Source organism: Actinoplanes sp. NPDC049668 (genome assembly GCF_044465445.1).
GTDB lineage: Bacteria > Actinomycetota > Actinomycetes > Mycobacteriales > Micromonosporaceae > Actinoplanes.
In genome coordinates, this window is sequence record NZ_JBITLR010000003.1 from 112,161 (window position 1) to 168,475 (window position 56,315).

General features: G+C 69.1%; 57 protein-coding genes and 1 pseudogene (1 of these 58 only partly in view). 40 read left to right on the top strand and 18 right to left on the bottom strand.

Going from position 1 to position 56,315, the window contains the following annotated elements; translation table 11 throughout:
- Positions 1-553: 553 nt before the first annotated feature.
- The 5 genes from ACIBSW_RS13100 to ACIBSW_RS13120 all read left to right on the top strand — a co-directional run bounded on the left by ACIBSW_RS13100 (position 554) and on the right by ACIBSW_RS13120 (position 3,141).
- Positions 554-874 carry a hypothetical protein gene (locus tag ACIBSW_RS13100; RefSeq protein WP_354722530.1) on the top strand — a complete coding sequence of 107 codons (321 nt, stop codon included), beginning with the start codon at positions 554-556 and terminating at the stop codon, positions 872-874.
- A 160-nt stretch (positions 875-1,034) separates the two neighbouring features.
- The gene (locus ACIBSW_RS13105; protein WP_354722531.1) at positions 1,035-2,252 is read left to right on the top strand and encodes an AAA family ATPase; all 1,218 of its coding nucleotides are present in this window, start codon (positions 1,035-1,037) and stop codon (positions 2,250-2,252) included.
- Between the two features lie 116 nt (positions 2,253-2,368).
- Positions 2,369-2,596, top strand: a complete 228-nt coding sequence (locus ACIBSW_RS13110; RefSeq protein ID WP_354722532.1) for a hypothetical protein — start codon at positions 2,369-2,371, stop codon at positions 2,594-2,596.
- A gap of 4 nt (positions 2,597-2,600) precedes the next feature.
- On the top strand, positions 2,601-2,777 hold the full coding sequence (locus ACIBSW_RS13115; protein WP_354722533.1) for a hypothetical protein: 177 nt from the start codon (positions 2,601-2,603) through the stop codon (positions 2,775-2,777).
- A gap of 100 nt (positions 2,778-2,877) precedes the next feature.
- The gene (locus ACIBSW_RS13120) at positions 2,878-3,141 is read left to right on the top strand and encodes an HNH endonuclease signature motif containing protein (protein WP_354722534.1); all 264 of its coding nucleotides are present in this window, start codon (positions 2,878-2,880) and stop codon (positions 3,139-3,141) included.
- 55 nt (positions 3,142-3,196) lie between these two features.
- On the opposite strand, the gene ACIBSW_RS13125 is transcribed toward ACIBSW_RS13120, so the two are convergent.
- Together ACIBSW_RS13125 and ACIBSW_RS13130 are read right to left on the bottom strand one after the other, a co-directional pair.
- Entirely contained in the window at positions 3,197-4,705 is a 1,509-nt protein-coding gene (locus tag ACIBSW_RS13125; RefSeq protein ID WP_354722535.1) for a terminase, read from the bottom strand.
- Entirely contained in the window at positions 4,611-4,898 is a 288-nt protein-coding gene (locus ACIBSW_RS13130; protein ID WP_354722536.1) for a hypothetical protein, read from the bottom strand. Before ACIBSW_RS13130 ends, ACIBSW_RS13125 begins: the two co-directional genes overlap by 95 nt.
- 39 nt (positions 4,899-4,937) lie before the next feature.
- Between ACIBSW_RS13130 and ACIBSW_RS13135 the strand changes: the two genes are divergently transcribed.
- From ACIBSW_RS13135 to ACIBSW_RS13205, 15 genes are all read left to right on the top strand, one after another.
- Complete coding sequence (locus ACIBSW_RS13135; RefSeq protein ID WP_354722537.1) at positions 4,938-6,191, top strand: phage portal protein; 1,254 nt, start codon at positions 4,938-4,940, stop codon at positions 6,189-6,191.
- Positions 6,172-6,834, top strand: coding sequence for a head maturation protease, ClpP-related (locus tag ACIBSW_RS13140; RefSeq protein WP_354722538.1), 663 nt, complete (start codon positions 6,172-6,174; stop codon positions 6,832-6,834). The genes ACIBSW_RS13135 and ACIBSW_RS13140 overlap by 20 nt, the downstream gene beginning before the upstream one ends.
- Entirely contained in the window at positions 6,834-8,024 is a 1,191-nt protein-coding gene (locus ACIBSW_RS13145; RefSeq protein ID WP_354722539.1) for a phage major capsid protein, read from the top strand. Before ACIBSW_RS13140 ends, ACIBSW_RS13145 begins: the two co-directional genes overlap by 1 nt.
- 2 nt (positions 8,025-8,026) lie before the next feature.
- Positions 8,027-8,434 carry a hypothetical protein gene (locus tag ACIBSW_RS13150; RefSeq protein WP_354722540.1) on the top strand — a complete coding sequence of 136 codons (408 nt, stop codon included), beginning with the start codon at positions 8,027-8,029 and terminating at the stop codon, positions 8,432-8,434.
- A gap of 13 nt (positions 8,435-8,447) precedes the next feature.
- Positions 8,448-9,020: a hypothetical protein gene (locus ACIBSW_RS13155; RefSeq protein WP_354722541.1), complete on the top strand. Its 573-nt coding sequence runs from the start codon at positions 8,448-8,450 to the stop codon at positions 9,018-9,020.
- Positions 9,017-9,430: a hypothetical protein gene (locus ACIBSW_RS13160; protein ID WP_354722542.1), complete on the top strand. Its 414-nt coding sequence runs from the start codon at positions 9,017-9,019 to the stop codon at positions 9,428-9,430. The genes ACIBSW_RS13155 and ACIBSW_RS13160 overlap by 4 nt, the downstream gene beginning before the upstream one ends.
- On the top strand, positions 9,430-9,939 hold the full coding sequence (locus ACIBSW_RS13165) for a hypothetical protein (protein WP_354722543.1): 510 nt from the start codon (positions 9,430-9,432) through the stop codon (positions 9,937-9,939). Before ACIBSW_RS13160 ends, ACIBSW_RS13165 begins: the two co-directional genes overlap by 1 nt.
- Before the next feature lie 10 nt (positions 9,940-9,949).
- Positions 9,950-10,354, top strand: a complete 405-nt coding sequence (locus ACIBSW_RS13170) for a hypothetical protein (protein WP_354722544.1) — start codon at positions 9,950-9,952, stop codon at positions 10,352-10,354.
- 10 nt (positions 10,355-10,364) lie between these two features.
- Positions 10,365-10,700, top strand: a complete 336-nt coding sequence (locus ACIBSW_RS13175; protein ID WP_354722545.1) for a hypothetical protein — start codon at positions 10,365-10,367, stop codon at positions 10,698-10,700.
- Between the two features lie 167 nt (positions 10,701-10,867).
- Positions 10,868-11,281, top strand: coding sequence for an HK97 gp10 family phage protein (locus ACIBSW_RS13180; RefSeq protein WP_354722546.1), 414 nt, complete (start codon positions 10,868-10,870; stop codon positions 11,279-11,281).
- Entirely contained in the window at positions 11,281-12,576 is a 1,296-nt protein-coding gene (locus tag ACIBSW_RS13185) for a hypothetical protein (RefSeq protein ID WP_354722547.1), read from the top strand. The genes ACIBSW_RS13180 and ACIBSW_RS13185 overlap by 1 nt, the downstream gene beginning before the upstream one ends.
- Before the next feature lie 2 nt (positions 12,577-12,578).
- On the top strand, positions 12,579-14,702 hold the full coding sequence (locus ACIBSW_RS13190; RefSeq protein ID WP_354722548.1) for a hypothetical protein: 2,124 nt from the start codon (positions 12,579-12,581) through the stop codon (positions 14,700-14,702).
- A gap of 1 nt (position 14,703) precedes the next feature.
- Positions 14,704-15,189 (top strand): hypothetical protein, encoded by a 486-nt coding sequence (locus ACIBSW_RS13195; protein WP_354722549.1) that lies wholly within the window; start codon positions 14,704-14,706, stop codon positions 15,187-15,189.
- Between the two features lie 8 nt (positions 15,190-15,197).
- Positions 15,198-15,527, top strand: a complete 330-nt coding sequence (locus tag ACIBSW_RS13200; protein ID WP_354722550.1) for a hypothetical protein — start codon at positions 15,198-15,200, stop codon at positions 15,525-15,527.
- Positions 15,527-16,225, top strand: coding sequence for a hypothetical protein (locus ACIBSW_RS13205; protein ID WP_354722551.1), 699 nt, complete (start codon positions 15,527-15,529; stop codon positions 16,223-16,225). The genes ACIBSW_RS13200 and ACIBSW_RS13205 overlap by 1 nt, the downstream gene beginning before the upstream one ends.
- Here ACIBSW_RS13205 and ACIBSW_RS13210 read toward each other — a convergent pair whose 3' ends face one another.
- Positions 16,226-16,444: a hypothetical protein gene (locus ACIBSW_RS13210; RefSeq protein WP_354722552.1), complete on the bottom strand. Its 219-nt coding sequence runs from the start codon at positions 16,442-16,444 to the stop codon at positions 16,226-16,228.
- A gap of 161 nt (positions 16,445-16,605) precedes the next feature.
- Here ACIBSW_RS13210 and ACIBSW_RS13215 point away from each other — a divergent pair, with 161 nt between their 5' ends.
- Positions 16,606-16,809 (top strand): DNA-binding protein, encoded by a 204-nt coding sequence (locus ACIBSW_RS13215; RefSeq protein WP_354722553.1) that lies wholly within the window; start codon positions 16,606-16,608, stop codon positions 16,807-16,809.
- A 62-nt stretch (positions 16,810-16,871) separates the two neighbouring features.
- Here the strand turns inward: ACIBSW_RS13215 and ACIBSW_RS13220 are convergent, their stop codons facing one another.
- The 3 genes and pseudogenes from ACIBSW_RS13220 to ACIBSW_RS13230 form a co-directional block, all read right to left on the bottom strand.
- The gene (locus tag ACIBSW_RS13220) at positions 16,872-17,417 is read right to left on the bottom strand and encodes a DUF6907 domain-containing protein (RefSeq protein WP_354722554.1); all 546 of its coding nucleotides are present in this window, start codon (positions 17,415-17,417) and stop codon (positions 16,872-16,874) included.
- A 270-nt stretch (positions 17,418-17,687) separates the two neighbouring features.
- Positions 17,688-17,936, bottom strand: a pseudogene (locus ACIBSW_RS13225) (tyrosine-type recombinase/integrase); the annotation flags it as partial.
- Between the two features lie 37 nt (positions 17,937-17,973).
- Entirely contained in the window at positions 17,974-19,485 is a 1,512-nt protein-coding gene (locus ACIBSW_RS13230; protein ID WP_354722555.1) for a PIN-like domain-containing protein, read from the bottom strand.
- A gap of 820 nt (positions 19,486-20,305) precedes the next feature.
- On the opposite strand from ACIBSW_RS13230, the gene ACIBSW_RS13235 reads away from it, so the two are divergent.
- Entirely contained in the window at positions 20,306-20,812 is a 507-nt protein-coding gene (locus tag ACIBSW_RS13235; protein ID WP_354722556.1) for a hypothetical protein, read from the top strand.
- 76 nt (positions 20,813-20,888) lie between these two features.
- Positions 20,889-21,404 carry a hypothetical protein gene (locus ACIBSW_RS13240; RefSeq protein WP_354722557.1) on the top strand — a complete coding sequence of 172 codons (516 nt, stop codon included), beginning with the start codon at positions 20,889-20,891 and terminating at the stop codon, positions 21,402-21,404.
- A gap of 201 nt (positions 21,405-21,605) precedes the next feature.
- On the opposite strand, the gene ACIBSW_RS13245 is transcribed toward ACIBSW_RS13240, so the two are convergent.
- The 6 genes from ACIBSW_RS13245 to ACIBSW_RS13270 form a co-directional block, all read right to left on the bottom strand.
- Positions 21,606-22,949 carry a hypothetical protein gene (locus tag ACIBSW_RS13245; RefSeq protein WP_354722558.1) on the bottom strand — a complete coding sequence of 448 codons (1,344 nt, stop codon included), beginning with the start codon at positions 22,947-22,949 and terminating at the stop codon, positions 21,606-21,608.
- Positions 22,950-23,118: 169 nt separating this feature from the next.
- Positions 23,119-23,388 (bottom strand): hypothetical protein, encoded by a 270-nt coding sequence (locus ACIBSW_RS13250; RefSeq protein WP_354722559.1) that lies wholly within the window; start codon positions 23,386-23,388, stop codon positions 23,119-23,121.
- A gap of 103 nt (positions 23,389-23,491) precedes the next feature.
- Positions 23,492-23,977, bottom strand: a complete 486-nt coding sequence (locus tag ACIBSW_RS13255) for a peptidoglycan-binding protein (protein ID WP_354722560.1) — start codon at positions 23,975-23,977, stop codon at positions 23,492-23,494.
- Between the two features lie 266 nt (positions 23,978-24,243).
- Entirely contained in the window at positions 24,244-26,151 is a 1,908-nt protein-coding gene (locus ACIBSW_RS13260) for a glycosyltransferase family 2 protein (protein ID WP_354722561.1), read from the bottom strand.
- Between the two features lie 155 nt (positions 26,152-26,306).
- Positions 26,307-26,756 (bottom strand): SitI3 family protein, encoded by a 450-nt coding sequence (locus ACIBSW_RS13265; RefSeq protein WP_354722562.1) that lies wholly within the window; start codon positions 26,754-26,756, stop codon positions 26,307-26,309.
- A 40-nt stretch (positions 26,757-26,796) separates the two neighbouring features.
- Entirely contained in the window at positions 26,797-27,333 is a 537-nt protein-coding gene (locus tag ACIBSW_RS13270; protein WP_354722563.1) for a hypothetical protein, read from the bottom strand.
- 169 nt (positions 27,334-27,502) lie between these two features.
- Between ACIBSW_RS13270 and ACIBSW_RS13275 the strand changes: the two genes are divergently transcribed.
- The 3 genes from ACIBSW_RS13275 to ACIBSW_RS13285 all read left to right on the top strand — a co-directional run bounded on the left by ACIBSW_RS13275 (position 27,503) and on the right by ACIBSW_RS13285 (position 30,859).
- Positions 27,503-27,850 carry a molybdopterin oxidoreductase gene (locus tag ACIBSW_RS13275; RefSeq protein ID WP_354722564.1) on the top strand — a complete coding sequence of 116 codons (348 nt, stop codon included), beginning with the start codon at positions 27,503-27,505 and terminating at the stop codon, positions 27,848-27,850.
- Position 27,851: 1 nt separating this feature from the next.
- A complete protein-coding gene (nirB, locus tag ACIBSW_RS13280; protein ID WP_354722565.1) occupies positions 27,852-30,335 on the top strand; it encodes a nitrite reductase large subunit NirB in 2,484 nt (827 codons plus the stop codon).
- A 77-nt stretch (positions 30,336-30,412) separates the two neighbouring features.
- Positions 30,413-30,859, top strand: coding sequence for an HIT family protein (locus ACIBSW_RS13285; RefSeq protein WP_354722566.1), 447 nt, complete (start codon positions 30,413-30,415; stop codon positions 30,857-30,859).
- Here ACIBSW_RS13285 and ACIBSW_RS13290 read toward each other — a convergent pair.
- Positions 30,850-31,278, bottom strand: a complete 429-nt coding sequence (locus ACIBSW_RS13290; RefSeq protein ID WP_354722567.1) for a hypothetical protein — start codon at positions 31,276-31,278, stop codon at positions 30,850-30,852. The two genes, ACIBSW_RS13285 and ACIBSW_RS13290, sit on opposite strands and share 10 nt — an antisense overlap.
- 643 nt (positions 31,279-31,921) lie before the next feature.
- On the opposite strand from ACIBSW_RS13290, the gene ACIBSW_RS13295 reads away from it, so the two are divergent.
- The 11 genes from ACIBSW_RS13295 to ACIBSW_RS13345 all read left to right on the top strand — a co-directional run bounded on the left by ACIBSW_RS13295 (position 31,922) and on the right by ACIBSW_RS13345 (position 46,747).
- Positions 31,922-32,767, top strand: coding sequence for an alpha/beta hydrolase (locus tag ACIBSW_RS13295; protein ID WP_354722568.1), 846 nt, complete (start codon positions 31,922-31,924; stop codon positions 32,765-32,767).
- A 130-nt stretch (positions 32,768-32,897) separates the two neighbouring features.
- Entirely contained in the window at positions 32,898-33,572 is a 675-nt protein-coding gene (locus ACIBSW_RS13300; protein ID WP_354722569.1) for a toll/interleukin-1 receptor domain-containing protein, read from the top strand.
- Positions 33,569-34,747: a hypothetical protein gene (locus ACIBSW_RS13305; RefSeq protein WP_354722570.1), complete on the top strand. Its 1,179-nt coding sequence runs from the start codon at positions 33,569-33,571 to the stop codon at positions 34,745-34,747. The genes ACIBSW_RS13300 and ACIBSW_RS13305 overlap by 4 nt, the downstream gene beginning before the upstream one ends.
- Positions 34,740-38,636, top strand: coding sequence for an FxSxx-COOH system tetratricopeptide repeat protein (gene fxsT, locus ACIBSW_RS13310; RefSeq protein WP_354722571.1), 3,897 nt, complete (start codon positions 34,740-34,742; stop codon positions 38,634-38,636). Before ACIBSW_RS13305 ends, fxsT (ACIBSW_RS13310) begins: the two co-directional genes overlap by 8 nt.
- Before the next feature lie 252 nt (positions 38,637-38,888).
- Positions 38,889-39,086: a hypothetical protein gene (locus ACIBSW_RS13315; protein ID WP_354722572.1), complete on the top strand. Its 198-nt coding sequence runs from the start codon at positions 38,889-38,891 to the stop codon at positions 39,084-39,086.
- A 9-nt stretch (positions 39,087-39,095) separates the two neighbouring features.
- Positions 39,096-40,340 carry an FxsB family cyclophane-forming radical SAM/SPASM peptide maturase gene (locus ACIBSW_RS13320; protein WP_354722573.1) on the top strand — a complete coding sequence of 415 codons (1,245 nt, stop codon included), beginning with the start codon at positions 39,096-39,098 and terminating at the stop codon, positions 40,338-40,340.
- Between the two features lie 13 nt (positions 40,341-40,353).
- The gene (locus ACIBSW_RS13325) at positions 40,354-41,592 is read left to right on the top strand and encodes an aKG-HExxH-type peptide beta-hydroxylase (RefSeq protein WP_354722574.1); all 1,239 of its coding nucleotides are present in this window, start codon (positions 40,354-40,356) and stop codon (positions 41,590-41,592) included.
- Positions 41,593-41,995: 403 nt separating this feature from the next.
- Complete coding sequence (locus tag ACIBSW_RS13330; RefSeq protein ID WP_404799323.1) at positions 41,996-42,202, top strand: hypothetical protein; 207 nt, start codon at positions 41,996-41,998, stop codon at positions 42,200-42,202.
- 545 nt (positions 42,203-42,747) lie between these two features.
- On the top strand, positions 42,748-43,698 hold the full coding sequence (locus tag ACIBSW_RS13335) for a hypothetical protein (RefSeq protein ID WP_354722576.1): 951 nt from the start codon (positions 42,748-42,750) through the stop codon (positions 43,696-43,698).
- A gap of 110 nt (positions 43,699-43,808) precedes the next feature.
- Complete coding sequence (fxsT, locus tag ACIBSW_RS13340; protein ID WP_354722577.1) at positions 43,809-46,367, top strand: FxSxx-COOH system tetratricopeptide repeat protein; 2,559 nt, start codon at positions 43,809-43,811, stop codon at positions 46,365-46,367.
- A 146-nt stretch (positions 46,368-46,513) separates the two neighbouring features.
- Positions 46,514-46,747, top strand: coding sequence for a TM2 domain-containing protein (locus tag ACIBSW_RS13345; protein ID WP_184996812.1), 234 nt, complete (start codon positions 46,514-46,516; stop codon positions 46,745-46,747).
- A 54-nt stretch (positions 46,748-46,801) separates the two neighbouring features.
- Here the strand turns inward: ACIBSW_RS13345 and ACIBSW_RS13350 are convergent, their stop codons facing one another.
- A complete protein-coding gene (locus ACIBSW_RS13350) occupies positions 46,802-47,686 on the bottom strand; it encodes a TIGR03086 family metal-binding protein (protein WP_354722578.1) in 885 nt (294 codons plus the stop codon).
- Entirely contained in the window at positions 47,683-48,042 is a 360-nt protein-coding gene (locus ACIBSW_RS13355; protein WP_354722579.1) for a cupin domain-containing protein, read from the bottom strand. The genes ACIBSW_RS13350 and ACIBSW_RS13355 overlap by 4 nt, the downstream gene beginning before the upstream one ends.
- 52 nt (positions 48,043-48,094) lie before the next feature.
- Between ACIBSW_RS13355 and ACIBSW_RS13360 the strand changes: the two genes are divergently transcribed.
- From ACIBSW_RS13360 to ACIBSW_RS13370, 3 genes are read left to right on the top strand one after another with little or no spacing between them, the layout of a single operon-like run.
- A complete protein-coding gene (locus ACIBSW_RS13360) occupies positions 48,095-51,202 on the top strand; it encodes an AAA family ATPase (RefSeq protein WP_354722580.1) in 3,108 nt (1,035 codons plus the stop codon).
- Between the two features lie 24 nt (positions 51,203-51,226).
- The gene (locus ACIBSW_RS13365; protein WP_354722581.1) at positions 51,227-51,796 is read left to right on the top strand and encodes a hypothetical protein; all 570 of its coding nucleotides are present in this window, start codon (positions 51,227-51,229) and stop codon (positions 51,794-51,796) included.
- A gap of 39 nt (positions 51,797-51,835) precedes the next feature.
- Complete coding sequence (locus tag ACIBSW_RS13370; RefSeq protein WP_354722582.1) at positions 51,836-53,155, top strand: SMI1/KNR4 family protein; 1,320 nt, start codon at positions 51,836-51,838, stop codon at positions 53,153-53,155.
- Positions 53,156-53,208: 53 nt separating this feature from the next.
- Here the strand turns inward: ACIBSW_RS13370 and ACIBSW_RS13375 are convergent, their stop codons facing one another.
- The 3 genes in view from ACIBSW_RS13375 to ACIBSW_RS13385 are tightly spaced (at most 26 nt apart) and all read right to left on the bottom strand, a layout consistent with a single transcriptional unit that may run on beyond the window.
- The gene (locus tag ACIBSW_RS13375) at positions 53,209-55,365 is read right to left on the bottom strand and encodes an MMPL family transporter (RefSeq protein ID WP_354722583.1); all 2,157 of its coding nucleotides are present in this window, start codon (positions 55,363-55,365) and stop codon (positions 53,209-53,211) included.
- A 26-nt stretch (positions 55,366-55,391) separates the two neighbouring features.
- Positions 55,392-56,216 carry an ABC transporter permease gene (locus tag ACIBSW_RS13380; protein ID WP_354722584.1) on the bottom strand — a complete coding sequence of 275 codons (825 nt, stop codon included), beginning with the start codon at positions 56,214-56,216 and terminating at the stop codon, positions 55,392-55,394.
- Positions 56,213-56,315, bottom strand: the final stretch of a protein-coding gene (locus tag ACIBSW_RS13385) for an ATP-binding cassette domain-containing protein (protein WP_354722585.1). 854 nt of this gene lie beyond the right edge of the window; 103 of the gene's 957 nt are visible here — the last part of the coding sequence; its start codon lies beyond the right edge, outside the window; its stop codon occupies positions 56,213-56,215. The genes ACIBSW_RS13380 and ACIBSW_RS13385 overlap by 4 nt, the downstream gene beginning before the upstream one ends.

The window sequence follows — 56,315 nt, forward strand, 5'->3', positions numbered from 1 at the left end:
GAAATATGCCATGAGACTGCACTGTCATGCGCTGAGCGAATATTCTAAGCGGAAGCCGTTATCGCGTATCGCTGTCAGTAACCGTGTTTCGATGTCAGTAACCGTGTTTCGATGTCAAGAATCGCTTGTCGTTGTCAAGGCAATTGGCAATGGCAGATTGACATGAATGTCGCATCGGGCGTACATGCCCGGACCTGGCACAACGTGCGAGATTGAAACGCCCGTTCGAATACCTAGTGTGCTGGCGCACAGCGCAGCGAGTAATAGTTCGAGACGCGATGTACAACGGTTAGGCGACGGCCCAAGAAAGCAGTAAGGTACAGCGCATCCGAGACAGACTTCGGATGCCCCGACGGTGATTGCTTTTGGGAAGTCACCACCGTCGGGGCCCTTACAGCGCAGGACCGTTAGCCAAGCGCAGGCGACAGAGGGTGTTGGTAGCACCGCCATGCCGCCAAGGCGCGACTCTACCTCCTTGAGTCCCTGTTCGCACGGGCGGGAGCGTAAGAGTTGCGTGCATCGTGCCTGGTCACGGCCCGGAAGGGCACCACACGTGACAACCGAACCCAGCGACGCCCAGGAGATGACAGCGCTCCGCCCTCCCGCGGAGCCGCGGCCGGATCGCTCCCTGATCGCATCGATCGCCGCCTCCGCCTCATGGGCGAGCACCCCTGACTTCGCCGCCCGCACCGCCCCCGCTCGCCAAGCATTCGCCGGCCGGTTCGAGAGGCAGATCCGCGAGGCGTTCCCGGACCTCGACGACGCCCAGGTCGCCATCCGCGCCGAGCACGCGAAGAAGGCGTACTACCTCCGGCTCGCTCTGAAGTCCGCACAGGTGCGCAGGGCCAAGGCCGCGCGCAAGAGCGGTGCCTGATGACGGGCCGGGATGGGGGTGTCCGGCCTGCTGCTAACAGGCCGGCCACCGAGCCCACCGTACGCCGCAGCGTGTGGCAGCCGGACTCGCGCAACGTCAAGGCGCTCGACCGGTACATCGAGCAGCTCTACGGGCGCGAGTGGGTTCGCCGGAGTCGCTCGTGAAGGTCTGGGAATGCCAGCACCACGCCATGCCGCGGACGGTGTTCGTCGGCTCGAAGTGCGAGACCTGCGACCGGAGCCAGTCCGAGGCGCAGGTCGACTACCTCGAGGCCGCGGACGACGCGAGCGTGCATCTCGACCAGGGCGCGCCCGACCGAACCAGGCGCTCCTCCGAGGAGTCCCGCCCGGCGCGCGTGGTGCTCACCAAGGCGTCGAGCATTGCCATGCGGGGCGTGAAGTGGCTGTACCGCGGCCGCATCCCGCACGGCATGGTCACGCTGCTTGCCGGCCGGGAGGGCATCGGCAAGAGCACCGTCTGGGCCGACCTCGCCGCACGGCTGACTCGGGGCGTGCTTCCGGGCCGATTCGAGGGCCGGCCGCAGAACGTCATCGTGTGCGCCACCGAGGACAGCTGGTCGCACACCATCGTGCCCCGGCTTCTCGCAGCCAGCGCTGACATGGACCTGGTGCTGCACATCGCCGTGCACGACGAGGACGGCAAGGAGCGCGGAATCGTTGCGCCGCAAGACATTCGGCGTATGCAGGAGGCGTTCCGGACGGTCCGCCCGGCCCTGCTGGTGATCGACCCGCTGATGGCCGTGATCGACGGGAAGATCGACACCCACAAGCAGGCCGAGGTCCAGCAGGCCCTGGAGCCGCTCGTGAAGCTGTGCGAGCGCATCGGCATGGCCGTGCTGGCGCTGATCCACGTGAACAAATCCGGCGGAACGGACCCGCTGAACAACATCATGGGCTCGAAGGCGTTCGCGACACTGCCACGCTCCGTCCTCTACTGCCTGGAGGAGGACGACGGGCAGTTCATGTTCTGCCACGTCAAATGCAACGTCGGCCCGAAGATGCCCTCCATCGGCTACCGGCTCACCTCGGTGCGCTTCGACCTTCCGCCCGAGGAGGTCGAAGCCGGCGATGAGCCCTACATCGAGACCGGGCGCATCGTCTGGGGCGACGAGGACACCCGAAGCGCGTCCGAGATGCTCGAAGCGAAGGCCAGCAACAGCAAGCTCGGCGGGCCAGCCCAGGCCGTCATCGCGCTGCTCGAAGCCGTCGGCGGAACCCTCAGCACGGCCGAGATCAACGCGAAGCTCACGCCGGCGCACACCGAGGCCGCCATCCGCAACGCCCTGAGCCGCCTGACGAACAGCAGCAAGATCGATTCACCGATGCGTGGCTACTACCAAGCCCTGAGTAGTCGCTGACCAATCTCTCGGTCTGGGGAGAGTGAGATCTGAGAAGAGTGAGAGAAGTGAGAGGAAAGCTCTCGCTCCTCTCGGATCTCTCACCTCTCACCAACGGGAGGAAGTGAGAGGAAGCCGTGAACGTCATCCCGCAGGGTCAGCCCATCAAGGTCCACGTCACCGAGCGCAGTAAGGACGGCAAGGTCCTCCATCGGGACATCGGCCGCATCGTCGCCTGGCGCATCGACACCGACGGCGAGCACCTGGAGCAGCTCACCCCGATCATCTGGACCAGCGGCTACACGCACGCCATCGCCTACGACGGCCTGTACACAGAGATCCGCTACATCGACGAGTGGGAGTAGGGGCATGCCCGAACCCATCGACTGGGAAGCGCGCCTCAGGGCGGCCGTGGAGGAGACGCTGCGCAAGCGGGCGCAACGCCGCGATGAGCGGGCCGAGTTCAAGCGGCGCAGGGACTACGGGCTTCAGCAGCGGCACGCAGCCAAGCTCGCACGCCAGCAGAACCGAGAGGACCAGCCATGAGCAAGCCATCCGACCGCATCGTCACCGCGTTCTGGATCGGCGCCGGCCTCTACGCCGCCGTCTTCATCATCGGGCTCATCGCGCTGGTGCTGGCACTGCGGTGAGCAAGGCCTGGGCAGGTGGGTCGGACACCCGCTGGAGGGCGTTCCGGCTCAAGATCCTGGAGCGGGACAGGTGGCAGTGCACCATCCAGGGCACGGGGTGCACAGGGCGGGCAGAGCACGTCGACCACATCCACCCACTGGGCCAGGGTGGGGACAAGTACGACCCTGCCAACTGCAGGGCAGCGTGCGCATGGTGCAACCTCAGCAGGCCCACACACATCGTCGAGCAGCCCGCACCACGTCCGGTGTCGAGCTGGTGAAAGTTCACGGAGGGTGGCCCGGCTGGCACCCGCTGACCTGTTTTTGTGTGTGCGGTCAGGTGGCCGGGCCGAGCCTGGGCAGCACCCGGGCGGCATGCACGGCGCCGGCCGCGGCGTAGGTGGCGTCGATCGGGGCCTGGCCGCGCCGGGCGAACCGCCACCCGTCGCCCTGCGGGAGCTGCTGCGTCTGCCGTACGTGCAGGTCGAGCAGTGGATCGAAGACGTGGCGCAGGTGCCCGGCCGCGGCCTGCTCTTCGAGGCCCATGCACGCCCGTACGACTTCCTCGGCGCGCACCTCCTCCAGCAGCACGTTGCCCAGCCGGCGCCCGGGCCACTGGTCAGCGACCGCGGCGGCCGGCCCGCCCGGCATCCACACCACCTTGCGCGGCTTGATCCTCGCGACGTGTCCGGGCAGGTCGCGGCGTAGCTGCTTGCGGCATTCGTAGCCCTGCCACGCGGCCACGATCTCGATGTGGGTGATCCCGTCCAGGGTGACCGCGGCGGCGAGCGTGGCGTGCGTCCTGTCGTCGCTGACGTCGAAGCAGAGCGCCACGGACCGGCGGTGGCCAGCCATGTCGACGGCCTGGGCCTGGGGGATGCCGCAGTCGTTCCAGTCCTCGAGGCGGATCGCGGCCTCGAGGAGGTCGACGCGCTGGCACAGGATCTCGATGCGGAACCGGGCCAGCGTCTCGCCGCCGGCGGCCATCGCCGCCCGGGCCTGGCCCAGGATCGCGTCGAGCTGGACCCGGTGCCCGAGCCCCGGGTTGGCCTGCGCGAGCGCCTCCACGGAGTCAGGAGGTGCCCCGGACGGCGCGCTCCACGAGGCGAGGAAGGTGCGCGGGTCGCCCTCTCCGGTCTGGATGAACGTCTCCGCGGCGTCGTGCTCCTCGTGCAGCACAACGGATTCCGCGTCGCCCTCGTTGCTGATGCACACCAGCAGGGCGTCGGCGACGGCGTTCATGGCCGGCACGATGGCATCCCACGTGTCGCGGTTGCGGTGCTCGCGCAGCTCGTCGAGCAGTGCCCGGGGCAGGGTGTCGCCGCGGCCGGCGCGGCGGGTCGGCGCGGCGAACCGGTAGTGGGCCCCGTGGGTGTTCCAGAAGTCCTCCTCGCCGATCTGCAGCGCGGTGTGCCGGGGCTCCAGGTTCTCGGCCAGTAGCGGCGTCCGCTCGGCCAGCTCGACGACCTTCTTCCACGACCGCTTCGCCGCGGCCCGGTCGGTGCTCGTGGCGACGATCTCCGGCACCCTCTCGATCCACATCCAGTAGAGGATCAGCAGGCGCGTGAACAGCGTCTTCCCGTTCTGCCGGGCCACCAGGATGATCGCCTTGCGGTACCGCGGGGAGCCGTCCGGGAACAGCTCGCCCAGGTGGATGGCGAGCCACCGCTGCCACGGGTCGAGCGGGAAGCCGATGGCGATGCAGAACGCGATGAAGACGTGGCCCCAGCTGGCGGCCGGGTCGCTCAGGTCACGGAGCGGCGGTGTCCACAGCCTGGGGACGACCGAGCCCAGCACGACGCTGGGCGAGCTGATCGAGCGGGTTGGCGCTGGGCTGCTGGCCATCGGACTTCACCGCCTTCCGTGCGCGCGGGGTGAGGCCGAGGGCTTCGAGCGTGGCGAGCAGGCCCGGGCCGAGCTTGGTCAGGTCGCCGCCGGCGTCGATGTCGCGGGCGTAGGTCAGCGCGAGCTCGGCCGCGGCGGCGTCGCGGTCCTCGGCGGGTTGCGCGGCGAGCGCCTGTTCGACCTGCGTCAACATGAGTCCTACGGTACGGGATAGTGAGGTAACCTCAGCATCGTGAAGTGGCCGTGGAGCAGACGCGCAGAGCCGCAGAACTCCACGTTGTCCATCGCCGACCCCGCGCTCGCCGCGTACTTCAACCCCGGCGGGTACGTCGACCTGGCCGGCGCCTCGGTCAACCAGCACACGATCCTGGGCCTGTCGGCCGTCTTCCGCGCCGTGTCGCTGATCTCCGGCACCCTGGCGTCGCTGCCGCTGCGCTCGTACCGCGAGGGCGCCGGCGGGATGCCCGAGCGGGTGGCGTCGATCTTCGACAACCCGGACGGCGACGAGGGCCAGACGCAGTTCGAATGGGAGGAAACTCTCTTCGCGCACCTGGTGATCCACGGGCGCGCCGGCGCCTTGAAGGTCCGCAACGAGGCCGGCAGCCTGGTCCGGCTTCCGCTGGTGCACCCGGTCAGCTTCGCCGTGGAGCAGCCGACGACCGACGAGTACGCCAACCCCGACCGGCTGCCCGTCGGCGGGAAGTGGTTCCGGGTGTCGCTCGACGACGGCACGCAGGTCAAGCTCGACGAACGCGACTTCTGGTACGTGCCCGCGCTGAGCCTGGACGGCATCCACGGGATGGGCCTGCTCCAGGCAGCCTGCATGTCGATGAGCACGTCGATCGCCGCCGACCGGGCAGCCGCGAAGGCGTTCTCCTCCGGCGCCCTGATCTCCGGCCTGGCGACCCCGGACGATGACGTCGACCTGGTCGACGACCTGCCGCAGATCCGCGCCGAGCTGAACCGGTCGGTGAACGGCTACGAGAACGCGGGCACCATCGCGATCGTCAACCGCCGGCTGAAGTTCCAGCCCTGGGTGATGACCGCCCAGCAGGCGCAGTTCCTGGAGTCGCGCGGCTTCCAGATCGAGGAGGTCGCCCGCTGGACGGGCGTGCCGCCCACGCTCTTGATGCAGCTGGACAAGCAGACCTCGTGGGGCACCGGCGTCGAGGAGCAGAACCGAGCCCTGGGCCGGACCGTGTTGGCGCCCTGGGCGAACCGGCTGGAGGGCCGCGGGTCGCGGCTGCTGGCCCGGCCTCGCTGGCTGGAGATGGACTTCGCCGGGCTGGAGCGCCCGTCGCCGGACAGGGAGATCGAGCTGCTGCTGGCGCAGACCGGCAAGCCGTTCCTGACCGTGAACGAGGCCCGCAAGATCCGCAACCTGCCCCCGGTCGAGGGCGGCGACGTGCTGGGCGCTCCCGCTCCCGCGCCGGCGCCCGACGAGGACCCGGCCGAGGAGGACGACGATGATCCCGCAGCCGAGTAACCTCGCCGCGCTCCGCGCCGCCTGGCGCGCCGCAGAGGGCGTCACCGCCGCGGCCGCCCCGTGCTTCCGGCTGGTCAACGCCGCGACGCCGAAGCTGTACGTGAGCGGCATGATCGGCGGATTTGACCTCGACGCGCAGGACTTCGTCCTGCAGGTCCACGCGCTCAACGCCAAGGCCATCGACCTGCACGTCAACTCGGCGGGCGGGTTCGTCTGGGACACCCTGTCGATGTACGAGGCCCTGAAGTCGCACCCGGCCACGGTGACCGCGCACGTCGACGGCCTGGCCGCGTCCGCCGCGAGCTTTCTGATCCAGGCGGCCGACCACCGGGTGATGGCGACCGGCTCCCGCGGCATGGTCCACGACGCCCAGCTGGTCGCGGTCGGCTCCCCGGCGGAGGTCCGGCAGATGGCCGACATCGGCGACGCCGTGAGCGACGACATCGCCTCGATCTACGCCGAGCGCGCCGGCGGCAAGCCGGCCGCCTGGCGCAAGGCCATGACCGCGACCACCTGGTACTCGGCGCAGCAGATGGTCGACGCCAACCTGGCCGATCGGGTGGCCACCAAGCAATCGGGACCGGACAACCGGTCCCGGCTCATCACGGCGCGAGTTCGCGCCCTGGCAACCCGGGAGGGTTGATGCGCACCATCGAGGAGATCACCGCCGCGATGACCGCGCTCGTCGACGGGGCCGCGGACCGCAGCCTCACCGACGACGAGGTCACCGCCTACGAGGGCATGGAGCAGGAGCTGAAGGGCGCCCAGCGCACCGAGCAGATCCGCGCCCGCAACGCCGCCTACAACGTCGTGCGGACCCCCGCGGGCGTGCCGTCGAGCGGCTCCCGCCCGGCGGACACCATCGACAAGGCGTTCGACAACTTCCTGCGCACCGGCCGCCCGAACGCCGACCTGAGCCAGCTGGCGCCGACGAACGCCCAGGGCGAGGGATCTGCGCCGGAGGGCGGCTACCTGGTGCCGGACTCGTTCCGGCAGAAGATCGTGGACCGAATGGTCGCCTTCGGCGGGATCGCCAACGAGGCGGAGACCATCACCACGAGCACCGGCGCGCCGCTGCCGTGGGTCACCGTCGACGACACCGCCAACAGCGGCGAGATCGTCAACGAGGGCGGCACGTTCTCCGGCGGCGCGGACCTGGTGTTCGGCACCGCGAGCCTGGGCGCCTACTCCTACATGTCCGGCGGTGCGTCCGCTACGCCGCTGCGGGTGTCGCTGGAGCTGCTCCAAGACGCCGCGTTCAACGTGCAGGGCCTCGTCTCGGACAAGCTCGGCGAGCGCATCGCCCGGATCCAGGCGGTGCACCTGGTCCGCGGGTCCGGCTCCGGTGAGCCGCAGGGCATCGTCGACGGCCTGACCCCGGTGCAGCCGGCCGCTAACACCGGCTGGACCTACGCCGACCTGATCACGTTCATCCACTCCGTCGACCCGGCGTACCGACCCGGCGCGAAGTGGGCGTTCAACGACCAGACCCTCGCCACGATCAAGAAGATGGTCGACTCCCACGGCGACCCGCTGTGGCGTCCGGGCGAAGCGACGATGGGCACCGGCACCGAGGGCGGCACGCTGCTCGGCTACCCGGTGCGGATCGACCAGGCGTTCGTCGACCTGGACGTCGACGACTCGACCGACCTGTGCGGCGTGTTCGGCAACCTGCGCGAGGGCTTCGTGATCCGCCGCGTCCGGGACGTGCAGATCATGGTGAACCCGTACGCCCGGCAGGCGTACCGCCAGGTCGAGTTCACCGCGTGGGCGCGGATGGACGCGGCCCAGCAGAACACGAACGCCTACAAGGCGCTGAGCGGAAAGAGCTGACCATGAGCACTGTGCGCTGGTCCCTGAACGATCAGGTCACCGTCGTCAACATCCTGCCCGCGTTCGACGAGGACGGCGGCACCAGCAAGGCCGCCACCGAGTTCGACGTGCGCACCTACCCACCGGGTAGCCGGTTCCTGCTGATCCTCGACGTCGAGGGCGCGGCCGGGAACACCGGCGGTACCTGGTCGGTGGGCGAGTCCGCCACCACCGGCGGCGGTGTCACCGCGGCCACCACCGACGGCTCTCTCGCGGCCACCGGCGCCAGCACGGCGAACGTGCAGCGGGTGGTGTCGCTCAAGCCGAACCCGGCCAAGCCGTTCGTCACCGTGCTGTTCACCGACGCCGACGCGTCCACCGACGCGTACCTGACCGCGAACCTGATCGTGGTTCCGCGGGCGCTGGTCTGAGGAGGAGACGGCCGTGGCCTGGAAGCCGGACTACATCACCGCGGAGGGTCTGCGCAGCTACCTGCGCATCGACGACTCCGCCGATGACGTGTTCCTGGCGCTCTGGGCCACGACCGTCTCCCGCAACGTCGACGACTTCTGCGGCCGCCAGTTCGGCAAGGTGCCGCTGGTCGAGGCTCGCGAGTACGCGACGGTCTACGACCGGCACCAGGGCTGCTGGGTCGCGGAGATCGACGACGTGCAGTCGGTCGCCTCGATGATCGTGCTCGACGAGAACGCGACCGAGCTGGACACCTACACCCTGGGCCCGGTCAACGCCCTGCAGAAGGGCAAGCCGTACGAGCGGATCCACCTGACCACGGGCGGCCCGGTGACGATCTCGGCGCTGTGGGGCTGGACGAACGTGCCCAGCGCGGTGCCGACCGGCGCCTACCTGCAGGCGGCCCGGCTCGCCGCCCGGCGCGACAGTCCGTTCGGGATCTCCGGCTCACCGTCGGAGCAGGGCGAGATCCGGCTGCTGGCCCAGCTGGACCCGGACTTCCGGACGTCGCTGAAGCCGCTGGTGCGGAACTGGTGGGCGGCATGAGGCTCGACAAGGTCATGGACGAGGTGGCCCAGGCGCTGGAGCAGATCACCGGCCTGCGCGTGTTCGCGTACCCGCCGGAGACGCTCGTGCCGCCGGCCGGCTACGTCTCCTACCCGCAGTCGGTCGACTTCGACGAGGCCTACCAGCGCGGCGAGGACCGGTTCACCGACCTCCCGATCGTGCTGCTCGCCTCCAAGGTGACCACCCGCGCAGCCCGCGACACGGTGACGCAGTGGGCGTCCGGCGACGGCCCGAAGTCCGTCAAGCGCGCCCTCGAGGCGTGGACGTGGACGACGTGCGACGACCTGACGGTCACCTCGTGCGAGTTCGACGTCGAGAAGGTCGGAGGGGTCTCCTACCTCGCCGCGATGTTCAAAGCCACCGTTGTAGGCCCTGGAGAAGAGGACTGATGGCTACCACCCTGAAGACGGTCGCGACGTTCGAGATCGCGACGACCTTCAAGAACCTGCTCGACCTCAGCACGCCGGTCGACGCGGCCACGCTGACGGCGAAGATCCAGCTGTCGAACGGGACCGGCGCGAACGCAGCCGACATCCTGTTCCACGACCAGCGGACTCTCGCGGCCAGCGCCACGGAGAACCTGGACCTGGCCGGCTCGCTCGCCGGGCCGTTCGGCGCGTCGATGGTCTTCGCCGAGGTCCGGGCCGTCATGGTCAAGGCCGCGGCGGCGAACACGAACAACGTCAACGTGATCCGGGAGGGCACCAACGGAGTGCCGCTGTTCCTCGCGCTCGGCGACGGCATTCCGGTGCCGCCCGGCGGCGTATTCGCCTGGGCCTGCGGTGCGGACGCCAAGGTCGCCGTCACGGCCAGCACGGGCGACCTGCTCACCTTCACGAACTCGTCCGGGTCGACCTCGGTCACCTACGACGTGTTCATCGTCGGCACCTCGGCCTGAGGAGGGCATCGTGGCGCGTAAGCACAGCAAGCACACCGTGATCATCATCGACGGCAACGACGTCTCGACGTTCTGCACGGACTCCAACTGCGAGCAGAGCAGCGGGACCGAGGACAACACGACGTACGGCAAGAACGCCGTGGTCAAGGACCCGACGCTGCTCGACGGGGCGTTCGGCTGCTCCGGCAAGTACGACGACTCCGCGTCCGGCCCCCGTGCCGTCCTGAAGCCGCTCGTGGGCACGAAGGTCACCGTCCAGTACCGGCCGGAGGGCACCGGCGCCGGGCTGCCGCAGGACGAGTTCGAGGTCGTCGTCACGAAGTACACCGAGACCGCGCCGGTGGCCGGCTACCGGACGTGGGCGCTGGAGACCGAGCCGTCGGACGAGTGGGACTCGACCGACCAGAGCGCCTGAGGAGGGCATCGTGACCGAGTACGCGAGCGCCGACGACCTGCTCGTCGGCGACCTGGGCGACGGCGAGGACCTGACCCTGCCGAGCGGCAAGACGGTCCGGCTCCGCGGCCTGTCCCGCCACGAGCTGATGTTCAACGGCAAGGGCACCGAGGACAACGCGCTGATCGAGCGCCGCAACGTCGTCTCCTGCCTGGTCGAGCCGAAGCTGACCCTGGCCCAGGTCGAGAAGTGGCAGCGCAGCTCCTCGGCCGGCGGCGACTTCCGGACGCTGTCCGAGAAGATCCGCGACCTGTCCGGCCTTGGTGAGGGCGCCGCCAAAAGCGATCCGGGAGCAGCTGGAGAGTGACGAGTCCGACCTCTGGTTCGAGTTCTTCCTGGCCCAGAAGCTGGGGATGACCGTCGCCCGGATGCGCCGGGAGATGACCTCGTTGGAGTTCGCGCACTGGGCCGTCTGGTACGGCATCAAGGCCCAGCGCAGGCAGATGGAGATCGAGCAGGCGAAGGGGTGACCGGGTGGAAGCGAAGATCGAGGTCGGCGGCCTGGCCCAGCTGTCCCGCGGCCTGCGCGCCGTCGACGCCGATGCCCCGAAGGAGCTGCGGCTCGCCCTGAACGCGGCGGCCCAGCTGCTCGTCGACCAGGCGAAGCCGGAGGTGCCGTCGGTGTCCGGCGCCGCCCGCCGCAGCATGGTCGCCCGGTCCACCCGGACCTCGGCGCGGGTAGGCGTCGGCGGCAAGCGGGCCCCGTACTTCCCCTGGCTCGACTTCGGCGGCCAGGGCCGCGTCGCCGGCCGTCCGGCGCCGCGCGAGTTCCTGCGCGAGGGCCGCTACATCTACCCGACCCTGCGCCGGATCCGGCCGCAGATCGAGGAGCAGCTGCAGCAGTCGATCAGCAGGGTCATCAGCAACGCCGGCCTGGTGGAGGACTGATGGCCGGCAACACGATGACGCTGGAGTTCGCCGGCGACGCCACCAAGCTGCAGCAGGCCGCGAAGAAGGCCCAGGCCGCCACCGACGACGTCGCGGCCGCGGCCAAGAACGCCAGCACCGACTACGACAAGGCCGGCGACGCGTCGGACCGCTACGGCAGCAAGCTGGGCGACCTCGGCGCGGCCACCACCGGCGCCATGGACGCCATCGACGCGCTCGGCGGCGGTCTGCAGGCTGTCGCCGACGTCCAGGACTACGCCCGGGACAAGGCGGCCCGGCTCGCCCGGGCGAACGTCGACGTCATGCAGGCGACCGAGGACATGGCCCAGGCGACCCGCGACGCCAAGCAGGCGACCATCGACAGCGATCAGGCCGTCCTGGATGCCACGCAGGCCAAGCTGGACCAGAAGACCGCCCTGGACGACTACAACGCCGCGGTGAAAGAGCACGGCAAGAACAGCGCGGAGGCCCGGCAGGCTGACATCGACCTCAAGCAGGCCGGTATCGACCTGCGGCAGGCGCAGGAGGACCAGGCCCAGGCCACCCGGGACGCGTCGCAGGCCAACATCGACGCCAAGACGGCCCAGGTCGACCTCAACGACGCCATGCACGAGGCGAACCCTCCGGAGCTGCAGGAGTGGGCCGACAAGATGGCCCTGGTCACGCCGCTGCTGACCGCGATGATGGGCGCCACCGCGCTGGTGACGGCCGCGCAGTGGGCCTGGAACATCGCCCAACTCGCGTCACCGACGACGTGGATCATCCTGGCGATCGTCGCCCTGATCGCGATCATCGTGCTGATCGCGACGAAGACGGACTGGTTCCAGCGGGCGTGGCGCGCCTCCTGGGGATGGATCAAGAAGGCGGCCAGCAACACCTGGGACTTCCTGAAGAAGATCCCCGGCTGGCTCGGCACCGCCTTCTCGAAGATCGCCGGGTTCATCACCGCGCCGTTCCGGATGGCGTTCAACTTCGTCGCCGACGCGTGGAACAACACGATCGGCCGGCTGTCCTGGTCGGTGCCCGGCTGGGTGCCCGGCATCGGCGGCAACTCGATCAGCGTGCCGAAGATCCCGAAGTTCCACTCCGGCGGCGTCATGCCCGGAGCGCCCGGCTCGGAAGGCCTCGCGCTGCTGCAGGCCGGCGAGACCATCACGCCCGCGGGCAGCTCGAGCGGCGGCCGGGCCCCGGTGTACGTGACCGGTGACGGGTTCGTCGACGCGCTGATCCGAGTGCTGGCGGACCGGGTCACGGAGCGGGGCGGGTCGCCGCGCGTCCTGGGAATCACGGTCTAGCCGTGGCCAGCCAGCAGCAGGACGTCGTCTTCCAGTTCTTCGACCCGGCCACCTCCACGTGGACCGATCAGCGCGTGCTGACCGATCCGCCGATCAAGACCTACCGGTACGGGATCCCGGGCGAGCTGCAGGCCGCGAAGATCGAGGTGACCCTCGACAACGAGGACGACCGGTACGACCCGGACAACCCGATGTCGCCGCTCTACGGCATCGTGGGCCGGTACACCCGGTGCCGGGTGCGGCAGAACGACCTCACCGCGACGCAGGCGGAAGCGGCCAGCTTCTCCCCGGAGCGGTCCCTCGCTCACGTGGCCGGCCGGCCCACGCCCGGCACGGAGCCGGCGGGTAAGGGCAAAGCCGTCTGCCGTGTCGTCGCCGAGGGCCTGCTGAGGCGGGTGCTGTCCTGGACGACCACGCTGCAGTCGCCGATGTACCGGGCGCCGCAGCGCCTCGTGCCGCGGCTGATCGGGCACTGGCCGATGGAGGACGGCCGGGACGCGTCCGCGCTCACCAACGCCGCCCCGAACGGGCGCCCGGGCACGCAGCTCAACGTCACGTTCCAGGGCAACGACGGGTCCGGCGGCTCATCCGAGGTGATCAGCCTCGCCGCCGACAGCGTCATGACCGGAGTCTTCGCGTCCGCGTCCGCCACCGCCGGGTGGCAGCTGTCCCTCGCGCTGCAGCTCGCCGCGCTGCCCGCCGACGGCACGCTGCGGCCGATCATCCAGTGGTGGTGCTCCAACGGCTACCGCTGGACGTTCTCCGTGAACAACACGTCGTACCAGTGGGACGTCGTCGACTCCTCCGGCGCGTCGGTCAACTCGCACAACAGCGCGTTCGGCGCCGGCGCCGCCCCGAACCAGTGGCTGATCCACCGCATCAAGGTGTCGGAGTCCGGCGGCACCGTGACCACCGAGCCGGCCTGGTACACCGAGGGCACCGGGACCGTGTTCGGTGTCACGGACACGTTCGCCGGCACGGTCGGCGCGCTGACCCGCTGGCGCATCGCCGGCAACGCGCACCTGGTCGACGCGGGCATCGGGCACCTGTTCGCGGTCACCACGACCGCGGACAATCTGCAGTCCAACGAGATCACCCGCTCGTTCGACGGCTACCCGGGCGAGACCGCGGCCAACCGGTTCGGCCGGCTCATGGACGAAGAGGGCCTGCTCTGGTACCTCGACGGCGACTTCGACGACACGGAGCTGATGGGCTTCCAGCGCGCCGGCACGCTGCAATCCCACCTGGAAGAGATCATGCGCACCGACGATGCGCTGATCGTCGACGAGCGCCTCGACGCGACCGGGCTGACCATGATCACCCGCAAGTTCCGCAGCGGGCAGACGCCCGCCCTGGAGTTGCAGTGGCCGGGCGACATCACCCCTCCGCTGCGGAAGATCACCGGCGACAAGGACCTGTACAACCACGTGACCGCGGCCAACGCGGCCGGCGGGGAGTACACGGCCGTGCTCGAGTCCGGGCCGTTGTCGACCGCGGAGCAGCCGAACGGCATCGGCGAGAAGAAGCAGCGCGTCGACGTCAACGTGGAGCTCGACGAACAGCTCAAGAGCATCGCCGAGTGGTACCGGTCCAAGGGCACCGTGGGCCGGGCCCGCTACACCGACATCCTGGTGAACGTCCGGAACCGGCCGGACCTGGAAGAGGCGTGCCAGGGCGTCGACGTCGGCATGTTGATCACGGTGGCCGGGCTGGAGTTCGACACCATCCCGCTGCTGGTCATCGCGATCGAGCGGACGATCGAGACGCACCGCACGATCTTCGCGTTCACCTGCGAGCCCGCCGACACCTTCGACGTGGGCCGCTACGACAGCGGCGACAAGTGGTCCTCGGCGACCACGGTGCTCGGCGGCACCACCTACGCGCCGTCGGCCACCTCGCTGACCCTGAGCACCACGAGCCCGCGGGACCGGTGGTCGACCACCGCGACACCGTATGACCTGAAGATCGCCGGTGAGGTGGTCACCTGCACGGCCATGGGCGCCGCCTCCGGCTCCGGCCCGTACACGCAGACGGCCACGGTGCGCCGGTCGGTCAACGGGGTGCGGAAGTGGCTGTCCGCCGGCGACGAGGTCCACCTGGCCAACCCGAAGAAGTGGGGGAGATGACATGGCGGTAGCTCCTGGCGAGGACATCGACGCCTCCGACATGCCGATCGAGCGGTACCCGATCGGCCGCATGGTGCAGGCCGTGGCGCAGTCGATCCCGGACAACACCGTCACCGCGCTGACCTGGACCACCGAGGACATCGACACCGACGGCTTCCACGACACCGCGGTCAACAACACCCGCATCACGCCCAACCTCGAGGGCTACTACGAGTTCCACTTCACCTACTACTCCGCGGCGCAGACCACACCGGCGAGCATGGACGTGTCGCTGCGCAAGAACGGCTCCGGGTCGATCGCCTCCGGCACCCGCACGGCCGGCGCCACGGTCGCGACCGGCGTCTCCGGCAACACCATCGTCGAGATGAACGGCACGACCGACTACGTGGAGGTGATGGCGCTTCAGGACTCGTCCGGGGCGGTCAACACCAACGCCTCGTCCCGGTTCTCGTCCCACGTCACCTGGAAGTTCCTGCGACCCCTGTAGGAGGAGCGATGATCAAGCAGCTCACCTGGCCGGCCGTCGGCCTGATCGCCGTCCTCGGCGCGGTCACCATCGGCCTGGCCGCGTTCACCGACTGGGGGCCTGGCGAGATCCTCGGCCTGGTCGGCATCCTCGCCGGCATCGGCGGCGGCGCCGCGGTCGCCGGCGGCGTGTCCGGCCGCGTCGAGCAGCTGCAGGCCGAGACCACCGCGCAGACCTCGGCGCTGGAGACGATCGAGAAGAACACCAACGGCCTGTCGACCGCCGAGAAGCAGGAGATCGCCGAGCGGGGCGCCGCGGTCGTCATCGTCGAGCTCAAGCGCCAGGGAGTGATCCGCTGATGGCCGCCGCCCCGATCCTCGTACCGTGCCTGGTCGCCCTGCGCCGCGAGTTCAACCTGCTGGGCCCGCGCCGCGACAAGGGCTCCGACGGCTGGCTCGGCGACCGCGCGCATGCGCTGAACAGCTCTGACCACAACGGCGACGAGAGCGGCCGGACACCGTACGAGGACGCCGACAACGTCGACGAGGTCCACGGCCTGGACGTCGACGACACCGGCCCGTGGATCAACGGCTTCGTCTTCGACGTCGGCGTGGAGCTGATCCGGCTCAACCACCACCGCGGCCGCGACGACCGGCTGCAGAACATCATCCGCAACGGCCGCATCGCCTCGCGCTCGTGGGGCTGGGACTGGCGGGACTACAACGGCCCGAACGGGCACTACGAGCACGCGCATTTCAGCGCGCGCTACACGACCGCGCAGGAGCGCGACACCAGCCCGTGGGGGCTGGAGGAGAGGTGGGGGACCGACGTGGCGTTCGCCGATGACAAGATCAAGATCACCGAGACGACCGGCCGGGAACTGTACGAGCCGGACCTGAAGCCAGGCACCGAGGTCTACGCCTCCAGCGTCCTGCAGCTCGCCGCGATCCACGCCCGCAGGGCCGCGCTCAGCACCGACTCCGTCGAGACGCGGCTGACCACCATGGAGCGGGACATCGCCGCGATCAAGGCCGCGGTCGTGCCTCCTCCGACGTAGTCACCTCGTCCAGGCGAGGAACCGTTCGAAGGCCTCGGAGATCGGCAGGCCGGGCATGTCGCCGGCGGCCTCCTCGAGGTTGCCCCACGCGTACATGGCGACCTGGACCGGGCTCAACTCGGCGCGGAGCTTCTCCCGCGCCGGGTCGCAGGGCCAGGGCTTGCCGCAGGCCAGGCAGTCCCAGGACGGCCGGTGCGCGATGTGCTCGACGGTGGCCATGGTTGCCCCTCTGTCGCGATGGAAGGGAGGCGACGGCCACAAGATCTCTCACGGCCCCTAGCCGCCGCCTCCGTGCGGGACTTTACAACTAGTCAACCGGCCATGACTAGGGGTTGCGATATCACGCTGCTGTAAAGTAGCCAGCTCATAGCGTGATCGTCATGGGCAAGCTGAGGGTCATGGGCGCCGCGGAGATCGCCGAGCGCCTGCGCGTGACCCGGCAGCGCGCCTACCAGATCACCAGCCGCCGCGACTTCCCCGAGCCCATCGCGCACCTGGCCATGGGTCAGGTCTGGGACACCGAGGACGTCGAGGCCTGGGTCCGCGAGCGCCGGCCCGAGCTGAACGAGCCCGACGGCGAGTAACGCGAAGCGGCCCGCCCCGGGTAGGGGAGCGGGCCGCTCGGATTCGGCACGCAGGTGCCGAATCAGTCCTGGTCGGCGCCCTTGAGGTAGCCGAAGCCGTCGAGGATCGCGCGCGCCAGCTCGGCCGCCTGCTCCCACGTCGTCAGCTCCACCTCGCACCGCACGTACAGGTTCGGCACGCCCACCTTGCCCTCCAGCGGGCAATCCGTGCGGGCCACCTGTACCTCGACGCGCCCGCCCAGCAGCCGACGGACGGTCCCGTCGGTGTGGTCGTCGCCCATGTGCGTGATCAGGTCGTCCCGCTCGTCGACGGGGCCGTGGTCGTCGGTGCACCAGTCCGGGCAGCGGAGCAGCCGCCGGTTCTCGGCTGCCCACCGGGCCGCCGTGTCGTCGACGAGCTGCTGGGCCGGCGACTTCGCCACGGTCCTCGCGTTCTTGCCGTCCTCGCCAACTCCTGCCGTAACAGCAGTGGTCCTCGCGTAGGCCACGCCGGCCACGTAGCCGTCGGCGTATCCCTTGCCGTACTCGGTGCTGTCGTCGGGGGCGAGCTCGGCCAGGCTGTCGTTGATCTGCTCGCTGATGTTGGTGGGTTCGGGCATCATGTTCATGGGTCGCCTCCTGGGGCGATCAAGGGCCCGGGGCTCAGGTGTTCCAGCACCTGCCGGGCCCGTCTTGTACAGCAAGGGACTGTGGCCCGTACGTTCGTCGTCGACCTGCGTTTATGCTGGTCAGCACAGCGTTAATAGCCGAAGTGCTCATAATCCCTCGGTCGCGGGTTCGAGTCCCGCCCGCCCCACACAATGCCTGGTCAAGGCGTGTATCGCATCGATGCTCGCGGGTTCGGACCGGCCGGTACAGCAGCGAAGTACAGCAATCGGTCATCGACCCAGGCGCTCACCGAGGCGCTTGAGCGCGTCGCGGGTCTGCTGGTCAGTGACCTGCGTGTAGATCTCCATCGTGATCTTGAAGCTGGCGTGCCGCTAGATCTGCATCGCGACTCGCAAGTGCACGTCGAGGTCGGCGAGCAGCGTCCCGCAGGTGCGCCGGGCGTCATGCGCCGTGATCCGGCGCACGCCCGCTGGCTCGCACCGACGATCCCAGAACCGAAGGAAGTTGCGCGGCTCGAGGTCGGGCCTCACTGACGTCCGATGGCTCCTTGCTGAATCACAATGACCGACGGACGAAGTCGACGATCTCGGTCTCCGTTCGCACGCCCCTTGCCTTGAACCCCGCGGTTGTGATGGCTTTGCCGAGCGAGTTCTGCGAGGAGTACCAGTACGGGAGGTGCTTCCGGGCTGACGGCGCGAGCGGCTCACCGAGGATGTCCTCGACCTCGCTGAACCTCATGGAGACGGTGTCGGCGTCCAGGGCCATGAGGTACTCGGTGAGCGGCTGGTACTTGCCGGCCGGCTCGGCCTCCAAGACTGTCCCGGACGGCCGCGTTTCGGGGTTCAGAATGTCCACGACCTCGGCCGGAATGCGGATCGCCGTTAGCTGACCGGCGTCGACGTATACCGACTTCATCATCGGCGCGACCGAAGGCGGGAGGATTCCTTCCGACTGGAGGTCAGCTGTGATGCGAGCTGCGGGCCTGGTGATGCCTCGCAGCTTTCGATCGTCGCGGTAGTCGCACAGTACGTAGATTTCCTCGCGGCTGATGGAGCCCCCCGCGGCGGCTGCCGCGTTGATGATGTCGGCGAGGTCCCGTCGTCCTTCACCTCGCAACCGTTCGAGCAGCATCTCGACGGCCTCGGCCGTCCACTTCCCGGACTCCGCGATGTCCGAGCGGTTGACGTCCGCGTCTCTGGCGGACTGCGGATTCACCTCGACGTCGAGGACCTGTGACCGGTTGAGCAAGTCGCTGGCGCGCATCAGGAACAGGCGCTTCCCCGTGTTGTCGAAGAATTCCTTCGTCATCTCCTGCCGTGGGCCGATCATGTCCGGCCCACGCCGCCACCACCAGTCCTCCTTCTCGTCGTTCGTGACGATGATGAGATCCATCTGACGTGACTTCGCTTCGTCGCACGCCTGGGTGTAGACGAGAAAGTCGCCAGCGGCGCCCTCGGCATGTTGATCGCCCTTGTCGGCGTCGAGGTAGCCGGGAGGGATCAGGTTGTCGACGCGCTGGTTGCCTTCGACGATCAATGCATTCCATGTCTTTTCGGCGGGGCGGTGCAAAACCTTGTCAGCCAGTAGCTCTGCGAGCTTGTTCAATACCGGGTCCTCATCCGCTGACGTCGACGGATGGACGCGGTCGGGCGTAGCCTGGTCGATCGCACCCTGTAGGCGCTGGAACACTACGTCGACGTCGTCATGCAATCGCTGAAGCTCGGCGTCGTCGATCGCCAACTGCTTGGACCAAGTGTCGAGAGCGCGCACCGTGCCGGCACGGGTCTTCTCGAGTGCACTGCGCGCCTCGCTGGTTGCCTGTTCAGGGTTGCCGATCGCCTTGAGTCGATTGCGGTGGAACTCCCGCATTGCCTGGTAGGGCACGACGAGGCGGTCGCCCAACTTCTCGAAGATCGCAAGCAGATCGGCCGTTGTCCGGGCGTTGTAGCGGTAGAGGTTGAGAAGCACATTCGCGTCGACCGCGACGAGCGCACTCGTCAACGCCTCACGCGACTCGGCCTCGCTGACCACACGGTAGCCCTCGAAACCATCGAACAACCCAGCCATTGGGCCACCTCCTGCCAACGCTCCATTGTGGTATCGCAGGCATTGTCGGGCCATCAGTCGTATGGACGAGTGCTCACGGGCATGCAGGGTAATCGATAGAGGGCGTGTTGCTTAATTCCCGTATGCGAATCATTTGCTACGGCGGCAACCTTCAGAAGATCGCCTGAAGGCCCGTCCGGCACGCCTTCGAGAGGTTCGGTCGGCGATCAGATGGCCGTCATCGGCGCTCTCGCCGCACCCCGATTGCCGCGTGACATGGCCAAACGTCCCCCAAGTGGGTTGCCAGGGACGGTGTGTCGTGGTTCGCATGGTGCAACGTCCCGCCCCACAAACCCCAACCTGTGTGCGAAATTCGTCCACCGGGATCCGGTAGACCGGGAACAGCCGGTCACCGTCGAACCGTATTCGGTGATTTGGGTCTCCGTGGCCGCTCTGCACTGACCTGGGGTGCCGCTCCGCGGGGATGTCGGCCAGGTGTCGATGGATCTGTTCGATGGTGGCGGGGTCGACGGGTTGCGGTGGGGTGGTGGTCAGGTCGGTGAAATGGGTGCGGCGGTCGCCGAGTTGGTCGAGTTGGGTGGTCGGTGCGGCGATGCGGTTGCCGCAGGTGGCGTCGTCGAGGGCGCCTGTTTCGAATGCGGCGAGGTATCGGTCGATGGCGGCCTGGGTGACGGCGATGCGGCCGGGATGGTGTCGAGCTCGACGGTGCTGGGCGGTGTCGTCTGCGCGGCGGGTGTGTTCGCCGGCGATGGCCGTGCTGATCAGATCGGTGCGGGCGTAGAGCCGGTTCGCGCTGGTCGATTTCCCCTACGATCTTGCCGTGAACAACGACGACCGATACGAGAACGCACCGCAGCAGCAGACCTACGGTCAGCACCCATACCAGCCGCCGGCTGCCGGCCAGCAGCATCAGCAGCCCGGCGACCTACCGCCCGGAATGTGGCAACCTCCGGCCGGTCCGGGTCGGATGCCGCAGCCTCCGGCCGGTCCCGGGCAGATGCCGTACTTCCCGCAGGTGTCCGGAATGCAGATCACGCCCGAACTCGCCCAGCACCAGGCAAACATGCTTCATCAGGCGGGGAAGCTGAACAAAGGCGTCATCGTGGTCCTCGTCGCGGTCATGGCCGCCATGACACTCGCCTTCGCATGGGTGGGCATCACTACCGAGCTCAGGTTCGCGCTGGTGCTGGCACTGATCGTGCCGGTGGTGTTCGGGGGATATCTCGTCGCCACGCGCAGGATGCGGAGGAGTCAGCAGGGCATGCTCGACGAGATGGCGAAGATGCAACAGCGGCAGGCCGACGCCCTGCGCCGGACGCCACGCTGACCCGGCGACCTCCCCGGCGCCAGGAGGGATCGGGGCCACCATTCGCGATGGCGAATGTGCGGTAAAGTGCCGCGCCATGGGATTCGATCTTGTGGTCTTGACTCGGCAACGTCCGGCCGACCTTGCGACCCGGTGGGAAGAAGCGCTCGCCGCACAGGGTCTTCAGGTCGAGATCTGCCCCGGCTTCGACCTGGCTTCGTCGGAGGGTGGATTCCTTCCGTTCCGGCTGGACTCGGCGCCGAGGTCACTGATCGGCATGGACCTCACCGGGCCGAACGTCACCGGCTTCGAGCTGTACGCCGACAAGCGCGAGGTGACTCTCACGACCCGCTATCCACCGCTCGTCGCCGAGGTCATGATGCAATGGCTGGGCGCGGCGACCCTCGCTGCCATCACTGGCGGCGCCTATGAGGATCCGCAGCGGGGAGCGCGATACGAGGGATCGGACGCCATCGAGGTCGCGCTGGAAGAGATAGCCAAGGTTGTCGCTTCCGCTGATTCATCCGCGTTCATCCAGCATCCGTTTCCGGGCTGGGCCGCTCTGGGGGTCGACTCGGCGCCAGATTCCCAGACGGCGGGCGAGCCGGGCTAACGACCCTGTGTGCAGCAGTGCCGGGCGGCGTGGCGGCATGACCAAGACATAGACGGCCTGGCCCACCTGTGCCTGGCATCCCGCATGCCGCCCTCGCGGTCGCCTACGGCGTCGGCCGAACCACGGTCACCCGCGACGTCACCCAGATCCGTTGCCCGGTGGCTGCCGCGTCCCGGGGGCGCACGCCGAACCCGGAGACTGTCAGCGCTGTTGCCGCTCCAGTTCGTACGTGGCCCGCAATCTCAGCTCCCGCTCCAGCTCGTACAGCGTGGTGATGGTCGAATCGTCGTGGTCGAGGACGCGGCCGGCCAGCCCGATCAGCGAGTCGTCGTAATGCGGCGTCGACCATTCGAAGAGCAGGTCGAGAAGCGCATGGAAGGTCTCCGGCGGATCCGGCGCCATGGCCAGGCCGAGCCACGGACGGCTTACCCAGAGATCCAGCAGGGCGGTGAACGTCTGCACGCAATGCCGCTTCACCCTGGCATCTGCGTCGGAGTTGAGGTGGGCGGTCAGATCGCCGTACAGCCGTGCCATGTCCAGGCCGAGCACGCGGGCACCGGCGTACGCCCACCGGTTCGATCCGGTACCGCCGCCGTTCGCCTCCCAAGAAGGGTTCCACAGCAGACGAAGGAACTCGGGGAGGGCCGCAGGCCCGTGCAGGGCGACGCCGAGGATCAGGCCACCGTTGCAGTCGGTTGACGCCGCCCCTTCACCCCACTCCACAAGCCGGCCCAACCACGCCGGGTCACCGGTCTTTGTCGCCAGGATCGGCAGAAACTCCGGGAACAGACCGGCACCGACGTGCCGCTCCAGCGCCTGTCCGATCTCCGTCCGTAAGTCGTCACAGCGCAGGTGCAGCAGGCCCAGGCAGGCCTCGGGCACCCCGGAGGCGGGGAGGACGCCGGCCGGGTCGGGCTGCTCGGCGTACTGCCACAGCAGCCGCCCGGCCGGCTCGTGGCCCAGGTAGCCCAGGGCGTGCAGCACCTCGAACGGCACACCGTCGCGCAGCCGACCCGCCACTGCGCACTCTGCTGCCAGGCGCTCGGCGATCGTGGCATCACCATGCGCGGCGAGCACGGGTACCAGTTCGGCGCGAGTCGCCGGGCTGTCCAGGAACGCTGGCAGCAGCGCCCGTGCGTCCGGCAACGATCCGTGCCGCATCACCACGTCGACCGCCATTGACTCCCAACCCAGGCTCACCGGCGCCGGCACCCCAGCAAATCGATCGAGCAGTTCCCGCGTCACCGGCAACATCGGCAGCACCCTCCTTCTCCACCCAAGCGCAGCGCAGATCGTCTCATCTCGCTTGAGGTGGCCGTGCGCCACCGTGCCCGACCGACTCAGCGGCCCGGTCGAACACTTGGCGCCGGAGTTGTTGTTGCGTAGAACCTCCCCGCCCGGAGGCGTTGAGACGAGGTCGTCCAGGTGTGCGGTCATCGGCTCGATGAGAAACCGGGGGAGCGGGACGGATCGCCGCTGGTGTGTCCTCGGCGTGCCGAACACCGCGAGACCGTTGACCTCGGTTATCGACTCGGCGATGAGCATCCGGCGTCGGACGAGGTTGAGGTTCCGGACCCGCAGCGCGGCCAAGTTCGCCGCAGCGAAGTCCGGTATAGGAGAGAACGCGGATGATCAAGCCGTGCGGCTCGGCGGCCAGGGCGAGCCTGCCGACCTGCTTCGCTCGCCTGACCGGTTGGCGGGTGGCCGAGCGTGATCAGGCCGCCGTCTCGGGCGGCGTGCCGTCGACCGCGGCCGCAAGCTCGATCCGCTCGGTGTGGTTCGCTCCGATGACTTCGATGCCTCGCGTTCCGATGTAGCCGGTCAGGTTGAGCTCGACGACGTACGGCACGATCGCGGGCTGACCGATCGGGGGCATGCATCCGACGACCTCGATGCCCCAGTACTCCGGCTTCTGCGCATAACGCAGCGGGTTGAGCGAGACCTCCATGTTCGCGAACGGCTTTTCCCCGGCGACGACGAGCATCGGAGGCGGCGGAGGATAGATCATGAGGGAGACGGCGTCGGCCCGCTCGAAGTCGATGACGCGGCACGACTGGGCGGGGGGCAGGTTCTCTGATGTGGGCACGCTAATCGCTCGCAGTGTGCTGAAGGCCGACCACGAATTCGAGCGCCAACGGCAACGCCGTCCAGGTTTGCTGGCCGACGACGCCGTCTACCGGGAGGCTCGCCCAGCCCTGAAAGGCACGCACCGAAGCGTCCGTGTTCAGCCCGAAATGCCCGTCGATTCCCTGTGGCGTTGTTTCCCACAGGCCCGCAGCGCCCGATGTCAGGGCCTGCTGCAGGCTGCGGACTACATCACCCTGCGAGCCTTGTCGCAGCGTCGGCATCGCATTGCCGTCCGGAAGCGCCTTCCACGTCGCCGCATCGACGACGCCGGTCACCGGCAAACCCTCCGCGGCCTGGAAGTCCCTCGTCGCGGCCTCCGTCTTGGGCCCGAATTTGCCGTCCACGACGAGCGCGGTGTTCGGGGTGCGCCGCAGCGCACGCTGCGCCTGACTCACCGTGTCGCCGGTGGCGCCCGGACCGACCGTCGGCATTCCCTCGTTGGCCATGTTGCTCCTCATCCCGGTTAGGAATCGGCGACGCGGAGAAGCGCGAGAAGAGCGGCCCCGTACGGCCGATGACCCCCATCATCATCAATGTCCGTGGATGTCTGGTCAACCGTTCCGCCGACACGGAAGGGCGAGGACGGCACGCCGCCGCATCAGTCGGGCTCGATCGGCAATCACCCGTCCCCGGCCAAGCCGAGTGCTTCAGGCCGAGCGCAAGGCCACCCGACGGACGCTGACTGGACCGCGCCCGATACCGCGGAAACGGCCTACGCGACCGGGACGGCGCGGGTTGCGGCCGGCGCGGAGCCGGTCGCCGCGGCCAACTCGGCCGCTGTCACATAGCCCTCCTCGACGGCCACGTCCCCGAGACGGCGCCACGGCCCGTCGGTGGTGATCTGGTGATCGAGGAGCTCGCCGAGCTGTGTCTCGGTCAGCAGACCCGCATCCATGAGCATCTGCCCGACCCGCCGCCGTGCGACCACCGGCTGGGTGGGTGACAACCGGCTCAGCGTCAGGTGCACGATCGGGATGAGGCAGGTGGCGATGGTCAGCACCGCCCAGACATAGAGCGACAGGAACGTGTGGCCCAGCGCCGCCCCGGCGCCGATGAACCCGACACTCAGCCCGGCCCAGCCCAGGTGCGGCCGGAACGTGCGCCAGGTGTCGCCGGTCGCCGCGGAACCCTTGGGCGTCACGACATACGCGAGAGGCCGCCCGGCCAGCTGAGCCGCGGCAGCGGCCAGATAGATCGGCGCGGTGGCCAACTCCAGCAGCATCCCGGTCAGCCCCCACGACCGGCGCTCGTGCGCGACCAGGTTGAACCGGCGAGTGAACTGCACGAAGGCGACTCCACCCACCATGTTCAGCAGGAACAGCGCGGCCCACACCAGGCTCGGCAGCCGGGTGATGGTGATGCCGCCGACCAGATAGAGGCCGGTGAGGAAGATGCCTCCCAACCACGAGATCGCCGTGGTCGGATAATGCGACTGCAGCGCGGCGAACGAAAGCCGCTGGCTCACCAGCGGCAAGCGGCGCAGGACCGCCGGCGAATGGCTGCGGGCGATCTGCCAGATCCCGTACGCCCACCGCTTCTGCTGGCTGAAGAAGTCCGAGTACGTCGCCGGGCCTTCGCCCACCGCGATCACGTCGGGGGTGTAGACCCCGCGCCACGTGTTACCCGTGGCGGAATTGACCGCGCCGAAGATCACCATCGAGGTGAGGTGGTCCTCGATGATCGAGTCCTGGTAGCCGTCGATCTGCCGGAACGCCGCCGGCCGGTACAGGTGGTTGGTGCCGATGAGCAGCGGCGCGCCGCGCCCGTTCCCGCCGCGCTGAATCACGCCGTGGAACAGGTAGGCGAGTTCCGCCGCGCCGCGGGCCACGAACGACTCGGTCAGGTTGGCGTATACCTGCGGGGCGACGACGAATGCCGTGTCCGGGTCGGCGAAGTACCCGAGCGTGCGTTCCAGGAAGTTCGGATAAGGCACGTGGTCCGGGTCCATCTGCGCGACCACGTCATATTCATTCTCGTACGCCGAACGCCAGGCATTGTGGTTGCCGTGCTTGGTGCGGGCCTTGAACGGACCACTGGCCTGATTCCACTCCGGCTGTCCCTTGCGGCTGAAGTGTCGTACGCCCAGCCGCTCGCACCGGCGGCGCACCTCCGGGTCGTCGCCCTCGTCGAGCAGCCACACGTCGAGTACCCCGTCGTGCCGGATGCGGAGCATCGCGCGCAGCGTCGCCATGACCAGCTCGACCGGCTCCTTGCCGGGCACGATCGTGGTCAGCACCGCCACCCGCAGGCCGGGCGTCGGAACCATCGGGATCGGGTCGCGGGCCCGGGCGGCGAAGAACGTCAGCGCCAGCGTGCGCAGGGCGACGATGATCTGCATGGCGATCATGACGACCAGGCCGACCACGGTGAATACCGCGGCGACGGGGTGCAGGGAGTGCAGCTCCGGCAGGTTGCCCGGCAGCAGGAGGAAGACCGCGAGGGCCAGGGCGGCGGCCACGTGCAGCACGCCGAGCGAGCGCAGGGTCCACTCGGCCCGGCGGGCGTATGCGTTGCGGTACTCCACGCGGTCCCTGGTCGGGTGGAGAGAGCCGGTGAGCTCTGTCGCCGTACGCCCGTACAGGGCGCCGGGCACCCGCCGTTCGGCGCTGGTAGTCGCCACGTAACCGCCTCTGTCTGTCGCTGCTGAACATCTGCCCATCGGCGGCGTGTACGGCGACTGAAAGGAAAGCTCCCGCGAGTTCCTGAGCGCTTCGTCACGGTCTTCAAGCGTCGGCTACGACGCTCCGGACCGCCGAGCTGGAGCCGGGCGAGGGCTCAGCCGGGGATCAGCTGGTCGCCGGACGGATAGTGCTCCCACCAGGTGCCACGACGGTGTTTCGTGAATTTGCCGTCGAGCCGGGCGAACAGGAGGATCTCGCCGTTGAAGTCGAATATCGCGTCCTCCGGCCCGGCGTCCAGCGCGCGGCGAACCACGCCGAGCATGTTCGCGACCGCCCAGCGTAGATCTGCGAACTTGTCCAACCGAAAATGGACCCTGACGTGAGACTTCGGCTCCCACACCCAGGACCCGTTGTCGGTCTCCAGATCGAAGTAGCCGTCTCGTCCGGGCAGGACGGTGACAATGAATCCGTATCTTTCCAGGTGGTCGGCGGTGAGCCGTGGGGGAGCGCCGGTCGGCCGCTCGCTCACGTCCGGAAAGGCGCGCTCCGCCACCTGATCGATGGGCGTGTCCCCGGCAAGGACCAGCCTGTATTCGAGGGCCATGGGTGCACTTCCATCGGTGGTGTGGCGGGCACGAAGCCGTCTAGCGACGTCGCAAGACGGTGCGCGGCGGCTCCAGGGCCGGCCACGGGTCGGCTCCATAGATCCTAGGAGTATTGGCGGCGCCTATGTCGGCCACCAGCTGGCCACGTAGACGGTGCGCCAAGGCCAGCAGTTCGTCGCACGCCTCGGGGGCGATCGGTGTGCTGTCGTCGTCGCGCGGCTTGCCGTCGACGAAGATCAGGCCGGCTATGTGGTTCTGCAGCTCAAAAAAGGCCTGCTTGGCCGGGGCGGTCAGGAACATGCCGCCGGCGTCCTGGTTGAAATACCAGTCGTGCAGCTCCTCGCGGTAGTGGAACAGGTCGGAGCCGCTTGGTCGGTCGCCGTCCAGGTAGTAGCGGGGAAAGTGCCTGGTGACATGGAAGAGGCGCTGGTAGGAGTCGATTCGCTTGTCGCGCAGCGTGCGGTCGTAGGTGTACTCCAGCTCGAGCGTCAGCCTGGGCCGCAAGGTCAGGTAGGTCGACAACGTCCCGGCCACCGCGCCGATCAAAGCGGCGATCAGGGCAATCCAGCCAGCCATGCCACCACGTTGGCAGCCGGGCGCAAACGCCGGCGAAGCGCAGCCGGCGGAAACGAAGCGAGAGCCGGGCGTAAATCCCGGCGAAACAGGTGCGGGTGAGCATTGCGGGTGAGCCGAACCGACTCCGCCACGCACGTCCTGACCCGACCTCGGACGAAGGAGATCTCAGATGCAGTCGGTACCGCGGTTCCTGCAGGGCATCTACAGATTCGAGGGTAAGGGGCTGGATCAGCCGTTTCTGCTGGACGTCCTGCTTACCTACACGGTCCCGGACGGGACGGTGACCCAGCCGGTCTACTTTCGCGCCGGGAACGCCTCGCACGAGCTGATCTGCGTGATCCTCATGCGGGACGGCTCGCCGATGCGGTACTTCCCGATCGCCGCGAAGGGGGATGTGCACGTACCGCTGAGGGTGGTTGAGGACCTGGAGCCGGGGACGGCGATCGAGCTGCACCTGGCCGCGCCGGTCGGGGTCGCCGGCGCCGTGGTGGTCGACGTCGGCCTCGTCGAGGTCTGAGATGGCGATGAAGCTGGTGGTGATCGGCAACGGGATGGCCGGCGCCCGGACCGTCGAGGAGATCCTGGATCGCGGTGGCGCAGACCGTTTCGATATCACCATGTTCGGCGCCGAACCCTACGGGAACTACAACCGAATCCTGCTGTCCAACGTGCTCTGCGGCATCGAGGACGAGTCCGAGATCTTCCTGAACGACCTGGACTGGTACGCCGCGAACCGCATCGACCTGCACGCCGGTGTCCGGATCAACCGCATCGACCGGTTCGCCCGGACGGTGGTCGACGAGCTCGGCCGGGCCACGCCCTACGACAAGCTGATCATTGCTACCGGCAGCGACGCGTTCGTGCCGAAGATCGCCGGCCTGCACCGGCCCGGCCGGGGATACCACCAGGGCGTCTTCACATTCCGCACGATCGACGACACCCGAGGCATGATCCGGTACGCCCGTGAGCACCAGCGCGCGGTCGTGATCGGTGGTGGCCTGCTCGGTCTCGAGGCGGCCCGGGGCCTGCAGTCGCACCTGCCGCACGTCACGCTCGTCCACTCGGCCGGCCACCTGATGAACGCGCAGCTCGATCCGCAGGCCGGCGCGATCCTGCGCCGTTCCGTCGAGGCGCTCGGCATCGAGGTCGTCACCGGTGCCCGCACCACCGAGATTCTCGGCAAGGATGCGGTCAGCGGCGTCAAGCTCGCCGACGGCCGGACCATCGGTTGCGACGTCGTGGTGGTGGCGGCCGGCATCCGGCCGAATGCGGCGCTGGCCGAACGCAGCGGCCTGGACGTGGAGCGCGGCATCGTCGTCGATGACCGGCTGCGCTGCACGGACGAGCCGGACATCTACGCGGTCGGCGAGTGCGTTCAACACCGCGGCGAGACGTACGGGCTGGTCGCCCCGCTCTGGGAGCAGGCGCGGGTGCTGGCCGACCACCTCACCGGCGCCGACCCGGACGCCGTTTACCACGGTTCGCGCACCGCCACGAAGCTCAAGGTCGCCGGTGTCGACGTGGCCGCGATGGGCCTCAAGGAGCCGGACCGGGACGACGACGAGACCGTGGTGTTCGCCGAACGTCGTCGTGGCGTGTATCAGAGCGTGATCATCCGGGACGGGCGGCTGGTCGGCGCCACGCTGCTCGGCGACGTCAGCAAGGCCGGCTACCTCGTCCAGGCGTTCGACCGCGGCTCCCCGTTGCCGGAGGAGCGGATCCGGCTGCTCTTCGACCTCGGCGCACCCGACGCCGAGACCACCACGGCGGAGCTGGACGACTCGGCACAGGTCTGCAACTGCAACGGCGTCACCAAGCGGGCCATCGTCGATGCCGTACAGGCCGGGGTGCGGACCGTCGGTGGCGTCGCGGACGCCACCCGGGCCGGCAAGGGCTGCGGCTCCTGCAAGACGTTGGTCGCGCAGATCGTCGAGTGGGCGGCCGGCGGCGAGGTCGAGGAGGACGAGTCCGCCTCGTGGTATGTGCCCGGCATCCCGCTGACGAAGCCCGAGCTGATGACCACGATCCGCAACATGGAGCTGAAGTCGGTCTCCGCGGTCTTCGCCGCGCTCGCACCCGCCGGCGCCGAGGACGCCCGCTCGAAGATGGGCCTCGCGTCGCTGCTGCGGATGATGTGGGCCGACGAGTACGTCGACGAGCGCGACGCCCGCTTCATCAACGACCGGGTGCACGCGAACATTCAGCGTGACGGCACGTTCTCCGTGGTACCGCAGATGAAGGGCGGCGTGACCAGTCCACACCAGCTCCGCCGGATCGCCGACGTCGCCGACAAGTACCGCGTACCCATGGTGAAGCTCACCGGCGGGCAGCGGATCGACCTGCTCGGCGTTCGGAAGGAGGATCTGCCCGCGGTCTGGGCCGACCTCGACATGCCCAGCGGGCACGCGTACGGCAAATCGTTCCGGACCGTGAAGACCTGCGTCGGCGCGGACTTCTGTCGATTCGGGGTCGGCGACTCCACCGCGCTGGGCATCGCGATCGAGAACCGGTTCCAGGGCCTGGAGAGCCCGGCGAAGCTCAAGCTCGCGGTGACCGGGTGTCCGCGGAACTGCGCTGAGGCGTACGTCAAGGACCTCGGCGTCGTCGCCATCGACGGTGGTCGCTGGGAGATCTACGTCGGCGGTGCGGCCGGGGCGCACGTCCGCAAGGGCGACCTGCTCGCCACGGTGGATACGCCCGACGAGGTGATCCGGCTGACCGGGCGGTTCCTGCAGTACTACCGCGAACACGCGAACTGGCTGGAGCGTACGTATGGGTTCGTGCCGCGGATCGGCATCGAGCGGCTGCGGGAAGTGATCGTCGACGACGTGGAGGAACTCGGCGAGCGGCTCGATGAACGGTTGCTGGCGTCGATCGCCGCCTATCGAGACCCGTGGCAGGAGGGCGCCTCGCTGGCCACACCCGGGCAGTTCCGCACGTCGTTGCCGCTGATCCCACTGCCCAGGGTGCCGGCGACCACTCCGGAGACTCCCGCGCACTGATCGCGCCTCGGCCTACCGTGACGGTTGGCATAGAGTTTGCATGTCGAGTGGGCTGGGCCCGCACCCTGGGAGTTTGAATGCGTGACCCTGACTGCCCGTTCTGCGGGATAGCCGCAGGCAGGAGCGAAGCTCGGATCGTCTTCGAGTCGCCTGAGGCTATGGCGTTTCTACCTCTGAACCCGGCATCCAGGGGCCACACCCTGGTGATCCCCAGGGATCATCACGCAGATTTCCTGACGATGCCGTCAGGCCTGAACGGACCCGTTTATACGGCCGCGTCAATCGTGGGTCACGCATTGGATCGCGCGCTGTCTCCCGAAGGAATGAACTTGATCTCTTCGGCCGGGGAAGCCGCAACGCAAACCGTATTACATGCACACATTCATCTGGTGCCGCGCTGGCGTGGTGACGAGATCGGCGGGATTTGGCCGACGGCCAGGACGACGGGTGACGAACTGCAAGACGATATTGCCGGCCTGATCAGGGCGGAGATCCTGAAGGGCCGGCAGTCCGTTCATTTTTGAGCGAAGACGCTGAAGGCGAACAGCAGTAAGGTCAGCAGGAGCAGCAGGCCATAGAACGTGCGAAGGGTGATCGACCACGAGACCCTCGAGAGTTTTTCGCGACTCAGGTAGGGCCGAATATCCATGGAGAACGGCTCGGTGGCGGGTTCCTTGCGGCGAATGTCGTTGTAGAGGTGCCTGAAGAGCCGCTCCTGTTGAAGGAAATAGGAATCCAGGAGCCAGAATGCCAATGCCGGAAGAAAAGCGACGGCGGCGATCCGCAAGCCCGGCTTATTGGCCTGGAACGCGAGCAGGGCCGTGGTGATGGTGATTGCCCAGCCCTTTACGAGAAATGAATTGGTGGACTGGCGTGTCACGACTCCCTGTACCAGCTCGAGATGCTTGACGCGTTCTGCGCTGATCGACTCGTCGTCTGCCACAGCAGCAGGCTACCGGAGCCCCGCTCGATCTCTGATCACAGGACGTGGGCGACGGATGCCCGCGGTCGCGGGCGCCGACCAGCCGACGGCCACGAGGCGGGCGAGCGTCTGTCGGTCGGGCACAGGGCGATCCGAGGTTCTTTCGGTTGACCCGCCAGTGGTACGGCGGTCGGCGTCGAAGCGGTCCCGCCCGCTGCGCACCCCCGGCCGAACGTGGTATCCGCGGCTCGCATGATCAGCGTCTCCGGGCGCTGTTCGTCTGAGAATCGGCCCTCCGATGGTTAAGTCCTGGTTAAACAAGCGTGTTGGATCGGATGCGAAGCGTAGAGACTGGAGACACGCTTTTCGGGGCCGGGAAGGTACTCGCCGGTACCCCCGTGCCCAAGGGTCGGTCTTCGACGTTTAGCTAGGAATATCGTCAGTTCACGGACACCCCATCGGTCACAAGTGCGACGATGATGATCGTGGCGACCCTAGGGACGACATGGCACTATGAACCGGATGTCCATCGCGGACGTAGATAGCAATGGATATTCCGCCGTAACGATCACGGGAGGCCTGAGTGGCTCCATCGCCGGCCACCCGGATCCGGACTCGCGACGGTCTCGATCTCTGTGTCGAGACGTCCGGCGCGGAGACCGGCGTGTCGGTCTTCCTGATGCACGGCACGCCCGGCAGTCGGCTGGGCCCCAAACTGCGGCCCAGCGTCCTGCACCAGCTGGGCGTGCGGCTCGTGTGTTACGACCGGCCGGGCTACAGCGATTCCGACCGGCGACCGGGTCGGTCCGTCGCGGACGCCGCCACGGACGTCGAGGACATCGCCGACCACCTCGGCATCGAGCACTTCAGTGTGGTGGGACGCAGCGGTGGCGCGCCGCATGCGCTGGCCACCGCCGCGGTTCTCGGTGATCGGGTCGATCGGGTCGCCGCGCTGGTCTGCCTGGCGCCGCCGAACGCCGTCGGTCTCGACTGGTTCAGTGGCATGACCGAGGCCAACGTGCGTGAGTACTCCACCGCGGACAAGGACGAAGCCAAGCTTGTCGAGAGCCTGCGGCTGCAGGCGGACCGCGCCCGCCGAAATCCGTCCAGCCTGCTGGACAACCTCCGCGGTCAGATGACCGCACCGGACCAGACGGCGGTGCAGAGCTCCGCGATCCGTGGCCTGCTGGCCGAGACCTATCGCGAGGCGATGCGCGCCGGGCCGTACGGATGGATCGACGATGTCCTGGCGCTGCGTCGTGACTGGAAGTTCGAGCCCGGGAAGATCCTGCAGCCGACCCTGCTGTGGCACGGCGAGTGGGACAACTTCGCGCCGGTCGAGCACACCCGCTGGCTGGCCGAGCAGATCCCGCATGCGGAAGTGCGAATTCAGCGCGGCACCGCCCACTTCGGAGCGGTGGAGGAGCTTCCCGCCATCCTGGGGTGGCTCACCGGTTCGTCCGAGCGTGTTCTGCAGGCGGCCGGCCGCTATCACATGAATCCGTTGTAGGCAACGGCGACATCCGCCATGGTCAATTGCCGAAACCGACGGTTGACCTACCCTCTGCGGCTGTAGTCAGATGAACACCTGATGTTAACTCCAAGCGCCCTCCGGTGATGTGATCGTGGGAGAGCGTGCGATGAGCCAAGCGCTTCCCGAGACGCCGGACGCTCCCGTGTTCTTCGTCAGCTACCGGCGACCCTACGAGCCCGGCCATCCGACGGTGGCCGCTCGTCCACTGGGTCCGGAAGTCCGGCAGTTCTTCCAGGATCTGACCGAGGACGTCGGTGAGTTGATCGGCGCGCCGATCGGCTACGACCCCGGCTATCTCGATCGTGCCGACAGCGTCGGCGTCGACTGGGAGCGGCAGCTGCTGACCGCGATCGGCACGTGTCAGGTGCTGGTCTGCCTGATGTCCGAGCCGTTGTTGCGGGACAGCAAGTGGTGCGCGCGTGAGTGGCACGCGTTCGCCCGGCGGAGAGTCTCGCCGAACCCGTCACAGGCGCGGACGGGTGAAATGGCGATCGTGCCGGTGATCTGGCTACCCCTCGGCCAGACGATCGACCGCCTCCCGCCGATGGTGCGCAAGGTCGGCCTCTTCATTCCGCCGGACCTGCCCGATCCCAGGTTCGAGACCGCGTACCGCACCGATGGGTTGCTCGGCCTCATCCGGACCGGTCAGGATCGTGCTTACCGGGCCATCGTCTGGAAGATTGCCATGCATGTGAACCGCGTTCGACAGTCATGCGTCGTCATGCCCGACATACCGGCGGACATCTCGGCACTGCCGACGAGCTTCGAGGAGGACGCGTGACTCCGTCTCGTCCGGTCCGATACCCGTTCTATCTCAGCTACGCACGGTCCGCCCCGATCGGAACCGATGCACCGGAGGACGGCGACCACACCGTCGGCGAGCTGTTCCGCCGCCTGTCGGACGAGGTTCGCGGCATCGTCGGGGGTGGTCGTTCGGCGGTCGTCGGATACTTCGACGACACGAGCCGGCCGGCCGAGAACTGGAAGACCGAGTTGGGCGACGTGCTCGGCCGGGCCGACGTGTTCGTGGCCCTCTACTCACCGAAGTACTTCATCCAGTCCGTTCCGCTTCGGGAGAGGGCGGCCTACCTGCACCGAATGGCCGGGCGTGAACAGGCGCTACGGCTGTTACCGGTGCTCTGGGTGCCGTGGGAGTCGTGGAATCATCAGGAGGAGCGGGCCGCGTCCCTGACGCTGGCGCCCCGGATTTCGGAGTACACGGAGAACGGGCTCCGCGCACTGTGCCGGCTGACCGCGTACGAGACGCAGTACGGCGAGATCGTGCGCCGGTTGGCGCGCCGGATCGTGGACGTCGCCGAGGCTGCCGGTCCACGTCCGGTGACGTCGGTGGCGTTGGACGACGTGGAGGTTCCGGAGTCGAGTCTGAGCGGCATGCGACTGACCGTCATGGTGCTCGCGCCGGGCGGGCCGACCCGAGCCGGTGGGCAGAACGCGGGGGAGTGGCACCCGTTCGGCGACCGGCCGGCGTTCTCTCCGGCCGAGCTGGCCGCCAACGTCGCCGAGCGGCTGGGCATGGTGCCGCGGCTGGCCGACGCGCAGATCGAGTTCGGACCGCTGGCCGAGGGCGCGGTGCTGGTTCTGGTGGACCCGTGGATCGCCGCCACTCCGCAGGGGCGGGCGGCGCTTGCCTCGGCGGCTCAGCGGCTGCCCGACTGGGCCGTGGTGGTCGCGGTCACCGACGGCAAGGATCCGCGCTACCGCAAGCGGGCCTTCGAACTCAGCGGCATTGTGAACGATAGGCTGGGCGCCGGGCGCCGGGCGCGGCGCATTCTCGACGCCGATCAACTCGGTGAAAGAATGCCGGCCGTGGTCGTTGACACCCGCAGGGAATATCTGAGTATGGCTCCGGTCTACCTGCCGAAGGGCGCCGCCGTGGCCCGGCCCAGGATGATTGACGATAATGGTCCTTCCCACGAAGAGGACATCGATGGCTGAGAACCGCGACGGCACCGTTGTCACGTTCTACTCGTACAAGGGTGGGACCGGCCGGACAATGGCCCTGGCCAATGTCGCCTGGATCTTGGCGGCCAGCGGCTACCGGGTGCTGGTGGCCGACTGGGATCTTGAATCCCCCGGCCTGCACCGCTTCTTCCATCCCTTCATCCGCCCGAGCGACCTGCAGGGCGCGGGCGGCGTCGTCGAGATGGTCAACGTCTATGACGAGGCGACCCGGCAGGACGCCGAGCGCAAGGACAATTGGCAGGCCGACTTCGCCCGGGTCAGCCGGTACGCCTTCTCGCTCGACTGGAGGCACTTCCCGAAGGGCGGCGGCATAGACTTCCTGCCGGCCGGCCAGAACAATCCCGACTATTCCCGTAGCGTCTACGAGCGGAACTGGGACGAGTTCTACGACACGCTGGGCGGCGGGAGACTGTTCGAGGCGCTGCGCGCGGACATGAAGAAGAACTACGATTTCGCGCTCATCGACAGCCGCACCGGCATCAGCGATGTCGCCGGTATCTGCACCTCGCAGCTGCCCGACGTGCTGGTCGACTGTTTCACCTTCAGCGAGCAGGGCATCGACGGCGCGGCGCGAGTGGCCGCCGGCGTCGGCCGGAACAATGCCCGCTCCATCCGGGTCCTGCCGGTACCGATGCGCGTCGACTCGGCGGAGAAGCTGCGGGTCGACGCCGGCCGGCAGGTTGCCCGGCAGCGGTTCATCGGGCTGCCGACCGGCATGCCGGAGTCCGGACGCGATCGGTACTGGGCCACGGTCGAGGTGCCCTACCAGGCATTCTACGCATTCGAGGAGACGCTGGCCACGTTCGGCGACCAGCCGGGCGTTCCGTCGTCGATGCTGGCGTCGTACGTGGCGCTGGCTCGATACGTCACCAACGGGGCGGTATCCGAGTTCACCCCGATGGATGAGGATCTTCGCAGCCGTACCCTCGAGCGGTTCGCCCGGCGGGTGTCCCGGCCCGAGGAGAAGGTGGTCCTGCGATACATGCCGGTCGATCGCCTCTGGGCGGAGTGGGTGACCGGCGTGTTGCAGGCGGCCGACATCACCGTACGGACCGTCGAGGTCGGCAGCGACGACGACCAGATCGAGCACGATGTCCGCCAGTTGACCCTGATCTCTCAGGCCAACGCCGAGTCCGAGGCCGCGCGCGTGTCCCGGGTCCTGCCCGACCCGCGGCCGCCCCTGGTGGTCTACATCGCCGACGTGCGGCCGTTTCGTGGGCAGGCCGCGGAGGACTCCGCGTTCCTGGCGAACCAGTCGGTCGAGGCGGCCGTCGAGCGCCTGCTCAAGCTGGTCCGGCGTCCGACGGCCGAGGTCGACCCGAACGGGATCGGCGTGCGGTTCCCGGGCAGCGCGGCGGCCATCTTCAACGCGCCCATCCGGAACAAGCTCTTCACCGGCCGCGAGGCGGACATCCTCAAGCTTCGCAGCCAGCTGCAGAGTCAGGGATTGAGCGCCCTCGTGCAGGGCAACCAGTCGATCACCCTGCAGGGCATGGGCGGCATCGGCAAGACCCAGGTCGCCATGGAGTACGCCCACCGGTTCCGCAACGCCTACGACCTGGTCTGGTGGATCAACGCCTCCGAGGTGGCCTTCATCGACACGCAGCTGGCCGCGCTGGCCAAACGGCTCGGGTCGGCCGAACAGAGCGCGATCCCCGATCAGGCCGCGGCGCTGCTGGAGACCCTGGAGCGAGGCAAGGCCGACGTCGGCCGCTGGCTGCTGATCTTCGACAACGCGGAGGACATCGAGAGCGTCTTCAAGTACCTGCCGTCCGGGCCGGGCGGGCACGTGCTGATCACCTCGCGCAATCCCGACTGGGCGGCCCATCAGGAGACCATCCAGATGGAGGTCTTCCAGCGCCTGGAGAGCGTCGCGCACCTGCAGCAGCGGGTGCCCTTGATCCGGCTCGAGCACGCCAACCGCATCGCGGAACTCCTGGGCGACCTGCCGATCGCGGTCGCCGCGGCGGGCGCCTGGCTTGCCGAGACCGGCGCGCCGGTCGAGGACTACCTGCGCGACATCGAGGCGCGGCCGGAGAGCGTGCTGGCGCCTCCCGGCAATCAGTCGGTGGAGCGGACCTGGGACCTGTCGTTGTCTCGGCTCAAGGAGACGTCGGCCGGGTCATACCGGCTGCTTCAGCTCTGCTCGTTGCTCGCTCCGGAGATCAGCCTCGAGTTGATCTACGGCGACCGGATGGCCGAGGTTCTGCGTCCCTTCGATCCGGACGTCGCCGAGGCCGCGTACCGATGGTCGCTGGTGCACACGATCAGCCGGCTCGCCCTGCTGAAACTCGACGTCGCCAACCGTCGAATCCACATTCACCGTCTCCTTCAGCACGTGGTCAGGCAGCGCATGACCGAGAGCGAGATGGTGGACACCCGGTTGCAGGTGCACGCCGTGCTGGCCGCCGCCCGACCCCGCGACGACGTGGACAACCCGTCCACCTGGCCGCGTTTCCAGATGATCTGGCCGCACATCGAACTGGCCGAGGCGTACGACTCGCGCGAAGAGGCGGTACGCCGGCTGTTCATCGACCGCGTGCGTTACGTCTGGATGACCGGCGGGATCAAGGAAGCGCGTGAGATCGCCGAACATACCGTCGACCGGTGGCGCCAGCTGATGAACCGCCTGGACACCGACAAGGAGCGCGAGTCGCTGCGCCGGCAGATCCTGCACCTGCAGTTCAACCTGGGGAACATCCTCCGGGACGAGTCGGAGTTCACCGATTCGCGCGCCCTGAACGAGCTGGTCCTGGCGGAGCAGACCGCCCTGCTCGGTGCGAATCACCCGCACACGCTGATGACGGCCGGCAGCCTCAGCGCCGATCTGCGTGCCCTCGGCCTCTATGCGAACGCGCTGGAACAGGACACCCACACCTACACCGCGTGGTCGCAGCACTTCGGCGACGAGCACCCGCGCACCCTGAACGCGCTGAACAACCTGGGCGCGTCGTACCGGCTCGTCGGTGACTTCCGGTCCGCGCGCGAACACGACCAGTCGGTGTTCCAGCGAAGCTCCGCGCTGTTCGGCGACGAACATCCGGCGACCCTGCTGGCCGGCGCCAACCTCGGCCGGGACCTCCGCGAGGCGGGCGACTACCGGGGCTCCATCGTGCTGCTCGAAGACCTCTGCGAGCGGGTGCGCACGACCCTCGGCGAACGGGTGCCACGTTATTACAACCTTCGCACCAACCTCGCGGTCTCGTTGCGCAGCGCCGGCCGGGCCAAGGACGCGGCACGCGTCCTCGAGGAGGCTTACGAGCAGCTGAACCATCTGCTGGGCCCCGACAACCCGGACACTCTCGCCTGCCGGCTGAGCCGCGCGGTGAACCTGCTCTCGACCGGCGAGGTGGAGAGCGCCGGAACCGAGCTGCGCGAGATCGACAACGCGTACGGACGATTCGGCCTGGAGGATTCTCACCCGCACCGCCTCGCCTGCACCACGAACCGGGCCGCGACGGCCCGCGCGGCGCAGGATCTGCGTACGGCGCGCGCGCTCGCGGAGACGGCGAGTCGGGGCTTCACCGACGTCCTCGGGCCCGAGCACCCGTACACGCTGGCGGCCGGCGTGAACCTGGCCGTCGTCCTCGCCGATCAGCACGACCTGCACCACGCGCGTGAGCAGTTCGAGAGCCGTCTGCACGAGATGCTCGGCCTGCTCGGACCGGACCATCCGGACACGGTGCGGTGCGAGGGCAACGTCCTGCTCGTCCGCCGCGAGATGGACGGCAGGCGTTACGACACGGAGATGAGCGAGGTGGCCGCCCACCTGACCGCCCTGCTGGGCGAGAAGCATCCCGCGGTCGAGGCCCTCCATGAATCCCGGTACCTGCATCGCATCGTGGACCCGCACCCGTTCTGATCAACACAGCCCCGGTTCCCTGATCGACGCGCGCCATTCCGGGTCTACAAGATCGCATTTATCCGGGGTCGTCCGGTTGGTTGTTCGGGAGCGATATACATGCGATCCTGTGAATGCCCGGACCGTCCCCGAGCGATAGCGGCATGGCCGAAGGGTGAGAGTGCAGATCTGCTGCCTCGGCGTCACCGCAGTCGCGACAGTCGATTTGTGCGCTGTACTGCTCTGCCCAGTCTCGGCGCGCTGGAGGTCACGATGAATTTCGTCCGCACCGACGAGACGCCCGACGGCGGGGCCTGGGCGCCCATCCTCGACCTCTCCGGGCGGCCCGTCGAACTTCTCGAACTCGCCGACGACGGCCCCATCGGTCGCTGCCTCAGGCGGGTCGTCGAGTCGCTCGACGACCCCGACGGCGTTATCAGCGCGTTCGGCTCTTTTGCTTCGGATGACTGAGATTCGCGGTTGAGCTCCGCCGCGCTGTTCGACCGCGTCCGGGATGCTCACCGTGTCGCGGCCAGGTGGCCGTATGCCGAGCTGGACGTCACCGCGCTGCGGGCCGACGGCTGGAACCCCGTGCCGTTCCGCGAGGTGATCCTCAAGGTCCATCAGCTCTGCAACCTGGCCTGCGACTACTGCTACGTGTACGAGCACGCCGACCAGACCTGGCGGGACCGCCCACCCTCGATGCCCGATGCCGTACGCGACGCCGCCATCCAGCGGGTCATGACCCACGTACGGCGTCACGGCCTCACCCGCCTCCGGGTGGTGCTGCACGGCGGCGAACCGCTGCTGTACGGCATCGAGCGCATCGCCACGCTGGCCGAGGCCGTACGCCGGGCGGCGCCGGCATCCTGCCGGGTCGAGATCGGTATGCAGTCCAACGGCGTGCGCCTGGACGAGGCGACGCTGCGCACCCTGGTAGAGCACCGGATCAAGGTCGGCGTCAGCGTGGACGGCACCGCCGACGACCACGATCGGCACCGCCGATTCAGAAACGGCCGCGGTAGTTTCGCGGCCGTCGCGCGCGGTATTGAGCTTCTTCGTAACCCAGAGTTTCGAAGCTCCTATTCCGGGCTGCTCAGCACCGTCAACGTCGCCGCCGATCCCATTGCCGCATACGAGCGGCTCCTCGCCTTCGAGCCCCCGATGATCGACCTGTCACTGCCGCACGCGACCTGGGATTCGCCACCGCCGCGACCACCGGGATCACCGACCTACGCCCAGTGGCTGATCGCGTTCTTCGACCGCTGGCTCGACGACGCACCGCCGACCCGGGTCCGCCTGTTCGAGGCCGCGATCAGCCTGGTCCTGGGCGGCCGCAGCGCCAGCGAACAGCTCGGGCTCAGCCCGTCCGGGACCGTCGTCATCGAGTCCGACGGCGCCGTCGAGCAGGTCGATGCCCTCAAGGTCGCCTACCCGGGTGCCGCGGCGACCGGCTTGAGCGTGCTGGACGACGACCTCGACGCGGCGCTGGAGGATCCCGGCGTCATCGCCCGGCAGATCGGCAAGTCGGCACTGGCGGACGAGTGCCGATCGTGCCCCGTCGTCGACCTCTGCGGCGGCGGGCACTACGTGCACAGATACCGCGCCGGCGCGGGATTCCGGTCGCCGTCGGTGTACTGCGCGGATCTCGACGTCTTCGTCAGGCACGTTCATGGGCGGGTAGCCGAGGGTCTGCGGAGGAGCCGATCTGTTGCCGGTGAATAGTCTTGCGCCGTCCATGTTCGACAACCTCGGCAGCGGGCTCGGTGGAGCCGACGCGGTCCGCATGCTGCGGGCGACCCGGTACAGCCGGCACCTTCTGCTGATCGAGTTCCTGCTCACCCGCGTACCCGATGATCCGGAGCCGCTCCGTGATCTGCTGGAGCGGTCCCGGTCGGCGGCCCCGGACCGGTTCGCCGCGGTGATCCGGGCGCCGATGGTCGGCGGATGGGCGGCCATCGCGGGCCGGGGCGCCGCTCGGCGGAATCCGGATCCCCGGACCCTGGCCCACCTGGCCGCCATCGCGCTGGTGGCGGCGGCGGCCGCGGAGATCGACGGATCCGTGTCGATCCCCGTCGACCACGGCGTCGCCATGCTGCCCGGACTCGGTGCGGTCGTCGCCGACGGCCTGGACCAGGTCGAGGCGATGACGTCGCAGGGCCGGATCAGCGTTGTCGTCGACGGCGCGCGCGTCGACGTGCCCGCGGACCCGGTCGCCGGGTCGGCTGCCTGGCTGCCGCTCCGCAAGCTGGACGCCGGTTCGGTACGGCTCGATCTGGAAGATCTGCATCCGTATCGGCACGGCCATCACGCGCCACCGGCGGGACGGCTCGGGCCTGCCGAGGTGGAGCGGTGGCGGACCCTGGTCGCCGAGTCGTGGCAGCTGCTGACCGACCTTCTGCCCGATCGGGCGGCCGAGTTGAGCGCCGGACTGAGCTCGCTGGTGCCGCTGATCGACAAGGGACGCGGTTCCGCGCTGAGTGCGTCACTGCGCGACGTCTTCGGCGCGTGCGGCCTGACCCGGCCCACCTCCCCGGACGAGCTCGCGGTGACTCTGGTGCACGAGTTCCAGCACTCCAAGCTCAGCGCCCTGCTGGAACTGAAGCAGCTGACCGATCCGTCGGACGACGGCAGGTACTTCGCGCCCTGGCGTACCGATCCGCGGCCGCTGGCCGGCCTGCTGCAGGGGGTGTACGCGTTCGTCGGCGTCGCCGACACCTGGCGCGCCCTACGAGGCACGGTCGCCGACGCGGAGCTTCGCTTCGCGAAGTCCCGCCTTCAGGTCGAGCGAGGACTCACCGCTGTTGAGCAGTCCGGGGCGCTGACCGCGGACGGCGTGCGGTTCGCGGCCGCGCTGCGCCGGACCGTGGACGCGATGCTTGCCGAGCCGGTGCCGGCGGAGACCGCCCGGGCCGCTGAACAGGCGTTGGCCCGGATCAGGTCCGCGTGGGAGCTGGAGAACCAGGGCATTCACTGACACGCCCGCACCGTCTATCGCGACCCGGACAGTCTCGTCACCGATGGGCGATTGACTCGTTAGGAGCACCGAGGCGCTCCGCGTCTCCCTCGTACCGACCTGTACGAGGGTCGCCACCTTGTTCCCGATGCGCCGGCCGTCGTCCCACTGGCGTCGTCGTATGGTGCGGCGAGAAGTAAGTGTTCAACCAGGTCAAGCGGGCGCTGCGGCGGCCAATGAAGATCTACTGGAGTGTGTACGGGACCACGCTGCGTCTCCATGGGATGACTCATCTCCTTTCGGTGAACCTCCCACGCAGCACATCTCGTTCTGATAGGACAGTGAGTAAGATGTCCGCGACCTCGCTGACTGCTAATTGACAGCCAGCGAGGTGGCATTAATCTCTTCGACGTTGAAGGAACTTTTGGACGAGGTCGTCTCGCCAACCGTCGCGCGCAGTCGCGTACGTCCAGCGCTGTGCGAAACCCGCGAGGCAGCCGGCTGCACCCAACTCGAGATGGCCAAGGTGTTCCGCATCGAGAACGGTGATGTCACCATCTGCTCGAACGACTTGCGCCCGTTGCTCGGCCTCTGGCAATTGACGGCATGGCCGAACTTCGTGTACCCATAGGCTGTTTCATCGGCCCTGCAGGAAAGGCAACCCTTAGGTTGATTCGCTTACAGGTGGCCTGGACCCGTTCTCGTCTCGCCATCTGGTCACGCGTTCGGTCCGTCAAATAGACGGGTCCACCGAAGGTGCAAGGAGAGTCCGTTGGAGAACGGCTACGGATGGGGACCTGCCTAGCTGATCAACTAGCCAATTGGCCAGCTGACCGACTAGACAGGGCCCGGTAACCGGAAGACGGTCCGTCCTCTCGTGCAAGCCGACTGCTGCAACAGCCGGCGAGGGGGCGGGCCTCTTTCGTGTTCGCTCCGCAGTGCGGTGTGCGAACGCGGCAACCGTACCGACGAAAGCCTTTGACCGAGGACTTGGCACCAGGTTTCTGCCCGATAAGGGACGACTTTCGTTCAGATGGTGCAAAAACGACGGTGCACGTGCATCGTCGCGGACGGCTGCACGGTACGCGCCGGACCTCGACGAGACATCATTCATCGTCGGTGCCAGGCGGCTCGATCCAGCCTACCGCGAAGTAGCGAAGTTCATCCAGCCCTCGTGTGGCCACATTGGAAGTGGAGTGGGTTCCTTATTCCACCGAACGCCCGTACGATGCGGCTGGCGGGGCCACGAACTTCGCGACCGCTATAGAGATCCAAAAGGTTGATCTTGACGGCGGGTGCGGGGGGATCCGGGTGGCAAATTCACTCCACAAAAAGATCCTTGATGTGTCGAGTTGGATATCCGCCGCACGGAATGGCGCCTGGGTTGTCGGGGCGCTGGGAATCTTGTCCGCGGGCGCCTTGTATCTCACGAGATCCGTCCCTTCGGTAAGGTTGATCGTAGCCGCGCTGCTTCTTATTGCCGTGTCCGCGGCGGGTGGTTTCCTCATTCATCGGCGATTGGGCAATGCCGGCGTTTCGCCATGGGGATACCGTGTCATATCGATACGGTACGATTTCACGTTCGACAAGAAGGACCACGGGCGTCAGCGGCAGGACATAGAAATACAGCTGGAGGCGATCCGGCCGAACGTGAGCCTGTTCGAGGCCAAGTACCGGTGGAGCGGCCACGGTCCGGCCCGACTCTCCCTGCAAACCTCGGCGCAGCTGCTCCTGACGCATCCCGATATGACTTACGAAGGCTGGACCTATTACTACGTCAAGCTGCTTCGCCCACTCCAGCGGGGAGAGCGGACCACGATAAAGATCAGGCAGGACCTGGAGGATGTAAATCGGCGTATGGACTTCCAGCTCACGAGAACGGTTCGCGAATCCCTTGACCTGCTCGTCCTCTGCGTGAATTTCCCGAACAGCGGGCCAAGGGAGAAGGACATCTGGGCGGTTGAGCGACGGAGTGCCTTGAAGGACATCGGCAACCTGCAGCGGCTGGCGATCGACTACGACTCGAGTGAGCGGCGAGCGGAGTTGACCGTTCCGGACCCGACTCCCGGCAAGACGTACGCGATAGAGTGGACCTGGCCCGGTTACCGCCTGAACAAGGGGCCATAGCCACCACGGACGGCCAGCCAAGGAGAATGGTTCATGTTCAACGACTGAACCCGACGAGCTCCACTGTGAACCGACTTTTCGATGGCCCACCGCTTCGGAGATGAGAAGCCGTGCCGGACTCGGACCACCACCGCATCGTCGGGGACATCCCGATCCGTAACCGCAACTTCACCGGCCGCGTCGAGCTGCTCGAACGGCTCGGCAGCAAGCTCTCCGACAACTCCGCGACGTCGGTCCTCCCGCAGACGCTCAAGGGCCTCGGCGGTGTCGGCAAAACCCAGCTCGTGATCGAGTACGTGCATCGCAATCTTCATCGGTACGACCTGATCTGGTGGATCCCCGCCGAGCAGACCACCACGGTGCTGGCCGCGCTGACCCAGCTGGCCCGGCGCGTCGGCCTGCCGATCGCCGACGACCAGCAGGAGACCGCCCGCACGGTGCTCAACTGGCTGGCCGTCGGCGGTGACGACCGGGACTGGCTGCTCGTCTACGACAACGCCGACGAGCCGTCCGCGCTCCTCCCGCTCCTCCCGTCCACCGGCGGCCACGTGATCGTGACGACGCGGATCGAGGAGTGGAGCACGCTCGGCATCCCGATCGAGGTCGATGTGTTCCGCCGCGACGAGAGCGTGGAGCTGCTCACCAGGCGCACGCGCGACGACCCCGACGTCTCGCCGATCACCGAGGGCGAGGCCGACGAACTCGCCGAGAAGCTGGGCGACCTGCCGCTCGCGCTCGAACAGGCGGCGGCGTGGTACCTGGCGACGGCGATGCCCGTGCGGGAGTACCTCGACCTGCTGGACGAGCGCATCGAGCTGCTGTATGAGGGTAGGCCGGCCGGCTACCCGCATACGGTCGCCGCGTTCGTCGAGGTCGCCTTCGAGAAGCTCGAGAAGGCCGACGCGGCCGCCGCACAGTTCTTCGCGCTCTTCGCTTACCTGGGCGGCGAGCCGATCGGGCTGTCGTTGCTGCGCCGCGGCGCCAACGCCGACATCTCGGGCCCGCTGCGCCAGGCCCTCGGCGACTCCATCCTGACCGGGCGCATCGTCCGCGAGCTGCGGCGGTACGGGCTGGTCCGCACGGCCGGCAGGGCCACCTCGGCGGCCGCGCCGAGGTCCGGCGACCGGTCCCCCCGGGTGCAGGTGCACCGCCTGGTGCAGCGCGTGCTGCGGGACACCCTGACGCCGGAGCTGCGCGTGGAGACTCAGCGCAACGTCCAGCGCCTGCTGGCGGTGGCGCGCCCGGGTGACCCGGACGAGGTCGGTGAGCTGGAGCTGCAGAGTGAGATGGGTCCACACCTCACCCCGGCCGACATGGTGCACTCCGGCACCCACGAGGGCCGGCAGACCGTGCTGGACCATGCGCGTTACCTCTACATCGTCGGCGACTACGAGAACAGCCGAACGCTGGCAGGCCGGGCAGCGGAGGAGTGGGCGAAGAACGTCTCCGAGCAGTCGCTAGGGCCGAGCGGGCTGTCGACGCTACTGGCCCGGGCACAGGTCGCGAACGCCACCCGCGCGCTGGGCGACAGCCGGACGGCGGCTGACCTGCTGGAGGACACGTACAACCGGTTCCTGCGCAGCCCGCTGCTCGGGCCGGAGCACCCGTACACCCTCATCACCGGCAACCAGCGCGGTCACGTCATGCGTATCGAGGGTCATTATCGCGAGGCACTGGCGTTCGACCAGGAGAGCTTCCGGCTGCATCGCGAGGTCTTCGGGGACGAGGAGGCATACACGCTGAGGGTGAAGGGCAACCTCGCGGTCGACTACCGGCTGATCGGCGAGTTCGCTGAGGCGCTCAGGCTCGACGAGCAGATCGCCTCACACTGGGCCGATCAGAGCATCGTCGACGCGATTGCCGTCCAGACCCACCTGAACGTGGCCCGCGACTACTACGGTCTCGGTCACTATCCCGCCGCGCTGAGCCGACTGAGCGAATGGCTACCGGTGCAGGAGCACCTGCTCGGCGCGGGCCACGGATCCGTCCTCCTGTCCGAGCGGACCCACGCGATCACCCTGCGGAAGCTGGGCCGCCTCACCGAGGCGCTGAAGGTGATGCGCGTCAACCACGAGCGCACGATCCAGCGCTTCGGCCGTGGTCACGAGTTCTCCGTGGCGGCGAGTCTCAGCCTGGCCAACGCGCTGCGCCAGGTCGGGGAGTTGGGCGAGGCCGGGGAGCTCGCCGACGATGCGCTCTCGCGCTATCGGGCCGACTTCGGCGAGGATCACCCACTGCGGCTCGCGGCCGAGGTCAACCGGGCCATTCTCCACCGGGCGACCGGCAACCTCGACGAGGCGTACGCCCGGGACGAGCACGCGTGGCTGCGGCTGCGGGAGACGCTGGGCGGCGAGCACCCGTACACGATCTGTGCCGGCACGTCGCTCGCCACGGACCATGCGCTGGCCGGACGGCACGCCGAGGCGCTGGCCCTGTCCGAGGAGATGCTGCGGCCGGGTCGCGGCGGGACGCGGCACCCGTACGACTTGATGCGCGCCGTCAACCTCTCGCACGACCTCCGCGCCGCCGGCCAGGTGGAACGCGGCGTCGCCCTGTTCCGTGAATCGCTGGGCCGGCTCGAGGAACTCCTGGGCGCCGACCATCCCGAGGTACGCGCGGCGGCCGGCGACATGCGGCTCGAAGGCGACATCGAGCCCCCGCCGACCTGATCGCCTTCGACCGCGGCCGAGAAAGCGATGATCAATATTCGTCGCGTCAAGCAGGTCGACGCCCGCACCTGGATCTTGCATTCGGATGCCGGGCCTCGCTATCGTGCATCGATTTTTACGCATGCCAACATAGGGGAGATAGCGAAATGACCGCCACCGAAACCGCCGCCGCCACGGGCTCGAAGTCCTGGATCGCCACCCTGCTGCTCTGCTTCTTCGTGGGTGCGCTCGGCGTTCACCGTTTCTACGTCGGCAAGGTCGGCACGGGCATCCTCATGCTGATCACCTTCGGCGGGCTCGGCGTCTGGACGCTGATCGACTTCATCATGATCGCGATCGGCAAGTTCTCGGACAAGCAGGGCCTCGCGCTCGCGCGCTGACCCGCATCCCGGCAACGAACGGGCGCCCCTCCCCGGGGGCGCCCGTTTCGCGTCTCATCCCTTGACGTACGCGCGCTTTTCCGCGACCAGCCCGTCCCGTACGCGGAAGAGGTCCACACCGCGAACGTGCCCGCCGTCCCAGTCGTAACGCCACGTCACGACCACCTCGTCGCCGGCCACGATGCGTGACTCGGTGGTGAACCGGTGATCGCCGGCGGTCTCGAAGAACCCGTGCCACGCGGCGCGGACGGCGTCGGCGCCGCGGTGGCAGACACCGTCGGGGGGCGACGTCGACTCGAACAGGCAGTCGGCGGTCATGTTCGCCATGATCGCGGAAACGTCCTTGGCGTCGAACGCGTCGCCGAACCGCTGGACGGCGGCGAGCGCCTCGGAGCGGCCGAACATCGCGAGCAGGCGTGCCTGCGCCTCCGCCGGCTCGCCGAGCGGAATGCGGGGACCCACCAGGCCCTGATCCTGGTACGCCCGCCGGACCGGCGCGAACCAGGAGGTCACGGCGTCGCGCAGCCCCGCCTCGATGCGCAGGTTCGTCCCGGTGGCCGTGGCCAGGTCCCAGGCGTGCACGGCGTGGTCGGCGGCGAGCTGCCGCAGGTACTCGTCGACCGGCGTCGGCCCCGCGGACAGGGCCACCGGTTCGTCGTTCGCGGCGGCCGCCGCGCCCACCGCCGCCGCGCTCGCGGCGCCCCACGCCGCGACCGGATCGGCGCCGAGCACATCGCCGTCGAGGCGGTCGCCGACGTCGGCGACGGTCCGGCCGGCCAGCAGCTCGGCCGCCCACCGGTCCTCACGCACCACGTGATCGACCAGCGCACGTACGTCCCAGCCGGCGCACGGCGTCGGCGCGGACCAGCGGTCGCCCGGCACGGCGCGCAGCACCGCGTCGAAGCAGGCCACGGCGCGGGTGTACAGCTCCCGGGTCATTTCGCGTACTCGCTCGCGCCGAACCAGTCCACGACGACGACCGGTTCCTCGCCGACGACCCAGGCGTCGTGACCGGCCGGCAGCGAGGTCACGTCGCCGGGACCCGCGTCGAAGGTGGTTCCGTCCGCCATGGCGATACGCAGCACGCCCGCCACGTGGTATTGGAAGTGTGGCGCCTCGCACAGCTGCGTGCCGGCGCCCGGCTTGACGTCGTTGGACCATCGCCATCCCGGCTCCAGCACCAGCCGGCCGATGGCAGACCCGTCGATGTTGAGCAGCTCGAGCCTGCCGTTGGCGAAGGAGCGGACCTCGTCGGGCTTGGCGAACGTGACATGTTGCGTGGTCTGTGCGGACATCGTGCCCTCCGGATCTCGGTGTTTCCGTCGACCCGACGCTAGGAGCACCACCTTGCAGACAGCTGGCGGGAATCTAGCGGCCGTCGAGATACGCCTGATGGGCCGCTTCGTCGTCGTGCGGGACGGCCGTGCGGTGGACGAGTCGGCGTACCAGGGCCGCAAGGTGCGCACGCTGCTGCGCGTCCTCGCCACCCGGCAGGGCCGGTTCGTGCCCAACGACCTGCTCATCGCGGCGCTGTGGCCGCAGCGGCCGCCGGCCGACCCGGCCGGCAACCTGCAGGTTCTGGTCAACCGGGCCCGCCGGGCGGTCGGCCGCCCGGCGCTGATCCACACCGGACCACAGGGGTACGCCCTGAGCGGTCCACCGGACTGCGTCGTGGACACCGAGGTCTTCCTCTCGGCGCTGGAGCGGGCCGGCGGGCTCGACGGGCGTGCGGCGCTGGCGGTGTACCGCGACGCGCTCGGCCCGGCCGCCGAGCCCCTGCCCGAGGACCTGTACGCGGACTGGTCCCAGCCGTACCGGACCCGGGTGCTGCAGGCACGCCAGCTCGCCTGGGAACGCGCGGCGGAGCTCGCCGCCGCGCTGGACGCGCCGGCGCTCGCGGTGGAGTACGCGACGGCGGCGGCCACGGCCGAGCCGCTCCGGGAGACCGCGGCGCTGGCCCTGGTGCGGGCGCTGGCGGCGGCCGGCGACCGGGTCGCCGCGCTGGCCTGCTTCGACACCTACCGGCGCGGCCTCGCGGACGAGCTCGGCCTCGACCCGTCCCCGGCCGCGGCGCAACTGCACCGCCGGCTGCTGCGCTCCCATCCCGTACGGGATGAGCCGCGGGCCGGTTTCGGGATGTTGCCGTTCGTCGGCCGTGACGCCGTGGTCCGCCAGGTCGTCGCCGGCCTGCCGGACGGCGTCGTGCGGATCGCCGGCCGGTCCGGCACCGGAAAGTCGCGGCTGCTGGAGCAGGTCGCGGCCGCCGTGCCCGCGGTCGGCGTCGCCGCGTCCTGGGCGGACCGGGACGAACCGTGGTCGCTGGCCCGGACGCTGCTGCGGAAACTGCTCGCCGCGGACACCCCGGCCCTCGGCTCGCTGCCGGGCCGGCTCCGCGCGGCGCTGGCCGAGCTGCTGCCCGAGCTCGACCCGCCGCCGACCGGATTCGACCCGGAGACCCGCAACGCCCTGGTCCTGGAGGCGGCCCGGCGGCTGCTCACCGCGCACCCGGACCGCGCCCTCGTCGTCGACGACCTGCAGTGGGCCGACCCCAGCAGCGTCCAGCTGCTCGGCAGCGTCGCCGGGCCCCGGCTGGTGCTCGCATACCGGCCCGACGAGCTGCCCGCCGGCGCGGCGGAGCTGGTACGCCGGCTGCCGGGCCCGCCGGTGATCGAGCTGGGCGGGCTCCTCGAGTCCGCCCTGGCCGACCTCGTCGACGACGGCGAGCTCGTCGCGGCGCTCGCCGCCGAGACCGACCGGACGCCGATGGCGGTCGCCGAGGTGCTCCGGCTGCTGCACTCCGAGGGCCTGCTCGAAGCGGCCGACGTGGACGGCCGCCGGCCCGCCGCCGCGCCGGCGGCCGCCGGACGGGCCCGGCAGGCCGGCCGCGCCGGGCAGCGCAGGGCGATCGCGGACCGGGCCGCCGCACACACCGGCCGGCCGGCGACCGTGCTCGGCCTCCTGGCGCTGCTCGGCCGCGAGACGCCGGCGCAGACGCTGGCGGCGGCCGCGGAACTGTCGGCCCCGGAGCTGCTCGGCCCGCTGGAGGAGCTGGCCGCGGCCAACCTGGTACGCCTCGGCGACCACGGCTGGCGTACCGCGCACGACATGGTCGCCGAGGTGGTCGTCGACGGCCTCACCGACGCGACTCGGGCCCGGCTGCACGCCCGGCTCGCCGCCGTCCTCGACGGCGAGCACGGCGACGCGCCCGAACAGGCGCGGCACTGGCTCGGCGCCGGCGACGTCACCCGCGCCGCCGAGGCGTACGCCCGCGCCGCCGCCAACGCCCTCGACCAGGTCGCCGACGCCGAGGCCGGCCAGCTCGCCGACGCCGGCCTCGCGACCGGCGGCGCCGACGGCCCGGTCCGGGCGCGGCTGCTGGCCGCCCGGGCACAGGCAAGCCGCCGCCGCGGCGACATCGCCGCCGCCCGCGACGACCTCCGCGCGGCCCTCGCCGGCTATCCGGGCGGCCCGGCCCGCGCGGCCGTACTGGCCCAGCTCGCCGCCCTCGACTCCGGCGCCGACGACATGCGGCGCGCGGCCGAGGTCGCCGAGCTCGCCCTCATCGAGGCCGGCACCGACGAGCGGGCCCGGGCGTCCGTGCTCGAGGTCGCCGCCGTCATCGACATGAACCTCGACCAGCCCGACCGGTCCGCCGCCCGCGCCGCGGAGGCCCTGGCCATCCACACCCGCACGGGCGACTCACGCGGCGCCGCCCGCATCCTCGACGCGCGGGCGATGGCCGCCTTTCTGCACGGCAACATCGAGGAGGGCGTCGACGAACTCGACCGCGCCGCGCACCTCTTCGAAAGCTCGGGCGACCTGATGCGCACGGTCACCCCGCGCTCGACCTGCGGGCACGGCCGAGTCCTGCTCGACCGCGCCGCGCAGGGCCTCGCCGACACCGAACGCGCCCTCGACGTGGCCCGCACCCTCGGCCACCCGGACGGCCAGACGTACGCGCTGTGGCACCGCTCCGAGGCACTCTCCGCCCTCGGCCGCCCCGACGACGCACTCGCCGCCGGCCGGGAGGCGCTGGCCATCGCCCGGCGGCTGCGACACCGAGGCTGGACGGCGACGGCGTGGCGGGCGACCGGCATCGCGTACCAGATGAAGGGAGACCTGCCGGCCGCCCTCGACGCGTTCCATCAATCTCTGGATCTCTGCGCCAACCTCGACCTGTTCGGCTGCTGGGCGGCGGCCCGCGCCGCCCTCGTCTGCATCGACCTGGACCGACTCGCCGAGGCCGACCGCCTGATCACCCGCGCGCTCGCCACCGGCCCGGCACTCGGCCGGCACGAGGCACGCTGGGCAGCCGCGGCCCTGTCCGTGACACGCCGCGACCCGGACGCCCCGACCCTGCTCACCGCCGCGATCGAGGCCGCATCGTCAGCCGGCGCCCGCCTCTACCTGCCCTACCTCGCCGACCTCAACCGCCGCCTGGAGTCGTCCGGCTGACCACAGGTCGTGCATGATCTACCGATGCCTGCGAGGACGAACCCATCCGCACGTTCAGGTGCGGTCGACACCCTGACGCTTCCACTGAACCGGCGCAGGCGCGTTCGGTGGGCCTTCTTCCTGTTCGGGCTGGCCCTCGTCCTTCCGGTGCTGATCCTGCTCGCCGTGCTGACGATGACCGGCACCCTGCAGCTGGTGTACCTGTCCGCGCCCGGCTTCCTCGCCGTGCTGACCGTCCCGGTGTGCATCGCCTGGTTCGCCCGGCCGGGCCGGCTGCCGAAGGCCGACCCGGTGCTCGACCGGTCCGGCATCAGGCTCAGCGCCGACGGCCGGCTGCTGCGCCGGGACGTGGTGCTCACCTGGGAGCGGGTGCAGGCCCTGTCGATCGTTGCGCGCACCCTGACCATCGACCCCGTGGCCTGGACGGATCTCGCCGGCGATGACGCGGCCGAACACAAACGCTGGGCGAAGCGGGAGGGCAAGCGCCGCGGCGACCGTGCCCTGACCTACGGCCTGGCCAAGGGACTCCCGGCCAAGGCGCAGCTGCGCGACATCGTGACCGACCTGAGCGGCGGCCGCGTCAAACTCCAATAGCCGCGACGGCGGCCGGGCCCGGATGGCTACGATCTGCCGGTGATCGATGACGCGTTGCAGCAGCCGGACCTCTGGCGACCGTTTCTGTCGGCTCTGCGCGGTGGCGCTCCGGCCGGTACCGCGGAGACCGAGTTCCGGGGCACAGTTCACCCCGGCGCGTACGGCGGCTCGACCTTCGACGACGGCGAATCGCGGCAGGGCGGCAGCTCGGCCCTCGACGCGCTGAAGGCGGTCGGCGCCCTGGTCGACGGCCGGGGCGTGGCGATTCGGGGGCTCGTGACCCGCGACGGCGGCCAGGTGGACATCGTCGGGGCGACGTCGCACGTCTCGTTCGGGATGGGCAGCAACATCCTCGAGTCGGTGCTGCTCGATGCGCGGTCGGACCCTGAGCCGTATCGGCGGCTGCCGGTGCCGTCCGACGGGGTGACCGTGTCGCCGGACGCCGACCCGGACGCGGTGCGGGAACTGGTGCGCCGGATCCTGCCCGACGCGGAGCCGGCGTCCGGATCGGCGCTGGCGGAGGCCGAGTCGTCGCTGGGTGCCGCGCTGCCCGAGGACGTGCGGGCGCTGTACCTGACGGCCGGCGCCGGGGACCTGGTGCTGCCGGAGGCCGGGTCGGACCTGTTCTACGGCATGAGCATCGTCGCGCTGGACGATGCGGCGGCCCGGGAGTATCTCGAGCCCCGCGCCCGGTACGGTTCCTGGCCGGACGGCGCGATCGAGGTCGTCGCGCCCGATCCGCACGGGCGTGTGCAGGCGCTGGCCGCGTCGCGGGCGTGGTTCGCCATCGGTGATGATTTCGGCGGGAATCTGTTCGTCGTCGACCTGGCGCCGGGTCCTCGCGGACACGTCGGGCAGATCCTCTTCGTGGACCACGAGACGCCCGCCGGCGCCCGGTGGATCGCGTCGTCGCTGACCGATCTGCTCACCCGGCGCCCCGCCGAACCGGAGGAGCTCGCGCCGGAGGGCGGTCTGCTGGCGCGGATCGGCCCTCGCGGCCGGACCGTGGCCGACGTTCGCCCCGAGGCCGAGGTGTTGTTCGTAGGCGCCGCGCCCGAGCCGGTGGACCTCGCCGGCCTCGCCGGACATCGGGGGATCCGCTCCCTGGTGGTCAACCGGGCCGCGGCGGTCGCGAATCTCGACGTGGTGGCCGCGCTGCCCGCGCTGGAGTATCTCGAGTGCGATGTGCCGCGCTGGCAGCAGCTCCTCGGCTCCGGTCAGGTCCCGCCGAACCTGCTCGCCGCCGGGATGAACGGTCGTGCGGACTGGGCCGCGTCCGTCGATGTCGTCGACGCCCTGCTCACCCGGTGGGGCCTGCCCCGGCTCGAGGTGACCAGGGTCGACGTGACGCTCGCCTGACGAAGCGGTGCCCACCCGGCCACTGTCGGGCCGGGCGGGCATCGTCGGGTGGATCAGTTCGAGCCGGCCGGTACCGGGGGCTGGTCCGGTGCGGTGTCGGCCGCGCCCTTGGCGACGTCGCCGTGTCCCGGCCACCAGGCGGCGTGGCCGAGGAGCGCGGTCAGCGCCGGCACCAGGAACATCGACATCACGAACGCCGACAGCATGATGCCGACCGCCACCGAGAAGCCGATCTGTTGCAGGAAGGAGACCGGCGCGAGGGCCAGCACCGCGAACGTGCCGGCGAGGATCAGCCCGGCCGCGGCGATGGACGGGCCGGCGTGCCGTACGGCGAGCGCGGCGGCGGGCCGGGGCTCGTTGCCGGCCCGGGCCTCCTCGCGGAGGCGGGCGATCATCAGGATGTTGTAGTCGGTGCCGATCGCGAGGACGAACAGGTACAGCACGATCGGCAGTTGGAAGGTCACGCCGGGCTTGCCGGCCGCGCCCTGGAACAGGTAGATGGCGGCGCCGAGGGTTGCCGCGAAGTTGAGCAGCACCGCGAGCACCAGGTAGATCGGCGCGACGACGCTGCGCAGCAGCAGGGCGAGGATGATCGCGATGAGCAGCGCGGCGAACGGGAGGATCACCGACAGGTCGCGGTTGTTCGCCGAGTTGATGTCCGCGTAGATCGACGTGGTGCCGCCGACCAGTACCCGGGTGCCGGGCGGCGCGGCGGCGTGCAGGTCGTCGCGCAGGTGGTCGTGTACCAGGGTGATGGCCTCGTTGGACGCCGGGTTCACGTTGAGCAGCAGGCCGAAGCCGGCCACCGTGCCATTGGCGGCCTTGACCGGCGGCTGCACGCCGCCGACGCCGGACACCGTGGCGGCGGCCGCGGCGAAGCCGTCGAGCTGGGCGGGGGTCAGGCCGCTGCCGTCGGTGGTGGTCAGGTACGCCTGGGTCGGGTCGAGGGCGCCCTGCGGGAAGCCTCGTTCCAGGTCGGCGGCCGCCTTCGCGGACTCGGTGGTGCTGGGGAAGCCGGCCGCGAAGTCGTAGTCGGCCTTGAACAGCAGGACCCCGCTGGCGAGGACGATCAGCAGCAGGCCGGACGCGGTGGCGGTCACCGCCGGGCGCCGGCCGACCACGTCGCCGATCCGGGCGAACGCGGTGCCCTTCGGCTCGCGCCGCCACGCCTTCGACGGCCAGAAGGTCGCCGGGCCGATCAGGCTGACCAGGGCGGGGATCAGGGTCAGCGCGGTGACCAGCATGACGAAGACGGCGATGGCCAGCGCCGGGCCGAGCGAGCCGAAGCCGCCGAAGCTGGCCAGCAGCAGCACCAGGAACGCGACGATGACGGCGGCCGCGGCCGAGGTGATCACCTCGCCGACCCGGGCTACGGCGTACACCATCGCGGTCTTCTTGTCGGCGCCGGCCCGCAGCCGTTCCCGGTAGCGGAACAGCAGGAAGAGTATGTAGTCCGTGCCGATGCCGTAGAGCACGATCAGCAGCAGCGTCTGCAGGCTCTGGTCCACGTTGAAGTCGAACAGCTTGCCGGCCGCCGCGATCAGGTTCGAGGAGACCTGCAGGACCACGCTGATGACGAGGATCGGTAGCAGGGCGGCGATCGGGCTGCGGAAGATGATCAGGATCAGCACGATGATCAGCGCGAAGGTGGCCGTGCCGACCACCGTGAACGCGGTGTTGAACGTGTCGTTGTTGTCCACGAACTGGGCGAGCTGCCCGGCGACGCCGGCGCTCAGCCCGGTGCCGGCCAGGTCGGACTTGATCACCTCGCGGGTCTGCTTCACCGCGTCCATCTGGCCCTGCTGGTCGGTCAGGGCCGCGGTGACGGGTACGGAGATCAGTTGGACCAGCTTGTTCGGCGCGACGGCCTGCGGGCCGGTCAGCGGCTGGCCGATCCCGGCGATGCGCGCGTCGGCGATCGCGGTGGCCAGGGGGCCGACCCGGGCCTGGTCGGCCGCGGTCAGCGGGGCGCCGTCGGTGCGCTTGACCACCACGATGGCGGTGGAGGTGGCCTGCTCCGGGAACGCGGTCCTGGCCAGGTCGATCGCCTGTACCGACTCGTAGCTGTCGGGCAGGAAGCTGCCCTGGTCGCCGCTGGTGATGTCGGCGAGGCTCGGCAGCAGTCCGATGATGAGGAACGCCCCCACCAGCCATCCGCCGATGACCCACCACGCCCGTCTGACGACGAACCTTCCCCATCTGTCGAACATCGTTCCTCCCCCAGTCAGGTGTTCGGTCAGGACTCGCGGTCGAACAGGCGCTTCGACCAGAGGTATCCGCCCAGGGCGATGATCCCGCTCCAGGCGAGGGCGATCCACCCGCTGTTGCCGATCGGCTGGTCCATCAGCAGGCCCCGCAGGGTGTCGATGATGGGCGTGAACGGCTGGTACTCGGCGAACCAGCGCAGGCCGGCGGGCATCGAGTCGGTCGGTACGAAACCGCTGCCGATGAAGGGCAGCAGGACCAGCGGCATGAGCACGTTGCTCGCGGTCTCGACGCTCTTGCTCACCTGGCCGAGCGCGACGGCCAGCCAGACCAGCGCGAACGTCACCGCCGCCAGGAAGCCGGCCGTCGCCAGCCAGCCGACCAGCCCGGCCTCGGGTCGGAAGCCGACCAGCAGCGCGACGCCGACCACGATCACCAGGCCGATCGCCGCCTGGATCATGCTGCCGAGCACGTGCCCGGTCAGCACCGAGACGCGGGCGATGTGCATGGTGCGGAACCGGGCGATGATGCCCTCGGTCATGTCCATGGCGATCGAGATCGAGGTGCCCTGGACGGTGGACATGACGGTCATCAGCAGGATCGTCGGCACCACGTAGTTCGCGTACGCGGCGCGCCCGTCGGCGCCGACCGCCGCGCCGAGCCCAGCGCCCAGCGTGCCGCCGAACACGTAGACGAACAGCAGCAGGAAGACGACGGGCATCCCGACGAGCGTCAGCGTCATCGACGGGTACCGCAGCATGCGTTTGAGGTTGCGGCGCAGCATCGTGGCGGAGTCGCGCAGCGGATGGAATCGCAGGGCCGCCGGAGCCGGAGCGGCCAGGGTGGTAGTGCTCATCGGGTCACCTTCTCGTCGGTGGGGTTGCCCGTGAGGGCGAGGAAGACGTCGTCGAGGTCGGGGGTGTGCACGGACAGTTCGTCGACCTCGATGGCCTGG

Bases quoted from the DNA above. Each gene is read 5' to 3' on its own strand.
- ACIBSW_RS13115 (WP_354722533.1), top strand. From the start codon at position 2,601: ATGCCCGAACCCATCGACTGGGAAGCGCGCCTCAGGGCGGCCGTGGAG.
- ACIBSW_RS13125 (WP_354722535.1), bottom strand. From the start codon at position 4,705: ATGGCCAGCAGCCCAGCGCCAACCCGCTCGATCAGCTCGCCCAGCGTC.
- ACIBSW_RS13130 (WP_354722536.1), bottom strand. From the start codon at position 4,898: ATGTTGACGCAGGTCGAACAGGCGCTCGCCGCGCAACCCGCCGAGGAC.
- ACIBSW_RS13140 (WP_354722538.1), top strand. From the start codon at position 6,172: ATGATCCCGCAGCCGAGTAACCTCGCCGCGCTCCGCGCCGCCTGGCGC.
- ACIBSW_RS13145 (WP_354722539.1), top strand. From the start codon at position 6,834: ATGCGCACCATCGAGGAGATCACCGCCGCGATGACCGCGCTCGTCGAC.
- ACIBSW_RS13150 (WP_354722540.1), top strand. From the start codon at position 8,027: ATGAGCACTGTGCGCTGGTCCCTGAACGATCAGGTCACCGTCGTCAAC.
- ACIBSW_RS13160 (WP_354722542.1), top strand. From the start codon at position 9,017: ATGAGGCTCGACAAGGTCATGGACGAGGTGGCCCAGGCGCTGGAGCAG.
- ACIBSW_RS13165 (WP_354722543.1), top strand. From the start codon at position 9,430: ATGGCTACCACCCTGAAGACGGTCGCGACGTTCGAGATCGCGACGACC.
- ACIBSW_RS13185 (WP_354722547.1), top strand. From the start codon at position 11,281: ATGGCCGGCAACACGATGACGCTGGAGTTCGCCGGCGACGCCACCAAG.
- ACIBSW_RS13195 (WP_354722549.1), top strand. From the start codon at position 14,704: ATGGCGGTAGCTCCTGGCGAGGACATCGACGCCTCCGACATGCCGATC.
- ACIBSW_RS13200 (WP_354722550.1), top strand. From the start codon at position 15,198: ATGATCAAGCAGCTCACCTGGCCGGCCGTCGGCCTGATCGCCGTCCTC.
- ACIBSW_RS13205 (WP_354722551.1), top strand. From the start codon at position 15,527: ATGGCCGCCGCCCCGATCCTCGTACCGTGCCTGGTCGCCCTGCGCCGC.
- ACIBSW_RS13210 (WP_354722552.1), bottom strand. From the start codon at position 16,444: ATGGCCACCGTCGAGCACATCGCGCACCGGCCGTCCTGGGACTGCCTG.
- ACIBSW_RS13215 (WP_354722553.1), top strand. From the start codon at position 16,606: ATGGGCAAGCTGAGGGTCATGGGCGCCGCGGAGATCGCCGAGCGCCTG.
- ACIBSW_RS13220 (WP_354722554.1), bottom strand. From the start codon at position 17,417: ATGAACATGATGCCCGAACCCACCAACATCAGCGAGCAGATCAACGAC.
- ACIBSW_RS13230 (WP_354722555.1), bottom strand. From the start codon at position 19,485: ATGGCTGGGTTGTTCGATGGTTTCGAGGGCTACCGTGTGGTCAGCGAG.
- ACIBSW_RS13240 (WP_354722557.1), top strand. From the start codon at position 20,889: ATGGGATTCGATCTTGTGGTCTTGACTCGGCAACGTCCGGCCGACCTT.
- ACIBSW_RS13245 (WP_354722558.1), bottom strand. From the start codon at position 22,949: ATGCTCATCGCCGAGTCGATAACCGAGGTCAACGGTCTCGCGGTGTTC.
- ACIBSW_RS13250 (WP_354722559.1), bottom strand. From the start codon at position 23,388: ATGCTCGTCGTCGCCGGGGAAAAGCCGTTCGCGAACATGGAGGTCTCG.
- ACIBSW_RS13255 (WP_354722560.1), bottom strand. From the start codon at position 23,977: ATGGCCAACGAGGGAATGCCGACGGTCGGTCCGGGCGCCACCGGCGAC.
- ACIBSW_RS13265 (WP_354722562.1), bottom strand. From the start codon at position 26,756: ATGGCCCTCGAATACAGGCTGGTCCTTGCCGGGGACACGCCCATCGAT.
- ACIBSW_RS13270 (WP_354722563.1), bottom strand. From the start codon at position 27,333: ATGGCTGGCTGGATTGCCCTGATCGCCGCTTTGATCGGCGCGGTGGCC.
- ACIBSW_RS13275 (WP_354722564.1), top strand. From the start codon at position 27,503: ATGCAGTCGGTACCGCGGTTCCTGCAGGGCATCTACAGATTCGAGGGT.
- nirB (WP_354722565.1), top strand. From the start codon at position 27,852: ATGGCGATGAAGCTGGTGGTGATCGGCAACGGGATGGCCGGCGCCCGG.
- ACIBSW_RS13285 (WP_354722566.1), top strand. From the start codon at position 30,413: ATGCGTGACCCTGACTGCCCGTTCTGCGGGATAGCCGCAGGCAGGAGC.
- ACIBSW_RS13300 (WP_354722569.1), top strand. From the start codon at position 32,898: ATGAGCCAAGCGCTTCCCGAGACGCCGGACGCTCCCGTGTTCTTCGTC.
- fxsT (WP_354722571.1), top strand. From the start codon at position 34,740: ATGGCTGAGAACCGCGACGGCACCGTTGTCACGTTCTACTCGTACAAG.
- ACIBSW_RS13315 (WP_354722572.1), top strand. From the start codon at position 38,889: ATGAATTTCGTCCGCACCGACGAGACGCCCGACGGCGGGGCCTGGGCG.
- ACIBSW_RS13325 (WP_354722574.1), top strand. From the start codon at position 40,354: ATGTTCGACAACCTCGGCAGCGGGCTCGGTGGAGCCGACGCGGTCCGC.
- ACIBSW_RS13345 (WP_184996812.1), top strand. From the start codon at position 46,514: ATGACCGCCACCGAAACCGCCGCCGCCACGGGCTCGAAGTCCTGGATC.
- ACIBSW_RS13350 (WP_354722578.1), bottom strand. From the start codon at position 47,686: ATGACCCGGGAGCTGTACACCCGCGCCGTGGCCTGCTTCGACGCGGTG.
- ACIBSW_RS13355 (WP_354722579.1), bottom strand. From the start codon at position 48,042: ATGTCCGCACAGACCACGCAACATGTCACGTTCGCCAAGCCCGACGAG.
- ACIBSW_RS13365 (WP_354722581.1), top strand. From the start codon at position 51,227: ATGCCTGCGAGGACGAACCCATCCGCACGTTCAGGTGCGGTCGACACC.
- ACIBSW_RS13375 (WP_354722583.1), bottom strand. From the start codon at position 55,365: ATGTTCGACAGATGGGGAAGGTTCGTCGTCAGACGGGCGTGGTGGGTC.
- ACIBSW_RS13380 (WP_354722584.1), bottom strand. From the start codon at position 56,216: ATGAGCACTACCACCCTGGCCGCTCCGGCTCCGGCGGCCCTGCGATTC.